The organism is Maritimibacter sp. HL-12, from assembly GCF_900177545.1.
GTDB lineage: Bacteria > Pseudomonadota > Alphaproteobacteria > Rhodobacterales > Rhodobacteraceae > Sinisalibacter.
The window spans coordinates 2,822,163-2,879,833 of the sequence record NZ_FXBQ01000001.1; the positions used below are offsets into that span (position 1 = coordinate 2,822,163).

Consider the following 57,671-nt stretch of genomic DNA (forward strand, 5'->3'; position numbering starts at 1 on the left):
GCGGTCACCGTTTCGGCGGCGCAGCATTCGACGATCACCACCGAAGCCTCCGGCGAGGCCGCCGGATCGAAGGCGGCGATCGGGGCGTCTCTTGCCCTCGCCATCGTGGATGATCGCGTTCTGGCGACCACCGAGCGCGACATTGACGCGGACGGCGCGGTTTCGTTCAACGCCAGTGGTGTGTCGTCCTCGACCCTGAAAGCGGTTGCGAGTGCGGCCGGAGCGAAGGATGCCGAGGACGAAGACGCGGCACCGACCAGCGACGGCGACAGCGTCGACAAGACAGCGACCACCGAATTCAAGGCGGGCGCTGACAAACAGCAGGACGCGGGCGTCGGCGACAGCACGCAGCAGAGTTCGACCTCGACATCTGCGAATGACGAAAGCAGCCGCTCGGCGAAGACCTCCGAAGGCAAGGTGGCCGTGGCCGCTGCGGTCGCGATCAACGTGCAAAAACAGACGGTCAAGGCGATTGTGCCGGATGACGTCGATATCTCCGCCGGCGGGTCCATCAGCCTCGTATCGCGGGCCACGACGGGTGGCGAAGCGACCTCGGACGGGCAGGCCGTCAAGGGCGAGGATGGCGGCACGTCGCAGGTTGGAATCGGCGTTGCCGTTTCGGTCAATGTGGTGGAGGAGACCAACGAGGCCTATCTTGGTGACGGCACCCATCACGCCGGAACGGTTTCCGGCGGGGGCGTCAATGTGAAGGCCCTGCAAGCCACCGGGGAACCAACCGACGAGTTCCTTGCCTCGGCCACCTCGGGGGCCGGTGGCTCCAAGGTCGGGATCGCGGGCTCGGTCGCGCTCAACATCGTCACGCTCGACACCACCGCGCGGATTTCCGGCGGAGCCTCGGTTGCGGCGGGTGCCGGAGCTTCGACCATCGAGGCGGCCAACACGGTTTCCGCCACGGCTGAGGCAAAGCCTTCCGACGAGGGCGTGACCGGCGGCAAGGTCGGTGTCGGGGCATCCTTCGCGATGAACCTGCTCACCACCAACACCGCGGCGGCATTGCAGGACGGCGCGACCATGACCGGTGGCACCGGGCTTGCGGTTTCCGCGACATCCGGCCTGGACACGACCACCGAGGCCGCGGCCGGCGCGGCCGGCGGCATCGCGGTGGATGCCTCGGTGGCGCTGGCGCTGCTGAACCAGACGACAACGGCCCGGATCGGCACTGGAGGCGCGCTCACCATGGGCGCGGGCGCGGTCAGCGTGATCGCGGCGAACACCGGGTCCAACACGGCGACGTCGACCGGCGAGAACAAGTCCGGCAAAGTCGGCGTTGGCGCTTCCGCCTCGGTCATCCTCGGCAACGGCGCCTCGGGCGGGGCACTGAACAACACCTCGCTGACCTCCGCGGTGCTGGCGCGCGATGTCACCGCGGGTGCGGTGACGATCGGGGCTTCCGCCGATCGGACTTATGATGCGCATGCGACCGCAACGGCGGGCGGCGGCAATTTCTCATCGAGCAACGAGAAGAAGAACGACAAGACCGGCGGCACCTCGACCACCGCGGATTCGCTCGACAAGACCAAGGACAGCCAGCGCGACCAGGACGGCAAGAAGCCTTCCGGCGCGAAGACGATCACCATCGCGGCGGCGGCCGGGATCGCGGCGGCCCAGGACCTGGTGACGGCGACGCTCGGGGATGTCACCGTTGACGCTTCGGGCGCGGTCAGCGTAACCGCCACGAACGAGGTTGGCATGGCCACCTCGGGCATCGGTTTGGCGAAGGATCCGAAAAGCAAGGTGGGCATCGGCGTCGGTGTCGGCCTCGCCATCCTCAACAACACCACCTCGGCGACCATTGCCAGTAATGCCAAGATCGATACCGATGCGGAAGGCCTCACGGTTGCCGCCACCTCGCGCGAGAACGCGGAAGGCGACTATCTCTCCAAGCTGAGCGCGCTCGGCATCGCCGGGTCTTCCGGCAAGCAGGTTTCGGTTGCCGGGTCGCTCGCGGTGGCGATTTCGACCGGCACGACCGAGGCGAAGATCGGCAGCGGTGTTACGGTGACCGATGGCGGCGCGATGGCGGTGACGGTCGACAATGAAAGTCACCTCTCTGCCAAGGCGCTCGCAGGGTCGCTCTCGACCGGCGGGACGGCCGTGGGCGGTTCGATCGCGGTGATTGTCTCCGAAAAGGATTACGAAGCCAGCGTCGGGGCGGATTCCGATCTCACCGGCAGCGCGCTCTCGGTGACCGCGATCAATAAAAAAATCGACTCAGCCCCCGATTTCGACTTCACCAACCTCGACGATCTCGATGCATTCGCGGACTCGCTGGAAGACCTAGCGACAGGAAAAATTCTAGGAAATTCAAACTACTACGTCGAGGCCATCGGCGGGGCCGGTGGCTCAGGCGTGGCGGTTCAGGGCTCCTTCGGCGTCATGGTGTTCTCCGACACGCTGACCGCTTCGGTCGGGTCGAACGCCGACGTGGACGTGGGCACGGGCGACGTGACCCTCTCGGCCGGCGGTGATTTCCTCGCCAAGTCGCTCTCCGGCGCGCTGTCGGCCAGCACGTCGAGTGCGGCGGTGGGCGTGTCGTCCACGGTTGTCGTCAGCGACGGCACAACGACAAGCTCGCTTGGCGAAAACGCCGAGATTGCCTCGGCGGGTTCCTTCACCAACACGGCTTCGGCGGAGCAGGATATCCGCAGCTATGCCGCCTCGGCCTCGGCGGCATCGTCAGCCGGGGTTGCCGGGGTTGCCGGCGTGGTCACCTCCGAGAACCGGGTCGAGGCCTTGATGGCGAAAGGCGCGCGGGTCACGATCTCCGGCGCGGGCGCGGTGTCGCTCGGGGCGACCAACGATTTGGACATCTTCGGGCTTGCTGCGGGCGTCGGCGTCGGCAGCACGGCGGGGATCGGGGCGGCGGCAACGGTTGTCGTGGTCAACAACATCACCCGCGCAGAGCTGGCCGATGGCACCTCGGCTGCGGACCGCGGCGAGATCAACGCGGATGGCGACATCTCGATCACCGCGACGGCGACCGAAGACGGCGACCTGTTCAGTGTTGCCGGGGCTGCGGGCGGCACGGCGGGCGTTGGCGCAGGCGCCGGGGTCTACGTGTTCGACACCACCACCGAGGCGCGGGTGGGCGATTACGCCAAGGTCGGCAATGACTTCGACAAGGGCTCTCTCACGATCTCCGCCTCCGATACCTCGACGCTCTTCGCGGCCTCCGGGGCAGCCGGGGTCGGCGGCACTGCAGGTGCGGGCGCGGGCGTTGCGGTCGGAGTTCTGACCAAGACCACCACGGCGGAGATCGGCGAGTCGGCTGACGTCGAGACCGGCAACGTGGTTGTCGATGCACAAAGCTGGGAGACGCTCAGCAACATCACCGCCGGTGTCGGCATCGGCGGCAAGGCCGGGCTCGCGGGGGCCGTCACGGTGCTCTCCGCGACGCCCACGACAACCGCACGGATCGGGGCTTCGTCACGGGTCTTCGCGGACGGCAACGTCGCGGTCCTGGCCGATGGCAAAACCGAGATTGACATGATCGACGGGGCATTCGGCGGCGGCACCGCCGGGGTCGGTGCGTCGGTCGGGGTGACGGTGATCGACGCCACCACGATCGCCACCGTCGATGCGAACGCCGAAGTCACCGCGCTCGGCAACGGCGGCGCACAAAGCTACACCACCGGCTATGCGCCGAGTTTTTCCGCCTATGGCGACGACGAAGGTTTCACCGCCGCTGAATTTACCACCGGCGCGGACAGCGAATTGACCGACGCGAGCGCGGCGTCGGCCCGCACGACCGGCCTCGACCTTCTGGCCAAGAAGCGGACCTCGACGCCAACAACGGCAAATGCGCGCGGCGTGATCGTGAACGCCTCCGACAAGGCATCGGTGCGCGCGCTTTCCGTGGCCGGTTCTGCCGGGGCGGTTGGCGTTTCGATCTCGGCCGGCGTTCCGGTCATCACCACCAACACCAAGGCGCAAATCGCCGCCGGTGCAGAGATCAACCAGATCGCGGGCACGGCGGCGACCACGCAGGGCGTGACCGTCGCGGCGGCCAGCGATATCTACACGCTCGGCTTCTCGGGTGCAGTTGCTGCTGGCGGGGTTGGCGTTGGTGCTGGTGTCAGCGTCATGGTGATCGACACCACGACCGAGGCATTGGTCGGCGCCGGAACGATGTCGGCCAACGGCGATGTCGCGGTGACCGCGCGCTCTACGCAAGACATCGTGGGTGTCGGCGTTGCCGGGGCCGCGGCGGGCTCGGTGGCCGTTTCGGGCGGCATCTCGGTGTTCGACGTGACCACCAAAACCACGGCGCAGCTTGCAGGGACGGTGACGGCGCAAGGCAATGTCGATGTCATCGCCGATGACAAGACCCGCACCAGCGTTCTCGCCGGTGCCCTCGCGGTTGGCGGCATGGCAGGGGTTGGCGGCGCAATCAGCGTGGTGAACCTCAACAAGGAAATCGACGCCTCGATCGCCTCCGGGGCGACGGTGTCGGCCCTCGGGTTGCGCAACGATCACACGATCTTCACGGGTGACAGCTTCAGTGGCACGCGTTCGGCCTCGCGCGGCGTCAACGTGCAATCCAATTCGCTGCAGTCCGGGTTCACCCTCGCAGCGGCCGGGGCGGCGTCGGGCAGCGTTGGCGTTTCGGGCGTCATCACGCTCTACCTTATGGACGTCAAGAACACCGCGTCGATCGGCAACGGTGCGTCAATCAACACCGCGGGCGGCAATGCCGGCGCGAATGCGGCGCAGGATGTGGTGGTGACGGCGCGCGACGAAACGGTAACTTCGGTTGCCGCAGGTGGCGTGGCCGCCGGTGCGCTCGGCGGCGTGGCCGGCGTGGTGGATGTCGGCGTGTTCAAGAACACCGCGGCGGCTTCCATCGGCAACGGCGTGACCCTGAACGCCGAGCGCGATCTGCTGGTCTCGGGCCTGTCGAACAAGGCGGGCGAGGCCTACGTGATGGGCGCGGGCGGCGGGATCGTCGGGCTGGCTGCGGGCATCGCGATCTACAACTACGGCGACGGCGTCGCGCCGGGCGGCGAGGCCGACGAGAATATCGGCGACGCCAGCGACGATGGATCGTTGACCCTTGCCAGCATCACCAGCGACGCGCAGGCGCAAGCCCGCGATGGAACGGCAAACGACCAGCTCGCCGCCTCCGACGATGATCGCATCAAGAACGTCAGCCAGGCCGCGCAGAACAAGCGCAATCAGATCGACGTGGTCGGTGCGACCGATACGCTTTCCGTGCCTGCGGGCACCTCCGCGACCATCGGCAGCGGAGACTATGATGTGGGCGGCACCGTTGGCGTGAAGAGTTCGGACGCGCTGAACGTGAAGATGACCACCGGCGCGGTGGCAATCGGAGCGGTTGGCGGCGGCGCCGGAATTGGGGTTCTGACCGTCGATACCGGCAGCACCGCCCAGATCGACGGCACCGGCACGATGAGTGCGGGCGCGGTCAACGTGGACGCTCTGACCGATCACACGCTTTACGGCCTGCACTTCGCGGGGGCCGGTGGGCTTGCCGCGGCGGTCAGCGCCGATGTCGGCATCCATACCGACAATTCGCGCACGACCGCGGCGATCCGGGGTAAGGAAATCACCACCGCCGTCACCGGCACCGTTGCCGTGAACGCGACCTCCGAGCGCGACGTTACCGTCGAGGCCATGGGTGGATCGTTCGGGGGCGTCGCGGTGGGGGCCTCCGTTGGCAAGGCAACCATCGGCGGCGCGGTGTCTGCGTCGATCTCCGAGGATGCGACCATTGGCTCCAGCGGCACGCGCGCGGCCTCGGTTTCCGTCACGGCCAGCGCCGATTCTGAAGCCGATACAGAGGCTTACGCCGTCGGCGGCGGCATCGGCGCGGCCCTGCAAGGGGCCGGGTCCATCGCGACCGTCCGCCCCAGCGTTACCGCCTCGGTCGATTCCGCGCAGATCTATTCGTCTGGCCTGACAGAAGTGAATGCCTCGGCGACCGGGTCGGCCGATACCGAAGCCGTGGGCATCGCGGTTGCGGGCGGTCTTGCGGCCGGTGCTTCGGCAGCGGAATCCGAGGTGGCCTCGGAGGTTTCGACGACGGTTGCCAACGGATCGCTGATCGATGCGGTCAGCATTGCCATCGGCACCTCTGCGGGTACAGACGGGGTCAATTCCAAGGCCACCGGTGCGGCGGGCGCGCTCGTCGGCCTCAACGCCACGGTCACCAAATCGCTGAACTCGACCAATGCGGTCACGGCCGTGACCGGCTCGGCACTGATCTCGACCGGCGGCACCACCACGGTGTCGGCGTCGAACACGACGAACCAGTATGCCAACGGCTCCGGGCTGGCCGCGGGCATCGTGGCCGCCGGTTTCAACGTTTCCGAGGCGAAGTCGAACACCACCACCACGGCCACGCTCACCAACCTGACCACGCTCTCCGGGGGCGCTCTGAACGTCACCGCGACAGGCACCGACAGCAACAATGCCGTCACCGTGGCAGGCAGCGGCGGCGTTGTCGCCGGATCGGCAGCAACCTCCAAAACCTCGACGCGCAGCACGACGCGGGCCGCGGTCGACACCACCGGCGCGGCAAGCTACGGCGTGATCGTTTCGGGCGATGCAAACATCTCCGCCCAGCACACCGCCAATTTCGGCGGATCGGTCGACAGCACCCAGGCCTCGCTGGTCGGCGCGAGCGGCGCAACGCTCGATCACGTGGTCGAAAACACCGTCGATGCCAAGATCGGCGATCGGGTGCTACTGACCGCCGCCAACCTCACGCTTTCGGCGCGCAACATCACCAACAACCCGTTCCTCGCGGGGGGGGCGAACAACGTGAAGTCGATCTCCGGCGGGCTTGCCAACGTGCCCGCGGGCGGGGCGACCGTGGTGATCACCCACAACACAACCGCCAATGTCGGCGCAGAGGCCGACGTGCGGCTGACCAAGCCGGGCACCGGCCCCTCGCTCTACAAGCAGGAGGCGTACAACGATATCTCCTCGGCCCAGAAGGTGAACCTTGACAGTGGCGGCGCCATCGCGCTGGCCGATGCCGTGATCAACGCGACCCTCACCTCCAATGCCACCGCCTCGGTCGGGTCTGAAGCCGATGTCGAGGTCGATTACGGCGATATCCAGATCGCGGCCTGGGGCGAGGCAGACGCCGACATGCGCTCCTCCGCCACCACCTACGGCCTCGCCGGTGCGCCCTCGGGCGATGCCAACATCACCTACACGGGCGACAACAGCGTCAGTGTCGGCGAGGATGCACTGGTTCAGGCGACCGATGGCGACAACCCGACCAACGGCGACATGCCGCGCTACGCGACGATCTATATCGGCGCGGGTACCGGGCCGGCGGGCCAAACCTCGAAACTGAAGTTCAACGCCATCGTCGATCTGTTCAACAAGACGGCGATTCCGATCCCCTCCGCTCCGAACCCGACCGTGACCGTCACGAATTCGGGCCTTATGACCGTGGGCACGACCTCGTCGACCAACATGAACCTAGATCCGCAAGGCGTGCGCGCGGCGGGCGATATTCACCTCGCGGTCAGCAGGGGCGAGATCGACGCCCGCGCGGTGGGCACCGGCAAGGACATCTACCGCGAAGAACTGGCCAAGGCCGCATCGGCGGTGTCGAATGCCTTTGGTGGCGGCGACGTGACCTTCGACTATCATGGCGGATCGACGAACACGGGCGGCGGCGCCGCGCGGGTCGACGTCGAGGGGCGGGTCGAAACCGGCATCCAGCGTCACAAGCTGCTGACACTCGATCTCAAATGCGATGCAGCTCTCACCAGCTGCATCGACACCAACTCGGGCGACAATATCGAATTCGACCTCGACGGCCCCTTCGACGTTGGCACCAACATCCTCGAACGCGTTGCCGAGCTTGAGCAGTTGATCAAGGATTACGATACCGACCCGATCGCCAAGGCGGCCTACCAGAACGAGATCAATTTCCTTCACAAAAAGCTTGTCGGCCTCGGCCTCGGCTCGTTCGACGAAGATGGCAAGTTCGAGCCGGGCGAGTTCGCCGGGCCTTCGCCGAAAGCATTGGCGCTGGAGCAGGTCGCCGCCTACACCGGCGATATCGAAATCGTGGAATCCGACCTTTCCACGAAGACCAGTCTGGCGGAAGCGGTCGGTCTGGGTGACTCGACCCAAACTTTCGTGGACGTCTATGAAGTTACGACAAATGGTCTGACCACGACTGTCGCGGCGACCATTACCGACATTCAGGATAGCCCGACGTATGACGCCGGAAGCCTTGGCAGCTATGTAACGGATGCTCAGAATGCACTGAACTCCGGCAAACAGGCAGCAGCCGATGCAAAGTCGGCCGAAGCGCAGATCGCCAGCCTGCGGGGCGAAATCGAACAGAAGTCACAGGAGATCGCGGAGGCGCAGGATCTGCTCACCACCGCTTTGGTCGACAACGATACCACGCTCGCGGCACAGCAGAATACCATTATCGATGACGCCCAGAACGAAATCGCAAGCAAGCTTTCGGCCATTGACGGGCATGTCGCGACGCTCAAGGCGAAATCGGCGCAGGCAAAGAACCACGCCGCGACGGCAAAAACGAAGCTGAATGACCTTCTCGATGCATTGCCCTATGTGCCGGTGCCGGCGCCGTCGAGTGATCCTGACAACTCGGCGGAAAGAAATGCCGCGATTGCCCAGAACAACGAGATCGACGCGCTGAGGACCTCGCTGAGATCGGAAGACGGCAGCCTCACCAAGGTTGAGAATTCCGCCAGCTACCTTGCGGACGAATATGACGGGGTCACCGATGAAACCATCGGGGTCAAGAATGTGGCCGATGACCTGACCGCGGAAATCGGAACCCTCACGGCCTTCCCGTCCGGAGACGGAACGATCGGCGGTGATAATTCGCTGAGCCAGTTCGTCGGACTCCTGAAAGGGCTGACCACGGATCTTGCAGATGCGACCAAGGAGGCGGCGACGGCGTCCAATTCCTCGGGCACTCCGCAGGCCTACAATATCGAGATCGCCGATACGGCGGCGCGGCTGGGCAACATCTACGTATCCGGCGACCAGCTCCGCACCACCACCGGCGAGGGCCTGCTCCTGGCGCCCGGCGATGCGAAGATCCAGATCGAAAACCGGACCCACCATACGCTGAAGCTCGGCAATCTCATCGTGCCGACCTATGACGCGGGCAACCTGCGCTTCAACGGCGTGCTGGTGCACAGCGGTGCCGATATCACCTCGCTGAACGCTGGCGGCGTTGCCTCCGGCTTCAACACCACCGCCAATGTCGTGACCTCGCGCACCTCGAGCCGCGGCCTTGTCGAAATCCTCTCGAAGTATACGCCAGAGGCCTTCTCGGCCACCGAGCGCAAGATCGCGCCCGATATCATCCTCAAGCGCGGCTCGGTGATCGAGAACACCAGGGGCGCGGTGCGGATCATCTCCGAGGCCGGCAACATCTATATCCAGGGCAGCATCAACGCCGGTTCGGTCGAGATCCTCGCCAAGGACGGCGATTTCGTCGCCAGCTACGTGAACGGCTTCAACCACATCGGCGGCGACCCGGCGAGCTTCACCAACCACACCTCGACCACCGAACAGGGGCCGGGGATCACCGCCAACGGCGCGATCTCGATCTCGGCGCGGTATCTCAACATCAACTCGACGATCCAGTCGGGTATCGCCGAATGGAACCTGACGCTGAACAGCAACCCGACGCTCACCGCGAGCGCCGAAGCGATCGGCGTGAGCCAGGACGACCTCGACGCGGCGAACCTTGATAACGCGGCGACGGTTACGAACAGTGCGGGGCAGGCGATCACGATCAACCGCGCGCCGCCGGGCGTTGACGAGGAAGAACTGGCGCTCGTCGTCGAGCAGTACAAGGAGGAGGTGCTCGTCAACCCGAACGCCAACCCGGTGCGCACGATCACGATCAACGATGTGCCGACACAGGTGAACATAAAGGATTACCTCTCCGAAGAGATCACCTACACCCTCGAGTTCACCAAGGCGCAGGCCGACCATTTCGCCTCGGTGACCCCGAGCAGCGACGGGATCTTCTCGGTCGTGAACGACTCGGCGACCGACAATATCGGGGCCTCCTACGATGCCAACGAAGAGCAGTATTTCGTGAACGGCGCCTCGGTGAAGGGCGGCTACATCCAGCTCTTCGGCCAGATCATGAACACCGCCTCCTCGACGGCGGTGGGCAAGCTGAACGTGCTCGACGGGTTCGGCACGATCAACATCAACAACGCCTCCAACATCCCGGTGGTTCTGCGCAATCTGAGCGCGGGCGAAGACGCGTCGGGCACTTTGCGCGGTGTCGAAGGCAAGATCGAGATCACCGACGTGGTCGGCCTCACCACCACGGGCAGCTACAGCCCGAGCAACCCGCGCATCGACGTGCGCAAGACCGTGTTCACGCGCGATTACGTGCCGGGCGATGCCGACGGGCAGGTGAAGATCGCGACGCAGATCGGCACCATCGACAACGCGACGGGCAACCTGATCCTCGGCGGCGTGACGCAGACAACCGGATCGGATCGCAGCACGACCTATACCCCCGGCACCGACGACCAGCGCTATGTCTGGACAACCGGTGAAGAGTTCAAGAACACGTCAAAGTACAAGCAGACCTCGACGGAGCTGTTCGGTTCGTCGTCGCTGACGGTTGATCGGATTTGGGATCTCACCAAAGTTGGCACGCCTCAGCTTCTAAGCACCTACCGCCTCGCCGATGGGACCTATGTTACGACCGACAAGACCATAAACGGTGGCGGTCTCGTCGAGGCGAACGGTGCGTGGTTCCAGGATCCGGATGCGTCCGAAAGCCTCAACACGAGCTTGTCGGGCACCCAACTGACCGAAGCCAACCAGTCGACCTTCACCAAGAACGATTTCGTCAAGACCGGCGAAAGCTCGCGCAAGTGCAACTGGTGGACGCTCTGCATCGCATCTGAAAAGACGCGTTACTATGAGCTTCGGCAGGAATACACCACGATCGTCACCGAGTCGCTCAAGGCTGACTACCCGATCGGGGTGAACTTCATCGGCTCCAACACCGGCGGCATCAACATCACCTCGGCCACCGAGGACGTGGTGCTGACGAACAGCCTCGAAGCGGTTGCGGGCACGGTCTCGATCGATGCCGGAACCACTGCGAACAGCGGTGCCTCGATCATCCAGGGCGACCTCGCGGCGGAGATCAAGGCCAAGAACATCTCGCTGACCGCCGACGCCTCGGTTGGCGGCGTCACCGACCCGCGCAACACCGGCGCGCCCACAACCCCGGCCATGACGGTGAATCTCACCGGCACGCAAGACGCGGGCTTCGGCGCGCTCTCGGCCGATGCGCAGGACGGCAACGTGTCGATCATCTCGCGCGGCAACATGATTGTCGATCAGGTCACCGCATCCGGCCTCGTGGCGGATGGCAACGGCATGATCAACCTGTTCTCCTATGGCTCGATCGACGGCAAGGACCAGACCGCCCGCATCCAGGCACCGCGTGTGTCGCTCACCTCGATGAGCGGATCGGTGGGCAACACCGCCGACGACTCGCTCCTGCGCGTCAACACCGGCTTCACCACCGACCCGGACGACCGCCCGTTCGGCGATCCCGAGGTTGACCTGCCACCCGAGGACGCGAATGCCAAGCTCGGCCTTTCGATCACGGCGGCGGGCGATATCGGCGTGCGCTCCGACGGCTGGGCAGGCAATACCGATGGCAATTCCCTCGTGGTCAAGGTTCAAACCACTGGCGGCGATGTGCGTCTCGCGGCCACCGGCCAGATCCTCGACAACAACCCGGTGCAATCCATCGACGAGCGCACCTACGACCAGCTCCTGGGCTTCTGGGAATCGCTTGGCCTGCTTGCCAACGATCCGGATCGCGGTGTGCTTGGAACGGTGAACGAGGAAAAACAGGCCAATGCGATCACCGCCTTCGAGGCCTCGACGACCCAGACCTACAACCAGTATTGGCGCATTCGCGGCGATGACGCCTATGATCCGGCGGCCACCGTTACGATCCCGGAAGACTCCGCGCAATACCGAGCGCTCGATGAGCAGTTCCGCGCCGAGGCCATCGAGACCGGTGAGCCCGATCCGGACGCTTTCGTCGCAGCCCGTATCGCGGATGTCGAGACGCAGCAGACGACGGAATATCACCGTCTGCACGGGGTCGTCGGCGACTTGACCGAGAGCTATGATGCAAGCTTCACCTACGCGGCAACGGATGAGCAGAAGGCCGAGCTGACGCGCGGCTCGGTCTGGACCGAGCGTGAACTGGCGTTCTCGCTGGCGCCCGGCGCGCTCAAGACCGTGACCGGCACCAACCCGGTGCTGAAAGACCCGAACGTTTCGGGCCGCACGGTGACCATCGAGGCGGAGCGCGGGATTGGCGAGACGATCGGGGCAGGCACAACGGGTCCGCTCGGCGTCTCGATCCGCTCCAGCCTTGATCCGCGCGACCTGACGCTTGACCAGAAGGTGGCGCTGGCCTCGGCCGAACGCAATGACCTGCAACTGACGGTTGGCCCGGTCCATCTTCCGACCGACGCGAGCGCGGAACAGATCGCGGCCTATGATGCCGCCGTCGCCCGCGGTCTCGATGCCGCCGGCGTGCTGACCACGCTCAATCTCGGCGCGGAGTTCGACACCTTGACGGCGGTGCAGCAAGCCGCGCTCGACGCAGCCGCCCTCGGGCTGGTTGCGCCCGAACACACGCTGCTCACCGTGCTGAGCAAACGTCCGTTGAACTTCAACGCGGTCACGGAACTCAACATCGACGTTCCGGATGTTTCGGACGGATCGAATGCCGATATCGGTGGCGCGTTCCTTGCCTCGCGCGGCGGGGCAACGCTCGGGTCGATCAGCACCTATGGCGATACGCGCATCAAGGTGTTCGGCAATATCGCCAACGCAGCCAGTGGCATCGTGCAAACCGGCAACCTCATCCTCGAGGCGGCGCAGGGTAGCATCGGCACCACGGGAACGCCGCTCAGCCTGTCGCTGCGCGACGGCAGCACCACGACGGCGCGCGCCCAGAACGGCGTCAACATCGCCTTCACCGCCGACGGGTTGATCGACACCGTCTATTCGCCGCAGGCGGTGAAGCTCGTGGCACAGGATTCGCTCCTGAACGCGCAGAACGACGAGCTGATCAACATCCTCGGTGCAGATGTCGAGCTTGAAGCCGTGGATGGCTCGATCGGGACCGTGGACCGTAGTCTCAACGTGGGCGTCGGGCTCGGCGGCCATATCACCGCGAACGCGAAGAATGAGATCAACCTCTTCGGCCCGGCAAACTCGCTCTTCATCATCGGCTCGGCAAAGGCCGGCGGCACCATTCGCCTCACGGCGGCGGGCGAAGGCGTGATCGACGGGCTGGTGGAAACGCCGGGCACGATCAACATCGCAACCGGTGGTAGAACGCTGTTCACCGCGCTTGGCGATGTGCATTCGACCGCCGGGCTGGTCGATATCAACTCGGCGTCGCTGAAGATGCTCAACGGTGCGGTGATCCGCGCCGATGCGGACCGGGTGGTCATCGCGACGACGGGCGACGCCCTGGTCACCGGGATCACCACCGCAAGCGCACTCGCAAACGCCGTGTCGGTGACGGCCGGCGGCCGAATCTTCGCCGGAACCTCCGATCCGCGCACCGATATCACCGCGATGGAGCCGGGCGCGGGCGTATACCTGTCGGCCGGTCTCGGGATCGGCGACAAGACGCAAGCCAACACCTCGGCGCTCGACAACACGGTCACCGATGTTGCCAACCCGCTGCGCATCCGCACCCACACGCTTGAAGCAGAAGCGACGGATGGCGGGATCGCGCTGCACGCCCTCACGGCGATGGAGTTGACCAGCCTCACGGCGCCGAATGGCACGATCGACGTGACCGGCGATGAGACCCTGACCGTTACCTCGACGTTGAGCGGCGGCAGCCAGAGCTTCACCGCAGAAGACGACCTGACCTACGTGGACCTGGAAACGACCGGTATCCCGGCCGTGCCTGGGCCCGAAGATTCGGGCGACGTGACGCTGGTTTCCGTCACCGGAGATCTCATCGGCGGCCAGATCAATGCCAACGGATCGGCAAATCTGACCGGGAACACGGTGGACTTCGACAGCATCACGACGGGGGCCGACACGACGATACTCGCCCGCACCGGCGCCGTGACCGGCGTGGATGTCGATGCCGGTGGCTCGTCCGAGATCACCGGAACGGGGATCACGGTCACCACGCTCAAGGCCGGGGCCGATTCAACCCTTGCGGGGCGCACAGGTGAGGTCAACATTCTGTCCAGCCTGAATGCGGGCGGAAACTCCATCATCACCGGCAACGGCGTGTTTTTCGACACGATCAAGGCCGGCCTCAACAGCGAGATCTACTCGACCAGCGACATCATCGGCGAGTTGGAGGAAGCGGGCGAAACCATCATCAATATCGCAGGTTTCGGGCCCGGAAATTCCGGCATCCTCGACGTCAAGGTGATGCGCGCCAAGAACATCGACCTTCAGGCCACCGGAACGCTCGACGTGGGCGTGATCGAGGTGGCCCAGAACCTTGCGCTGCGCGCCGATATCATCCGCGCGCTGGATATCACGCAAGTGCCGAGCGGCCCCGATCCGCTGAATGTGACCCTGACCGGGCCAGACGGCACCGTGGCGACCTTCGCGCAGGTGAATGTCGATGCCCCCGCCGGGGTGGTGATGCCGCAGGTGTACGTGTCCGAAACGCTGATGACGACGACGGCGCAATTCGTCGATGTCATCAACGCCATGGTGCCAATCCAGGGCACGTCACCGATGGCGGGGACATTCCTGTTGACCACCCCTTCGCAGACGGTGTTCGTCGATGACCGCACACCGACGCCCAAGACGAACCCGCCCAGCAACATCCAGATGTATCTGAACGGAAACCCCTTCACGATGACCTTGGATGGCATCGCGACTTCGACCGACTCTTTCGTGGTTGTCTACGACGAAAAGGTGGAGCTCACCGACGTCCTGGGCCTGCCCTATGACGGCATCAGCCTCGTGCGCGACACGGTGCGCCAGATGTGGAATGCCGACGAAGCCATCTTCCTGCCGGGCACCTTCGGCCCGGAAGGTGAACCGGAAGATGACGAAGAAGACACAGACCTGTCTGAATTGGATGGGGTGCTGGTTGAAATCGACGGGGTCGAATACAGTGTGCTCGTGCAAGGGAACGGCCCCGCCGTTCTGTTGCGGCAATGACAACTTCCAGCGGAACACCGCGGGCCGGATCAGACGACGGGGCAGGAATGATGGTGGACAAGAAGGCAAGGTCGGCATTGCGGCGGGCAATCACGACCGGCGCGCTCGCATCCGGGATCACGGCCGTGATGTACGCCGCACCGGTGCTGGCCCAGTCGGCTGATCTGGCGGCGACAATCGCCGCCGACGCGGAGCGCCGCCTGCAGGCCGAAGATGATGCGGCCCGGATACGTCAGGAGGGCGATCCGGTTATTACGGATCCGGTTGCCCGGCCCGACCTGCCGCCACCCGGCGGGCCGACGGTTTTGTTGAACTCGGTGACGTTCGGCCCGGCCTCGGCCTTTCTGACCGAAGCCGAACTGGACGAGATCAAATCGCGCTATATCGGCAAGCGGGTCGATTTCGCCGGGCTGTCCAGGCTGGTCCGGGACGTCAACGATCTCTATGCCGCCAAGGGCGTGGTGACGGCGGCGGCGATCCTGCCACCACAAGACCTTGCCAACGGCGATCTGGTGATCAACCTGGTCGAAGGGCAACTGGGTGTTGTGGGCGTCGTGGGCGAGCGCCAGACGACGACCGAGTTCATTACCGACAGAATCCGCTTCACACGCGGAACCACCGTCGATGTGCCCACCGCCGCACGCGACATCAGTTACTTCAACCAGACCCACCAGGCGCAACTGCGGCTCTTGCTGCAACCCGGCGCGGCCTTCGGGTTGACCGACCTTCTGTTCGGCGTGACCGAACCGCCGGCCCGGCAGCTCCAGTTTTTCGTCGATAACGAAGGCGTTCCCTCGACCGGAACGTATCGTGGCTCAGTGATGTTCAACCGCTACGGGCTCTTCGGTATTGACGACACCTTCCTGCTCTATGGCCAGATGTCGCAGGGAAGCAGATCGGCAACTGCGCGGTTCGATCTTCCGATCACCCCGATCGGCACCCGCCTCGCGCTGAGCGGAACCGTTTCGGATTATAATGTGATCGCGGGGCCGACCGAACCGCTGGATCTCGCAGGATGGTCAAGATCCGCCTCCGCCACCTTGACACAACCCATTGTAGCCACAGACGAATTCGTGTTTCAGGCGACGGCTTCGGCGTTTCGGGGAATGTCGGTCTCGACATCGGCCGGCGTGCCCCTGGTCGATGCCCTGACCACCAAATTCGCCCCCGGCGCCTCCATCGGCTTCTACGGCGATAACTGGAGCTTCAACACTCAAGCCCAGATCGTTCTGGCGACGGTAACCGACAATATCGCGGCCACGACCACCGACTACGTTATCGGCGCGGGGTCGTTCGATGGCAGCTACAAGTTCGAGAATGAAATGACCCTGGTCGGTCGGGGCGGCTGGCAGACAAGCGCGGTGCCACTTCTGCCGGGCAACCTTCTGTTCCAGATCGGCGGGCCGACGACGGTGCGCGGCTATCCGGCGGAAGGTGTGGCCGGGGGCAGCGGCTATTACGCCAACCTCGAATTGCACAAGACCTTCGAGGTCGCGGACAATCGGATCAACGGTTTCGTGTTCGCAGATATGGGCGAGGTGTTTTCAACCTTCCCGGCCCGCACGACGATGGCATCCGCCGGGGTCGGGGCGTCCTATGGGTTCGATAACGGTCTCCGGCTCGAGGCGTCGCTCGCCGTGCCCTTGCTGCAGGCAGTTCCCAATCAATCGGCGGCAACCGTGTCGTTCGCGATCTCTTTCGCCGCGTTCTGACGCCCGAGCGCAAACCGGTTGCGCCCGTGCGGGACTTGGTGCCGCTCGTCAGGAATATGCTGAGCCAAGGTCTTGGCGCGCGGCCAACAGGCGCATGATCGCCACGGGTGGTGCGATGGAGGGCCTCGGGTGCAGACGGCGCGGGGCCTCTGTCACTTGTCACAAGAGGCAGGTGCCGCCAGCGCATGATCTCCCAATCCTGCACAGCCAGTGCCGACAGGCGGTTGGATCCAGAGATTTGTGGTATCCTGTATCCCGACGATTTCTCGAGAGATCCCAATGGAGCGGGCGATGAGATTCGAACTCACGACCCTTACCTTGGCAAGGTAATGCTCTACCCCTGAGCTACGCCCGCGTCCTTGGGTGTCGGTGAAATATGAAATCCCGCCGGAAGCTGCAAGGGAAAAACGCGTCGGAGGGGAACTTTTTAGCGTTGTCCCGGGGCGTCACGAGCCCATGACGTCCGCCGGATCGCACACCGGCGGACATGGGGCGGAATTTTCCCGCGGGTCGCGCCTGCCCTATTCCTCGAACTCCACGAGCAGGTCTTTCGCGTCGATCTGGCTGCCGACGCCGACATGCACCGCCTTCACCACCGCATCGCGCTCGGCGCTGATGCCGGTTTCCATCTTCATCGCCTCGATGGTGAGCAACAGATCGCCCTTGCGCAGGTTCTGCCCCGGCTGTGCCGTCACCGTGGCCACCACGCCGGGCATCGGCGCGCCGACATGGGCGGGATTGGCCGGATCGGCCTTCGGGTGGGCGGCCTTCGTCGCTTTCACCCGCCGGTCGGTCACGCGGATCGCGCGGGGCTGGCCGTTGAGCTCGAAGAACACCTTCACCTCGCCTTCCTCGTTGGTCTCGCCCACCGCCTGGCAACGGATCTCCAGCGTCTTGCCCGGGTCGATCTCGACCGAGATCTCCTCGCCCGGCTCCATGCCGTAGAAATAGGTGAGCGTGGGCAGGGTGCGCACCGGGCCGTAGAGCTTGTGACGCTCGACATAATCGGAAAACACCTTGGGATACATCAAATAGCCGTTGAGATCCTCGTCGTCGAGCTTGACGCCCAGTTTCGCCTCGGCCTCCTTGCGGGTGGCCTCGATATCGACCGGGGGGAGGTGCCGGCCGGGGCGCTCGGTGTCGGGTTTTTCGCCCTTGAGCACCTTGGCGACGATCGCGGGCGGAAAGCCGCCCGGCGGCTGGCCGAGATTGCCGCGCATCATGTCGACCACGGAATCGGGAAAGCTCACGTCCACCTTCGGGTCTTCCACCTGCGCCCGGCTGAGGCCCTGGCTGACCATCATCAGCGCCATGTCGCCCACCACCTTCGACGACGGGGTGACCTTCACGATATCGCCGAACATCCGGTTCACGTCGGCATAGGCCTGCGCCACCTCGTGCCAGCGTTCCTCCAGCCCCAGTGAGCGGGCCTGGGCCTTGAGATTGGTGAACTGGCCGCCCGGCATCTCGTGCAGATAGACCTCGCTCGCGGGCGCTTCCAGCCCGGCCTCGAAGGCGGCGTATTGCCCGCGCACCGCTTCCCAGTAGTTCGAGATTTCGCGGATCGCGGCGATATCGAGATCCGGGGCGCGCTCGGTATGGGCCAGCGCCTCGACGATCGAGCCGAGGCAGGGCTGCGAGGTGGACCCGGAGAAGGCATCCATCGCGGCATCGACCGCATCGACGCCGGCGTCGATGGCGGCGAGCACGGAAGAGGCGGCAATGCCGGAGGTGTCGTGGGTGTGGAAGTGGATCGGCAGATCGACCTCCTCTTTCAGCGCCCTGATCAGCGCGCTGGCGGCGCGCGGCTTCAGAAGCCCGGCCATGTCCTTGATCCCGAGCACATGGGCGCCCGCGGCCTCCAGCTCCTTGGCCATCCCGACGTAATACTTGAGGTCATACTTCGCCCGGTCGGGATCGAGGATGTCGCCGGTATAGCAGATCGCGGCTTCGCAGACCTTGTTAGCCTCGACCACCGCATCCATCGCCACGCGCATGTTCTCGACCCAGTTGAGGCTGTCGAACACCCGGAACACGTCGACCCCCGATTTCGCGGCCTGCGCCACGAAGCCCTGCACCACGTTGTCGGGGTAATTGGTGTAGCCCACGCCGTTGGAGGCGCGCAGCAGCATCTGGGTCATGATGTTGGGCATGCGCTCGCGAATGTCGCGCAGCCGCTGCCAGGGGCATTCCTGCAGGAAACGATAGGCCACGTCGAAGGTCGCCCCGCCCCAGGCCTCGACCGAGAACAGCTCCGGCAGGTTGTGGGCATAGGCCCGGGCGATGCGCAGCATGTCGAACGAGCGCATCCGTGTGGCGAGCAGCGACTGGTGGGCATCGCGCATCGTGGTGTCGGTGAGCAGCACCCGGCTCTGCGCCTTCATCCAGTCGGCCACCGCCTTCGGGCCCTGTTCGTCGAGCAACTGCCGGGTGCCCGGGGCCGGGGTGTCGGCGCGCAGCTCGGGGCAGCGCGGCGGCTTCAACTCGGCATGTGGCAGCGGCCGGCCTTCGGTCTCGGGATGGCCATTGACCATGATGTCGGCAATATAGGTGAGCAGTTTCGTCGCCCGGTCGCGCCGCTCGGGAAAGGCGAAAAGCTCGGGCGTCTCGTCGATGAAACGGGTGGTATACTCGTTGCCGAGGAAGGTCGGGTGCCTGAGCAGGTTTTCGACAAAGGCGATGTTGGTGCTCACGCCGCGAATGCGGAACTCGCGCAAGGCCCGGTCCATCCGGGCGATGGCCTGCTCGGGCGTCGGTGCCCAGGCGGTGACCTTCTCAAGCATCGAGTCGTAATACCGGGTGATCACCGCGCCAGAATAGGCGGTGCCGCCATCGAGCCGGATGCCCATGCCGGTGGCACCGCGATAGGCGGTGATCCGGCCGTAGTCGGGGATGAAGTTGTTCTGCGGGTCTTCGGTGGTGATCCGGCATTGCAGCGCGTGACCGTTGAGCTTGACGTCATACTGGCTGGCCACGCCGGTGGCCTCCGTGAGGCTCTTGCCCTCGGCGATCAGGATCTGCGCGCGCACGATGTCGATGCCGGTCACCTCCTCGGTGACGGTGTGTTCCACCTGCACCCGGGGGTTGACCTCGATGAAGTAGAAATTGCCGGTCTCCATGTCCATCAGGAACTCGACGGTGCCGGCGCAGGTGTAGTTCACATGCTCGCAGATCTTGCGTCCAAGGTTGCACAGATCTTCGCGCTGGGCTTCGGAGAGATAAGGCGCGGGCGCACGTTCGACCACTTTCTGGTTGCGCCGCTGCACCGAGCAATCGCGCTCCCACAGATGGTAGATGTTGCCTTGGGTGTCGCCGAGGATCTGCACCTCGACGTGGCGGGCGCGGATGATCATCTTCTCGAGATAGCCCTCGCCGTTGCCGAAGGCGGCCTCCGCCTCGCGCCGGCCTTCGAGCACCTTCTCGGGCAGTTCCTCGGGCCCGTGGATCGGGCGCATGCCCCGCCCGCCGCCGCCCCAGCTTGCCTTGAGCATCAGCGGGTAGCCGATCTCCCCGGCCTCGCGTGCGATCGCCTCCATATCGTCGCCGAGCACCTCGGTGGCGGGGATCACCGGCACGCCGGCCTCGATCGCCACCCGACGCGCGGAGGCCTTGTCGCCGAGCTTGCGCATCGTGGCCGCGCTGGGGCCGATGAAGGCGATGCCGCAGGCCTCGCAGGCATCGACGAATTCGGGGTTTTCCGACAACAGCCCGTAGCCCGGGTGGATCGCGTCCGCCCCGCATTCCTTCGCCACCCGGATGATCTCGTCGATCGCAAGATAGGCGGCGACCGGGCCGAGGCCCTGACCGATCAGGTAAGCCTCGTCGGCCTTGAACCGGTGCAACCCGAGCTTGTCTTCCTCGGCATAGACGGCGACGGTTTTCTTGCCCATCTCGTTGGCGGCCCGCATGATGCGGATGGCGATCTCGCCACGGTTGGCAATCAGGATTTTCTGGAATTCCGGCATGGTCTTCTCCCCCGGCCCGTCGGATGTTTGTGAATTGGTAGGCGATGCTGCGCTGCGGCGCAAGGGCGCCGCGTGTCGCGCGCGCAGGGCCGGATTTCGCCCCGGGCTGCGCCCGGGCCGATCCGGGCGGGGGGCTCTGCCCCCCGCGCCCCCCGAGGTATTTTTGGACCCAAGAAGCGCAAGGTGGCGAAAGAACATTCACCGAACACCTTTTCCTTCCCGCCTCGCGCCGCTATCTTCGCGCGCATGAGCCATGCAAACGATCCCTCGGACCTCTCCGCGCCCCGCCCCTCGCTCAGCCAGATGGCGATGGCGGCGCGCCCGATGCCCTATCTCGACGATCTCAACCCGGCGCAGCGCGCGGCGGTGGAGGCGCTGGAGGGGCCGGTGCTGATGCTCGCCGGTGCGGGAACCGGCAAGACCAAGGCGCTGACCACCCGGATCGCGCATCTGCTGGGCACCGGGGCGGCGCGCACCAACGAGATCCTTGCCGTGACCTTCACCAACAAGGCCGCGCGCGAGATGAAGGAGCGGGTGGCGCGTCTGCTCGGGCAGGGCGTCGAGGGCATGCCCTGGCTCGGCACCTTTCACGCGATCTGCGTGAAGCTGTTGCGCCGCCATGCCGAGCTTGTCGGGCTGAAATCGAATTTCACCATCCTCGACACCGACGACCAGGTGCGGCTCTTGAAGCAGCTCATCGTCGCCGAGGGGATCGACGTCAAAGAACTGCCGCCGCGTGCGCTGGCAGGCTTCCTGGATAAGTGGAAGAACCAAGCCGACTCGACAGATCGCGTCGCGAAGGACCTGACGCGAAATGGCTTGGGTGCAATGATCTATTTTCAATACTTCATGTTGAAGGATCTGAATTTTGACTACGGAGGGTCACCCAGCACAAAGATCGACCTTGGTTCGCTGGGGCAAGTTCTCGACGGAGCGCCATCAGAAGCGCAGTCTTACTCGCTTCATGAATACGCACACGTGATTCAAAGATGGCTTGGCCAGAAATCTGATCCCAAGAGACTACTTGCATCAATCGAACACAATGGGATTGGCGCAAAATTCTATCCTCTCTTTCAGGCCCGCCTGCGCGCGCTCAACGCGGTGGATTTCGGCGATCTCCTGTTGCACGTGGTGCGCATCTTCCAGGAGCACGAGGACGTGCTGGAACAATACCAGCGCTGGTTTCGCTACATCCTCGTCGACGAATACCAGGATACCAACGTGGCGCAGTATCTGTGGCTGCGCCTGCTGGCCGCCCGCCACAAGAACATCTGTTGCGTCGGCGACGACGACCAGTCGATCTACGGCTGGCGCGGGGCGGAGGTGGGCAACATCCTGAGGTTCGAGAAGGATTTTCCCGGCGCGAAGGTGATCCGGCTGGAGCAGAATTACCGCTCCACGCCGCATATCCTCGCCGCCGCCGCGGGGGTGATCCGGGGCAACGAGGACCGGCTCGGCAAGGAGCTCTGGACCGAGGCGGAAGACGGCGAGAAGGTCCGCCTGATCGGCCATTGGGACGGCGAGGAGGAGGCGCGCTGGATCGGAGACGAGATCGAGGCGATGCAGGCGGGCTCGCGCGGGATGGCACCGATGAGCCTCGACGACATGGCGATCCTCGTGCGCGCTTCCCACCAGATGCGCGCCTTCGAGGACCGGTTTCTCACCATCGGTCTGCCCTACCGGGTGATCGGGGGGCCGCGCTTCTACGAGCGCATGGAGATCCGCGACGCGATGGCCTATTTCCGCCTCGCCGTCAGCCCCGACGACGACCTGGCCTTCGAGCGCATCGTCAACACCCCGCGCCGGGGGCTGGGCGACAAGGCGGTGCAGACCATCGCCCGCGCCGCGCGGGGATTGGGCGTGTCATTGGTGGAAGGCGCGCGGGCCGCCGTCGAGCGCGGCGAGATCAAGGGCAAGGGCGGCAAGGCGCTCGACCTGCTGGTGCGCCAGATCGACCGTTGGCAAGCGCAGGTGCAGGCCGAGGCCGATACCCACGTGGAACTTGCCGAGCAGATCCTCGACGAGAGCGGCTACACCGGCATGTGGCAGAACGACAAGACACCCGAGGCACCGGGGCGGCTCGAAAACCTCAAGGAACTGGTCAAGGCGCTGGAGGAATTCGAGAACCTGCAAGGCTTTCTCGAACACGTCAGCCTGATCATGGACAACGAAACCGAGGCGGCGGAGGAAAAGGTCACGATCATGACCCTGCACGCCGCCAAGGGGCTGGAATACCCCGCCGTGTTCCTGCCCGGCTGGGAGGACGGGCTGTTTCCCTCGCAGCGTTCGATGGATGAAAGCGGGCTGAAGGGGCTGGAGGAGGAGCGCCGGCTGGCCTACGTCGGCATCACCCGCGCCGAGGAATTGTGCACCATTTCCTTTGCCGCCAACCGGCGGGTCTATGGCCAGTGGCAAAGCCAGCTTCCGTCGCGATTCATCGACGAATTGCCCGAAGCGCATGTCGATGTGCTGACCCCGCCCGGCCTTTATGGCGGCGGCTACGGCGCTGCCGGTGGCATGTCTTCGCGGCTGGAGGAGCAGGCGAGCCGCGCGGATGCCTATAATTCACCGGGCTGGAAGCGGATGCAGGCGCGCGGGGCGGCGCGCGGGATGCAGGCACCGAACGAGGCCCGCAACCTGGTGATCGACGCCACCGCGGTCTCCGCCTTCAGCAAGGGCGACCGGGTGTTCCACCAGAAGTTCGGCTACGGCTATGTGATGGGGATCGAGGGCGACAAGCTCGACATCGAGTTCGAGAAGGCGGGTGCCAAGAAGGTGGTGGCGCGGTTCATCCAGTCCGCCGACCGGGCGGGCGACGACGTGCCGTTCTGAGAAGGCCGCCTCTGGCGTCCTGTGCTCAGCCCGCCGGGCGCGGTCGCAACACCAGTTCGATGCGCACCTTCGAGCCGGGGTCGGCCATCCGCGCGATCGGCACGCCGGTCGAGGCGGGGCCGGGCGCGTCGTAGTAGCCGTTGCGCACCGTCATGTTGCCGTGCAGGTCTTCGGCCGAGGTGCTGCCGGCGTAGAAGGTGGTCGATTTGACCACGTCGCCGAAGCCGAGGCCATGTTCGGCGAGCACCGCCGCGATCCCGTTCATCACTGCACGGGTCTGGTCGGTGATTCCCACGGCGGCACCGCCAAGAAAGCGCGCGTCGAGCACCGCGAGGTCGTGGGCACGCGCCAGGTGCAGCCGCACACCGCCTTCGCGGCGCTCGTCCAGCGCGATCTCGTCGGAGGCGAAGGTCAGGTAGAGGTGGGCGTGATCGTCGCGCCGGTAACAGGGCATCAAGGCACCGGAGAAAAACCCCGGCAGGCGCGGCGCAATCTGTCCGGGCACCGCCGAGAGCATTGGCTCGGGCGCGATCCCCCAGCCCGACATCAGCCGGTCGGGCGAGAGCCGGTGCAGAGTGAGAAGCCCGCCGAGCACCGGACCGATGCTGGCGACCGGGGCCGACAGGTTGAGCACCAGGGAGCCGGGTTCGCGCATCAGCCGGGCCCGGCCGCCGCCCGGCAGGGGATTCTCAAGCACCGCTTCGGCGGGTGCGCAATGCAGATCGACCGAAAGCAGCAGGCCGTCGTAGTAGAAATGCGGGATCGGCACGAACTCGATCAGCGCAGGCGAGGCGAGGGCGTCGAGAAAGGCGGCCTCCACCTCGGTTTCGTCGCGGGCATCCGGGCTGGCGCAATAGAGCACGAGGCGGCTGACGCTGTCGGGTCCGAGCCCGGCCTCGGCAAGCAGCGGCGCGATCCGCCCCGCGATCAACCGGGCCTGCGCCGCCACGTCGCCGGGATGCTGCAACGCGCCCGCGCCATCGACTGGCAACATGCCGGAACTCCAGGCCCGGTCGCCATCGCGCACGAGGGCCGGGTAGGGGGCCGGGAAGGGCATCGCCCAGCCGGAGCCGTAGGGAATGTGTTGGCGTGGCATCGTCTCTCCTAGTGGTCCGTGAACAATCGGCCCTGCCCGGGCAGGCGGTCGTCGATCCCGGCGGCGCGCAGGGCCCCCCAGGCCATCACCTGGTTCGAGGTGAGCACCGGCCTGCCGAGCGCCGCCTCCAGCGCCGCGATCACCGGGCGGGTGCGCATCCCGGTGCAGGAGATGAACAACGCCTCGCTCTCGTCGGCGCAGACCTCGCGGGCGGCGGCGATGATCGCCTCGGGCGACATCCGGTTCATCTCCGGGTCGCCCGCAAGATCGAAGGTTGCGACCCGGTCAAGCTCGTAGCCGGCATCGGCGAAGACCCCGGCCACCATCCGTGCCGTCTCCATCATGTAGGGCATCAGCAGCGAGATGCGACGGGCGCCGAAGCGGTCGAGCGCCGCGCGCGCGGCGCCGATCGGGGTAATCACCGGCACGCCGGGCCTGGCTTTGCCGATCTCGGCGGCCACCCGCGCCTCGCCGATGGCGATGGTGCCCGAGGTGCAGGCGTAGCTGATCGAGCCAAGCGGCTGGCCCGGAACCAGGAGGCGCGCGCTCGCTTCGAGCCCGTCGGCCATTTCGATCAGCGTTTCGGGCGAGACGGTATCGCTGAAGGCGATCCGCGTCGGGTGGGTATCGACGCCCTCGGCCCCGGCGGTGAAATCGAGAAAGTCGCGCAAGGTGGTGCGGTCGGTGGCAAGCGCGATGAACCCCAGCGCCGCGCGCGGGCTGATGGTTTCGCGAAAACCGGGCGCGACCCGGTCGATCTCGATGTCTTTTGCCATGACGCGAGTTTCTCCGTCTGGCGCGGGGTGGCAAGGCCAAAAAAAAACGGCGACGCCAGGGAGGAGGAAGGCGCCGCCGTTAATCTCGCAAAAGGCCTCAGGGAGGAGGAAGAAACCCTTGCGGTCAGTCGGGGCCGGCAAAGGCCCCTATGGTAACCCATCCGGCCCAGGGAGGAGGAAAGGACCGTCCGGGAAGGGGCGCCCAAGGGAGGAGGCGGACGCCCGATCTCTGGTTCGACCCCGCACGGCGGCACCCAGGGAGGAGGAGCGGGTGCCGCCGGCAGGTCACGAGCGCCTCAGGGAGGAGGAAGACGCGCCCGAATGGTGACCGTCGGCGATGCTAGGGAGGAGGCGCATCGTCTCGGGTCGGGCCGCTCCGGGAGGAGGTGGAGCGGCCGTAATTCTTATTTCGCTCCGTAGGCCGCCTGGCGGGCGATGTACGGGATTTCCGAAGCCGAGATGCCGAGGTCGGCAAGATCGCGGTTGTTGAGCGCGTTCAGTTCGTTGAGCGTGCGGATGTAGACCTTGCGCTGCTCGCGGGCTTCGGCGAAGGATTTCATGATGGCGCTCACCCGGTCGCGGAGGCCGAGGTGGACCGTGCGGATTTCGGTTGCGTATGCCATTGTCTTCTCTCTTTCTGGCTTGACCGTCGTCTTGGTCTTTCCTGTTGGTCAAAAGATGGCGCACATGCTGCACTCGCACAATGGACAGTTCGGAATTGCCGCTATGCAGAAAGCGCATAAGTCATGCTGACCTATTTCAAACCGGGGTTGCGTCTTGTGCATAGCTGGCGAAAACCGCCTCTGAATCAGGCAATATGCAAACGCCCCTTGCGTATCCGACGAAAACACTCATGTAGTGGCACCTGAATATGAGGGAGAGGGAGACGCGCATGGCCCCGACACGTGAACAGATTCTCGAAACGCTGGCCCAAGTGGCGGTGCCCGGTGGGGGCGATCTCGTCTCGCGCGACATGATCCGCGCGCTGATGGTGGCGACGGATGGCAAGGTCAGTTTTCTGATCGAGGCCCCGAGCGCCGACCTTGCCGGCAAGCTCGAACCCGTGCGGCAGGCCGCCGAGGCCGCGGTTACGGCGATCGACGGGGTGGCGAAGGTCACCGTGATCCTGACGGCGCATGATGCCGCTGCGAAGGGCGGTGCCGCGAGCAAGCCCGCGCCCACGGGCGAGCCGCCGCAACTCAAGATCGGCCAGCACCCGCAGCCGCAGGACGGCCCGAAGGAGATTGTCGGCGTCAAGCGCGTGGTGGCAATCGCCTCGGGCAAGGGCGGCGTCGGCAAATCCACCGTCACCTCAAACCTCGCCGTGGCGCTGGCCGCGCAGGGCCTGAAGGTCGGCCTGATCGACGCCGACGTGCTCGGCCCCTCGCAACAACTCATGATGGGCACGAAAGACCGCCCGAAGTCGGATGACGGCAAGATCATGGACCCGGTGGTGGCGCATGGCGTCAAGCTGGTGTCGATCGGGCTATTCGTCGATCCCGACCAGGCGGTGGTCTGGCGCGGGCCGCTGATCACCGGCACGATCCAGCAATTCCTGTTCTCGGTGAACTGGGGCGAACTCGACGTGCTGCTGATCGACCTGCCGCCGGGCACCGGCGACGTGCAGATCACGCTGTCGCAGAAAGTGAAGATGACCGGCGCGCTGGTGGTTTCCACCCCGCAGGATGTGGCGCTGATCGACGCGCACAAGGCGATCGACATGTTCCAGAAGGTGCGTGTCCCGGTGCTCGGGCTGATCGAGAACATGGCGATGTATGTCTGCCCGAATTGCGGCAACGAGGATCACGTCTTCGGCGAAGGCGGGGTGCAGGCCGAGGCAGATCGGATGAAGCTGCCGCTGCTCGCGGCGATCCCGCTGGCCCGCGAAGTCCGGGTCGCGGGCGATGCCGGCCTGCCGATCGCGCTGGGCGAGGGCCCGGTGGCCGAGGCCTACCGGGCGCTGGCGCGCAATCTGGTCGAACGCGGGCTCGTCTGAGCGCCGCGCCGGGCGGCAGAACTCATCGAAACGGACCGGGGAAGGGCAGGGTGCGCGGCACCCTGCCTTTCTCGTTTTCTTGAGTTGACCGGGTGGCGGGGTCCGGGTGCATGCTTTACGCAAAGCGAAAGGTCATGCCATGTCGAAAGTCAGAACCTGTCTCTGGTATGACGGCACCGCGGAAGATGCGGCGCGGTTCTACGTGTCGCTGATCCCGGGGTCGGAAATCGAGAGCACCGTCGGGGCAACCCCGGACGGCAAACCGCTGATCGTGAATTTCAACCTCGCGGGCGTGCCCTACCAGGCTCTGAACGGCGGCCCGGCCCACCGGCACAGTCCGGCGGTTTCGATCATCGTCGCCACCGAAGACCAGGCCGAAACCGACCGGCTCTGGGAGGCGCTGATCGCGAACGGCGGTGCCGAAAGCCGCTGTGCATGGTGCACCGACCGTTTCGGGGTGAGTTGGCAGGTGGTGCCGCGCGCACTGATGGCAACGGTGGGCGGACCCGACCCGGCCGGCGCCGCGCGCGCCACCGAAGCGATGCTGTCGATGTCGAAAATCGACATCGCCACCCTCGAAGCCGCCTATCGCGGCTGATTGCGCACCAGTCACGGGAATTCATGGTCCCTCGGTCGCGGCATTCTCGCCGCAAGCCCGGAATCAGCCGATCAGAGCGAATCGATTCCGGGATTCGCGCGGATTCCGGTGCAGAAATCGGGTCTGGCCGCGCTTGGCGGTGCCTTGGGGGATACATTCCGGGAATTCACGGGAAAAAATATTCTTCAAACTGTCGCCCTATATATTGTGCCCGCTTGAATACTTTCCGCTATAAATTGGATTTTGTTCTCCCTTTGATCCGCAATATCTTGGATGGCAGGCCGAACTGGAACAACATGTAGTGCTTGGATTCCAAAAAAAGGTGTTGATTACCATGAAATCCCATGCGATCCCTATAACCACGATGAGGATGGGAACAGAGGGGCGGCAAGACCCCGAAACATCTCCCAAGTCAGGTTTCATACAGGCACCCCGCTTCATCGGAAGAAAGAGATCCGGCGCACTCGCGAGCAGACATCCCCCCAGGTGGCGAGCGTGATCGGACGAGCCCAGAGATGGGACGAGGGCGGCGGATCGAACAGTGGCAGCAGTTCGATCCGCCGTTTTCGTATCTGGCGGATGCGAGAAAAGGGACAAGCGGGAGCCGCGCACAGTGGCACGGGTATTCAGAGGCGAAGGTGTCCACAAGGTGGACGGGAAGGGCAGGGTTTCGATCCCGGCCCCGTTTCGCCGTGTGCTCGAAGCCGGCGACCCGGACTGGACCGATGGCCTCAACCCCAACCTCGTGATCGTCTACGGCGATCATCGCCGCAAGTTCCTTGAATGTTACACGATGGAAGCGATCGACGAGGTCGACCGCAAGATCGCCAGGATGCAGCGCGGCTCGATGGAGCGGCGGATGCTGGAGAAGCTGTTCAACGGCCAGTCGATCCCCACCAGCGTCGACGAAACCGGCCGGATCGTGCTGCCCGCCAAGCTGCGCCAGAAAATCGCCATCGACGGCGAAGCCTATTTCATCGCCACCGGCGACACCTTCCAGATCTGGAACCCCGGCACCTACGAAGAAATCGAGCGCAAGCGCGAGGAATCCTGGCTCGAAGACAAGCCAGACGACTTCGACCCGCTCACGCTCCTGCCGGATGACGACGGGGGCGCGTGATGGCTGCGACCACGCGCGACACCGCCCCTGTGTCCAAACCCCACACCCCGGTTCTGCTGCGCCCGCTTCTCGCCGCCGTGGCACCCGTCGCGGGGGTCTGGGTCGATGGCACCTTCGGCGCGGGCGGCTACGCGCGCGGGCTGATCGAGGCCGGGGCCGACCGGGTGATCGGGATCGACCGCGATCCGGCGGTCTTTGACATGGCCGAGGCCTGGGCGGACGATTACGGCGACCGGCTGCGGCTGGTGCAAGGCACCTTCTCCGATCTCGACAGCATCGCCGGCGCGCCGGTCGATGGCGTGGTGCTCGATCTCGGCGTCTCCTCGATGCAGCTCGACCAGCCCGAGCGCGGGTTTTCCTTCCTGCGCGACGGCCCGCTCGACATGCGGATGAGCCAGTCGGGCCCGAGCGCCGCCGATCTCGTCAACACCGCCTCCGGCGAGGCGCTGGCCGATATCCTCTACCACTACGGCGAGGAACGTCAGGCGCGCCGGATCGCGCGCGCCATCCTGCGCCGCCGCGAGGAAGCGCCGTTCGAGACGACGGGCCAACTCGTCGAGGTGATCGAGCGCCAGTTGCCGCGCCCCAAGCCGGGCCAGAGCCATCCGGCCACCCGCAGCTTCCAGGCCATTCGCATCGCGGTGAACGACGAGTTCGGCCAGCTTGCCGCCGGGCTCGAGGCCGCCGAACGCGCCCTGAGACCGGGGGGGCGGCTCGCGGTCGTCACCTTCCATTCGCTCGAGGACAGGGTGGTGAAACGCTACCTGCACCTTGCCGCCTCCAGCGGCGGCGGCGGCTCGCGCCATGCCCCCGTGGTCGAGGCCGAAGTGCCGCGCTTCACGCTCACGCCCAAAAAGGCCATCGGCCCCGACGAGGCCGAGCTGTCGGAAAACCCCCGCTCGCGCAGCGCCCGGCTGCGCGTCGCCACCCGCACCTCGGCACCAAGCGCGGCGGTGGACCGGATGAAGCTGGGGCTGCCCGCCCCCGTGTTCGGAGATGATCGCCGATGATGCGCAGCCTGCTCTATGTGCTCTCCACCCTCGCCGTGATCGGGCTGGGCTACTGGGCCTATGTCGAGAACTACAAGACCCAGCGCGCGCTGAGCGAAGTGGGCAAGCTGCAACGCGAGATAGGCCAGATGCGCGAGGAACTCACCGTACTTCGTGCCGAATGGGCCTATCTCAACCGGCCCGATCGTCTGCTCGACCTCGCCGAGTTGAACTTCGACCGTCTCGGCCTTTTGCCGCTGGCCCCCGAGCAATTCGGCCGGGTCGAGCAGATCGCCTACCCGTCCGAGGAGTTGCCGCTCCTGCCAGTCACCGGGGCAATCGACGTCACCGGGGAGATGCATCCATGACCCGCATTCCCCTGCGCCCCCTTGCCCGTGTGCTCGATGCCCGCGCCAAGGGCGAAAACCCCGACCGGATCGAGCGCGAGAACCTGCGCAAGCGCCACGAAGACATCCGCGACCGCGCCCGGCTGCGTGCCGAGGGACGGCTGGTGGTGCTGGCGGGGCTGTTTCTGTGCGCCTTTCTCGTGGTCGGCGTGCGGATGGGGGCGATTGCCGCCTCTGAACCGGCCGAGCCGCGCGCCCAGACCGCCGGTGCCCAGATCGCCGCTGCCCGGGCCGATATCGTCGATCGCCGTGGCCGTCTGCTCGCCACCAACCTCGTCACCCACGCGCTCTACGCCCAGCCGCCGATGATGGTGGAGCCGGAACGCGCGGCCCGCGAGCTTGCGCGCATCTTCCCCGATCTCGACGAGGAGCGGCTGCTCGGCTGGTTCACCGGGGATCGCAAGTTCCTGTGGATCAAGAAGAAAATCAGTCCCGAGCAAAAGCAGGCGGTGTTCGACATCGGCGAGCCGGGGTTGCTGTTCGGCCCGCGCGAGATGCGGCTCTATCCCAACGGGGCGATTGCCGCCCATGTTCTCGGCGGCGCGAGCTTCGGGCGCGAGGGCGTGGATGCGGCCGAGGTGATCGGCGTGGCCGGGATCGAAAAGGCCTTCGAGGAGCGTCTGCGCGATCCCGCCAGGGCCGGCGAGCCGCTGCGCCTGACCCTCGACCTCACCGTGCAGGCCGCCGTCGAGCGCGTGTTGGAAGGCGGCATGGTGATGATGAACGCCAAGGGGGCCACCGCGGTGCTGATGGAGGCGCGCACCGGCGAGATCCTCTCTCTCGCCTCGCTGCCGGATTTTGATCCCAACGATCGGCCCCGTCCGCTCACCGAGGGCGATGCCTCTGACAGCCCGCTGTTCAACCGCGCGGTGCAGGGGGTTTACGAGCTCGGCTCCACCTTCAAGATCTTCACGATGGCCCAGGCGCTGGAGATCGGGCAGGTGACCCCCGCGACGATGATCGACACCCGCGGGCCGCTCTCCTGGGGCAAGTTCAGGATCAACGATTTTCGCAATTACGGCAGCGAACTCACGGCCACCGACGTGATCGTGAAAAGCTCCAACATCGGCACCGCGCGGATCGCCATGGAAATCGGCGCGGAACGCCAGCGCGCCTTCCTCGCGAGCCTCGGCTTCACCGAGCCGACCGCGATCGAACTGATCGAGGCGCCGGGGGCCAAGCCGCTCCTGCCCCCGAACTGGTCGGAGATCTCGACGATGACGATCTCCTATGGCCACGGGCTCTCGGCCTCGCCGCTGCACCTTGCCACCGCCTATGCCTCGCTGCTGAACGGCGGCACCAGGGTTGCGCCGACGCTGGTGCGTGACGCGCCGGTGCAGAGGGGCGCGCGCGTGGTCTCGGAGGAAACCTCCGCCATCGCGCGCCAGATGCTGCGCGAGGTGGTCACCCGCGGCACCGCCTCCTTCGGCGATGTGCCGGGCTACGCGGTCGGCGGCAAGACCGGCACCGCCGACAAGCCAAAGGCAAGCGGCGGCGGCTATTACGAGGACAAGGTGATTGCCACCTTCGCCAGCGTCTTCCCCGCGCATGATCCGCGCTATATTCTGGTCGTCACGCTTGACGAGCCGGTGGAAACCTCCGGCAAAGAGCCGCGCCGCACCGCGGGCTGGACAGCGGTGCCGGTCGCGGCGGAAATCATCCGGCGGGTGGCCCCGCTGCTCGGCCTCAAGCCCGAGATTGAACCCCTTGCCCCAACGGGTGTAACACTCACCTCGAACTGATCGAGGGCATCTCATGACCAAACCCGAACCCGTGACCACCCTGTCGGCCCTCGGTCTCACGGCGAAGGGCGGACATGATGTCGGAATCACCGGCCTCTCGGTCGACAGCCGCAAGACCCGCCCCGGCCACATCTTCGCCGCCTTGCCGGGCACACGGGTGCATGGCGCGGAATTCATCCAGTATGCCTTGCGCATGGGGGCGGCGGCGGTGCTGACCGACCCCGAGGGGGCCGCGCTGGCCCATGACATCCTGTTCGATCACCCCGACGTGGCGCTGGTGGTAGCCGAAGACCCGCGCGCCGCGTTGGCCTGCGCGGCAGCCCTGTTCTATCGCCGCCAGCCAAGGGTGATGGTGGCGGTGACCGGCACCAACGGCAAGACCTCGGTGGCCAGTTTCACCCGCCAGATCTGGCAGCTTCTCGGCTTCGAGGCCGCCAATATCGGCACCACCGGCGTTGAGGGTGCCTATTCGGCCCCGGCCAACCACACCACGCCCGAGCCGATCACCCTGCACGAACTGCTCGCCGACATGGCCGAGCACGGCATCACCCACGCGGCGATGGAAGCCTCCTCGCACGGGCTCGCCCAGGCCCGGCTCGACGGGGTGCACCTCGCCGCCGCCGGCTTCACCAACCTCAGCCAGGACCACCTCGATTACCACGCCAGCCTTGATGAGTATTTCGAGGCCAAGGCCGGGCTGTTCACCCGGGTTCTGTCCGAGGATGGCGTGGCGGTGATCAACACCGACGACGACCGGGGCCGCGACCTGGTCAAGCGCGCCGAGGCACGCGGCCAGGGCGTGCTCCGGGTCGGCCATGGCAAGGACTGCGATCTGCACATCACCAACCACCGTTTCGGCGCGACCGGGCAGGAACTGCGCTTCCACTGGCGCCACAGGCCGCACATGGTCCGGCTCAACCTGCTCGGCGGGTTCCAGGCCGACAACGTGATGCTCGCGGCGGGGCTGTGCATCGCCGCCGGGGCCGAGCCGGAGGCGGTGTTCGACTGCCTTGAAAGCCTTGCCACGGTGCGCGGCCGAATGCAGCTTGCCGCCAAGCGCGACAACGGCGCGGCGGTGTTCGTCGATTACGCCCATACCCCGGACGCGATCGCCACCGCGCTGCAGGCGATGCGCCCGCATGTGATGGGCCGGCTGGTGGTGGTGTTCGGCGCGGGCGGCGACCGCGACACCTCGAAGCGCAAGGCGATGGGCGAAGCCGCCGCGCAGCACGCCGACGTCGCCATCGTGACCGATGACAACCCGCGCTCGGAAGACCCCGCCGCGATCCGCGCGATGGTGCTGGAAGGCTGCCCCGATGCCTACGAAGTGGCCGACCGGGCCGAAGCGATCCTGCGCGGGGTCGACCTGCTGGAGCCGGGCGACGCGCTGCTGATCGCGGGCAAGGGCCACGAAACCGGCCAGGTGATCGGCGACGACGTGCTGCCCTTCGACGATGCCGAACAGGCGAGCGTGGCCGTGGCCGCGCTGGAAGGACGGCTGGCATGAGCCCTGCCGCCAAGCCGCTCTGGACCGCGGCCGCCGCCGCCCGCGCCAGCCGGGGATTCGCGCTCGGCGACTGGGCGGCCAGCGGCGTTTCGATCGACAGCCGCACCCTCGCCCCCGGCGATCTCTTCGTGGCGCTGACGGCCGGGCGCGACGGGCACGATTTCGTCGCCGCGGCGCTGGAGAAGGGCGCGGCCGCGGCGATGGTGACCCATATTCCCGAGAACGTGCCGCGCGACGCGCCGCTGCTTCTGGTCAAGGACGTGCTCGCGGGGCTGGTGGGGCTCGCGCGCACCGCCCGGCGGCGCAGCCGCGCCCGGGTGGCGGCGATCACCGGCTCGGTGGGCAAGACCTCTGCCAAGGAAATGCTGCGCGCCGCGCTCGAAGGCCAGGGTCGCGTTCACGCCGCCGAAGCCAGTTACAACAATCACTGGGGTGTGCCGCTGACGCTGGCGCGGATGCCGCGCGAGACCGATTTCGCGGTGATCGAGATCGGCATGAACCGCCCCGGCGAGATCGCCCCGCTCGCTCGCCTCGCCAAGCCGCACGTGGCGATGATCACGACCGTTGCCGCGGCTCATCTCGAAGCCTTTGAAAGCCTCGAAGGCATCGCGGCCGAGAAGGCGTCGATCTGCGACGGGCTGGAGCCCGGCGGTCTGGCGGTGCTCAACGGCGATATCGACACCGCGCCGATCCTGCGCGCCGCCGCCACCCGGGCCGGGGCGACCAGCGTGAGCTTTGGCGAAAACGCCGACAACAGCCTGCGGCTCCTGTCGGTCGATCTGCACGACGAGGCGACCGTCGCGCGGGCCGTGATCGGCGACGAGGTGCAGATCTTCCGGCTCGCGACCCCGGGCCGGCATTTCGCCGCCACCGCGCTGGGGGTGCTTGGCGTCGCCGGGGCGCTCGGGGCCGATGTGACGCTGGCCGCCCGCGCGCTCGGGTTGTGGCAGCCGCCGCCGGGGCGCGGCACCCGCGAAACCATCCTGCTCGACCCGGTGGAGGGCCTCGCCCTCGGCCTGATCGACGATGCGTTCAACGCAAATCCCACCTCGATGGCCGCCGCCCTCGAAGTGCTCGCCGCAAGCCACCCCACCGACCGGCAGGGCCGGGTTTCCAAGGGCCGCCGGATCGCCGTTCTGGGTGACATGCTGGAGCTTGGTGCCACCGAAACGGCGCTGCACGAGGGGCTTGCCGATCTGCCCGCGCTCGCCGCCGCCGACGTGGTGCATTGCGTTGGCCCACGGATGCGCGCGCTCTGGGAACGCCTGCCAGCAGGCCGACAGGGCACCTGGTGCGAAACCGCCGAAGACCTCGCTGCCCGCGTCCGCAAGCTGATCGACGCGGGCGATGTATTGCTGGTCAAGGGATCGAAAGGCTCTCGCGTCTCCCTCGTGGTTGACGCGGTGCGAAAACTGGGCCATCCGGCCGTGGACTGACGCGAGGAACGCACCAGATGATGTATTTTCTGACTGAGTTGTCCGACGGCGGCGGCATGTTCAACCTGTTTCGCTACATCACCTTCCGCGCCGGTGCCGCCTTTTTTACCGCGCTGATCTTCGGTTTCATTTTTGGTCGGCCGCTGATCAACCTGCTGCGCAACCGTCAGAAAAACGGCCAGCCGATCCGGATTGACGGCCCCGAGGGCCATATCGAAACCAAGGCGGGCACGCCGACGATGGGTGGCGTGCTGATTCTCGGCGCGCTCACCCTCTCGACCCTGCTCTGGGCCCGGCTCGACAATCCCTTCGTCTGGATCGTGCTCGGGGTGACGCTGAGCTTCGGCCTGATCGGCTTTGCCGACGATTACCGCAAGATCGCGGCGAACAACAATTACGGCGGCCTTTCGGGGCGCACCCGGCTGGTGCTGGAAGGCCTGATCGCGATCGGCGCGGTGTGGTGGGCCTCGTCGATCCACCCCGACGATCTGAGCTTTCGTCTCGCGCTGCCGGTGTTCAAGGATACGCTGATCAACCTTGGCTGGTTTTTCCTGCCGTTCGGGATGATCGTGATCGTCGGCGCCGCCAATGCCGTCAACCTCACCGACGGGCTCGACGGGCTCGCGATCATGCCAGTGATGATCGCCGCCGCCACCCTCGGGATCATCGCCTATGCCGTGGGCCGGGTCGATTTCACCGAGTATCTCGATGTCCACTACGTGCCCGGCACCGGCGAATTGCTGGTCTTCGCCGCCGGGCTGATCGGTGGAGGGCTCGGGTTCCTGTGGTACAATGCCCCGCCGGCAGCGGTGTTCATGGGCGATACCGGCTCGCTCGCGCTCGGCGGCGCGCTCGGGGCCATCGCGGTGGTGATGAAGCACGAGATCGTGCTTGCCATCGTCGGCGGGCTCTTCGTGGTCGAGGCGCTCTCGGTGATCATCCAGGTGCTCTACTTCAAGCGCACCGGCAAGCGGGTGTTCCTGATGGCCCCGATCCACCACCACTTCGAAAAACGCGGCTGGGCCGAGCCGCAGATCGTGATCCGGTTCTGGATCATCGCGCTTGTGCTGGCGCTGATCGGGCTGGCGACGTTGAAGGTGCGGTGACGGGGGCGACACCCGCCGCGGACTGCGCGACGCAAAGGCGCCTCCCTCACGCTCGTGAAGACCGCTGCGCCGCCGGGGCCTTCCCAAGCCCGGCGCGACCGGCTACCACACGGCGAAACAGGAGGTGCGCCATGATCCCGGTGCGTGGCTTTGAAGGAAAAAACGTCGCCGTGCTCGGCCTTGGCCGCTCCGGCCTCGCCACCGCGCGTGCGCTTCTGGCGGGCGGCGCGCGGGCGCTGTGCTGGGACGACAGCCCGGAGGCGCGGGCGCGGGCCGAGGCCGAGGGGCTGATCCTGCACGATCTTGGCCGGACACAGGCCTTCGACGACATCGCGGCGTTGATCACCTCGCCGGGCATCCCGCATCTCTACCCCGAGCCGAACCGCCATATCGCCAGCGCCTTCGAGGCGGGGGTTCCGGTCGACAACGATATCGGGCTGTTCTTCCGGTCCTTCGCAACGCCCGATTGGGACCAGTTCGACACCGCGCCCAAGGTTGTCGCGGTCACTGGCTCGAACGGCAAATCCACAACCTCGGCACTGATCCACCACATCCTGACCGCGTGCGGCCGCCCGGCCCAGCTTGCCGGCAACATCGGCCGCGGCGTGCTCGATCTCGACCCGGCGCGCGACGGCGAGGTGGCGGTGCTCGAATTGTCGAGCTACCAGACCGATCTTGCCCGCGCCCTCACCCCAGATATCGCGGTGTTCACCAACCTTTCGCCTGACCACCTCGACCGCCACGGCGGCATGGGGGGCTATTTCGCTGCCAAGCGTCGGCTCTTCGCCGAGGGCGGACCCGACCGCGCGGTGGTGGGCGTCGACGAGCCCGAGGGCCGCTATCTCGCGGGCCAGATGAGCGAGGGGCCGGGCGACGACCGGGTGATCCGGGTTTCGGTCACGCGCAAGCTCGGCGGGCCGGGCTGGCAGGTATTTGCCCGCAAGGGGTTTCTCTCGGAATACCGCAAGGGCCGACAGGTGGCGGCGATCGACCTGCGCGCGATCAAGGGCCTGCCCGGCAGCCACAACCACCAGAACGCCTGCGCCGCCTACGCCGTGACCCGCGCGCTTGGCCTTGCGCCGCGCCAGATCGAGGCCGCACTGGCCTCTTTCGAGGGGTTGCCGCACCGCTCGCAATTCATCGGCGAGGCGGGCGGCGTGGCCTTCGTGAACGATTCCAAGGCCACCAACACCGACAGCGCGGCGGCCGCGCTGCAGGCTTTCGAGCGGATCCGCTGGATCGCCGGGGGGCTGGGCAAGGACGGCGGCATCGCCGCCCTCGCGCCGCATCTCTCGCGCGTCGTCAAGGCCTACCTGATCGGCCATTCGGCGCGCGACTTCGCGCTGCAACTGGGCGACACGCCGCACGAGATCTGCGAGACCATGGAGCGTGCCGTCGCCCGCGCCGCTGAAGAGGCGCAGGCGGGCGACACCGTGCTGCTCGCCCCGGCCGCCGCCAGCTTCGATCAATACGCCGATTTCGAGGCCCGCGGCGAGGATTTCACCCGGCAGGTGCGCGCGCGGCTCGGCTGAGGCGTCGGGTGCCGGGGAGGGGGCGAGGGCGTTTTCCGCGGCGGAAAACGCCACGGAAAACGCGAGGTTTTCCGATGCGAAATCCGCGGCGGATTTCGCGCTTGCGCGGCCTGCGCGGCGAGGGTGGCCGGTCCGGGGGGCCTGCGCGGGGGTCCGGGTGGCGGCGCGGGAGCGCCGGGCGCGCACCCCCTTGCCAGCCCGCGCGGCGCGTGATCTGAAGCCATCATGAACCCCATGCTCGGCATTCTTCTGAAAGTCGGGGCCGTCGTCGCCTTCGTGGTGATGCAGGCGCTGATCAAGGGCACCGAGGGCCGCGTGCCCGCGGGCGAGGTGGTGTTTTTCCGCTCTTTCTTCGCCTTTCCGGTGATCCTTGCCTGGCTCGCGTGGCAGGGCCAGCTTCGGGTCGGGTGGAAGACCGCGGATCCGATGAGCCACTTCTGGCGCGGGGTGATCGGCACCAGCGCCATGGGCCTCGGCTTCGCGGGCCTGGCACTCCTGCCGCTTCCGGAGGTCACCGCGCTGTCCTACGCCGCGCCGATCCTGACGGTGATCTTCGCCGCGATGTTCCTCGGCGAGCAGGTGCGCGCCTTCCGGCTGTTCGCCGTCGCGCTCGGCATGGCCGGGGTGATGGTGGTGCTCGCACCGCAGCTCACCGCCGGCGAAGAGGGCGACTTCGGCGCGCGGCAGGCGCTTGGAGCGGTGCTGGTGCTGATGGGCGCCACCTTCGCGGCGCTGGCGCAGATCTTCATTCGCAAGATGGTGGCGAACGAGCGCGCGGCGACGGTGGTGTTCTACTTCACCGTCACCTCGATGCTGCTCTCCTTTCTCACTCTGCCCTTCGGCTGGGTGCTGCCGAGCGGGCGCGATGCGCTCCTGCTCATCGCGGCCGGGCTGATGGGCGGGATCGGGCAGGGCCTGCTGACCTCGGCCTACCGCTTCGCCCATGCCTCGGTGGTGGCCCCCTTCGACTACGCCTCGATGCTGTTTGCCATCGTCATCGGCTACGTGATCTTCGCCGAAATCCCGGCACGGGCGACGCTGGCGGGGGCCGCGCTGATCGTGATCGCCGGCATCCTGATCATCTGGCGCGAACGCCAGCTCGGGCTGAACCGCGACCGCCCCCGCAAGGTGATGACGCCGCAGGGGTGATCCGGGCCGCCCGGCATTTCTGCCGGGATGACGGGAGGAAGCTCTGGCGTGATCGGGCGTTTGACGTTATTCTCAGGTATCGACCCGGGGCCAACCCGGGCGAAACGAGGCAGTAGGCAACTGAACTAACAGGCGAAACGCCGGGCGGGTTTCATGACCGAGATGGTATATGGTGCCGCACCCCGGCAGGAGGGCGAGCCCATCCTGCCGCGTTGGTGGCGCACGATCGACAGGTGGTCGATTTCCTCGATCCTTCTGCTCTTCGCGGTCGGCATCCTTCTTGGTCTCGCCGCCTCGCCGCCGCTGGCCGAGCGCAACGGGCTCGCGCCGTTTCATTACGTCGAGCGGCAGGTGGTGTTCGGGCTCGCGGCTTTCATGGTGATGTTCGTCACCACCATGCTCGGCCCGCAGATGCTGCGCCGCCTCGGTGTGATCGGCTTCTTCCTCGCTTTCGCGGCGCTGGTGATGCTGCCCGCCTTCGGCACCGATTTCGGCAAGGGCGCGGTGCGCTGGTTCAGCTTCGGCTTCGCCTCGGTGCAGCCGTCGGAATTTCTCAAGCCGGTCTTCGTCATCACCGTGGCCTGGCTGATGGCGGCGAGCCAGGAAATCGGCGGGCCGCCGGGCAAGGCGATGTCTCTGGCGCTCACGCTGGTGGTGGTCACCTTCCTTGCGATGCAGCCCGATTTCGGGCAGGCGGCGCTGGTGATGTTCGGCTGGGGGGTGATGTATTTCGTCGGCGGCGCGCCCTATACGCTGATCCTCGCGGTGGCCGCCGTCGTGGTGTTCGGCGGCATGCTGGCCTACCAGAACTCCGAGCATTTCGCCCGCCGGATCGACGGTTTCCTGAACCCCGAGGTCGATCCCACGACCCAGCTCGGCTACGCCACCAACGCGATCCGCGAGGGCGGGTTCTTCGGCGTCGGCGTCGGCGAGGGGCAGGTGAAATGGTCGCTGCCCGACGCGCATACCGATTTCATCATCGCGGTGGCGGCGGAGGAATACGGGCTCGTGCTGGTGCTGCTGATCATCGGGCTTTACGCCATTGTGGTGGCGCGCAGCTTCATCCGGCTGGTGCAGGAGCGCGATCCCTTCATCCGGCTCGCCGGCACCGGGCTTGCGGCGATGCTCGGCGTGCAGGCGCTGATCAACATGGGTGTGGCGGTGCGCCTGCTGCCTGCCAAGGGCATGACGCTGCCCTTCGTGAGCTACGGCGGCTCTTCGCTGATCGCCACCGGGCTTGCCGTGGGCATGCTGCTCGCCTTCACCCGCACAAGGCCGCAGGGCCGGATCGGCGATATCCTCGCCGGCGGGCGGGGCGGGCGATGAGCCCCCGCGCGCCGCTTCTCGTGATCGCAGCCGGCGGCACCGGCGGGCACATGTTCCCGGCCCAGGCGCTGGCCGAGGCGATGCTGGCGCGCGGCTGGCGGGTGCGGCTTTCGACCGACGCGCGCGGCGCGCGCTATGCCGGGGGCTTTCCCGACGGGGTCGAGATCGAGCGGGTGTCCTCGGCCACCTTCGCGCGTGGCGGGGCGCTGGCCCGCCTTCTCGTGCCGCTGCGCATCGCCGGCGGTATCGCCGGGGCCATGCTGCGGATGCTGCGCGACCGTCCCGCGGTGGTGATCGGCTTCGGCGGCTATCCCTCGATCCCGGCGCTGGCCGCAGCCTGGGCGCTGCACCTGCCACGGATGATCCACGAACAGAACGGCGCGCTCGGCCGGGTCAACCGCCTGTTCGCGCCGCGGGTGTCGCATGTCGCCTGCGGCACCTGGCCGACCGGGCCGATGCCCGCCACCGCGCGCGCCGTGCACACCGGCAACCCGGTGCGCGCCGCCGTGGCCGAACGCGCGGGCGCGGGCTACATCCCGCCCGGCGACTACCCGATGACGCTGCTGGTGATCGGCGGCAGCCAGGGCGCGCATGCGCTGGCCAAGGCCGTGCCCGAGGCGGTGGCCCGGCTGCCCGAGCCAATCCGCCGCCATCTGCGCGTCGGCCAGCAGGCCCGCGCCGAGGATGCCGAAACGGTCGCCGCGTTCTACGAATCGCACGACATCCACGCCGAGGTGTCTCCCTTCTTCAACGACGTGCCGCGCCGGATGAGCGAGGCGCAACTGGTGATCAGCCGCGCCGGGGCTTCCTCGGTCGCCGATATCAGCGTGATCGGGAGGCCTGCCATCCTGATCCCCTATCCCTATGCCACCGAAGACCACCAGACCGCCAACGCTCGCGGCCTTGTCGAGGCCGGCGCGGCGATCCTGCTGCCGGAATCGAGGCTTGACGCGGCCACGCTTTCGGACGAGATCGCGCGCGTGCTGGGCGACCCGCAGGCGGCCGAGCAAATGGCGGCGGCGGCGCTCCGGCATGGCCGGCCGGACGCGACCGAAGCCCTGATGGCGCTGGTCGAGGATCTTGCGGCCGAGCGCGGGAAAAGGTGACAGATGGCAGCGGCAACGAAACTTCCCACCGAGATGGGCCCGATCCACTTCGTCGGCATCGGCGGTATCGGCATGTCGGGCATCGCCGAGGTGCTGCTCAACCTCGGCTACAAGGTGCAGGGCTCCGACCTCAAGGCCAGCGCGATCACCGAGCGACTGACGGCCTTCGGCGCGCGCATCTTCCTCGGGCAGGCGGCGGAAAACCTCGCGGATGCCGAGGTCGTGGTGATTTCTTCGGCGATCAAGCCCGGCAACCCCGAGCTTGATACCGCCCGCGCGCGCGGGCTCCCGGTGGTGCGCCGGGCCGAGATGCTGGCCGAGCTGATGCGGCTGAAATCCAACATCGCGGTGGCCGGCACCCACGGCAAGACCACCACCACCACGCTGATTGCCGAGCTTCTGGTCAAGGGCGGGATCGACCCCACCGTGGTCAACGGCGGCATCATCCACGCCTATGGCTCCAACGCCCGGATGGGCGAGGGCGAGTGGATGGTGGTCGAGGCCGACGAGTCAGACGGCACTTTCAACCGCCTGCCCGCCACCATCGCGGTGGTGACCAACATCGACCCCGAGCACATGGATCACTGGGGCAGCTTCGATGCGCTGCGCCAGGGCTTTCACGATTTCGTCTCGAACATTCCGTTTTACGGCCTCGCGGTCTGCTGCACCGATCATCCCGAAGTGCAGGCGCTGGTGGGCAGGATCACCGACCGCCGGGTGGTGACCTTCGGCTTCAACGCGCAGGCCGACGTGCGCGCGGTCAACCTCGCCTACGCGGACGGGGCGGCGCGGTTCGATATCGTGCTCGCCGCCGAGGGCACGAGGATCGAGGGCTGCACCCTGCCGATGCCGGGCGATCACAACGTCTCCAACGCGCTGGCGGCGGTGGCGGTGGCGCGCCACCTCGGCATGAAGCGCGAGGAGATCCGCGCGGCCCTCGCCAGCTTCGAGGGTGTCAACCGGCGCTTCACCCGCGTCGGCGCGTGGCAGGGCGTGCCGATCATCGACGATTACGCCCACCACCCGGTGGAGATCGCCGCCGTTCTGCGCGCCGCGCGCCAGGCTTCGACCGGCCGGGTGATCGCGGTTCACCAGCCGCACCGCTATTCCCGCCTCGCCTCGCTGTTCGAGGAATTCTGCGCCTGTTTCAACGATGCCGACGTGGTCGGGATCTCGGACGTCTTCGCCGCCGGGGAAGACCCGATCGCGGGCGCGGGCCGCGACGACCTGGTGGCCGGATTGACCGCCCACGGCCACCGCAACGCCCGGCCCGTGGAAAGCGAGGCGGCGCTGGCCGAGCTCGTCCGCGCCGAGGCGCGCGAGGGCGACATCGTGGTGTGCCTCGGTGCCGGCACGATCAGCGCCTGGGCGCGGGGGCTGGAAGCGCGCCTGAAGGGGTAGGGGCTGGGGAGTGATCGCTCCTACGCACCCCGCGCAACCCCGTAGGCCGGGCTTCAGCCCGGCACCCCGGGCACGGCCCACTGGACAGCCCCCGCCAGCCCCCTATGGTTCGCCTATGGTGAAGGCGGCGGATATCAGGGACCGGGACAGCCTTGAGGTGTGGTTGAAAGACCAATCAAAAGGAGCGCAGTTTTCGGTCGTCGCACGGGCTGTCCTGCGCACATTCCCTGTGTGGGCGGCCCTTGCCGGTTCAGAGGACTCGAAAAACCGTCGCTTTTCCCCAATGGTGCTATTTCGCGGATACTTGCTGGTTTCGCTTCTTGGCGATGACGCGGAGTCTTCGCACGATCAGCTGGTTAGAAAAGTGGCCGCACAGGTTCAGCACGACGCCATTTCCGTGAACGATGTTCTCCTGATTGACGACGTTTTCCTTGTCGAAAATATCTTAGAGGCACGTGATCACTTCAGCGATTTAGCGGAAGCTCTGGGGACGGCTCTTTTCTGCGGTGCCGATGGTGAAGTGGTCGCGCCGAAACTGATCGCCAAAAGGATTGAGGACTGTGACACTGCTGTGGATGCAGCGCGCTTGTCCCAGACTGTCGCGGAGAAACTCTCCTTCGATCGACTTGACCATTCCATTCCGGGATTCTGGAGTGAAATGACTCTCGATGTTGGATCGGTCGATACCGGGGAAAGCCCGAGACACGCCGCGCTCTGGCAAAGAGAGAACCCAAACCAAATGATCTGGGACCGAGTGCTGAGTCACTGGTCCCGCCCCGGCTCGCCCTACGCTTTCTGGCGGCGCTGGTACGAAAGCCTCCTCGCCCCCGCCAGCCATCCCCCCATCCCCGCCCCGGTCCTCCACCAGATCGCCCTGATCGACGAGGATACCTGGAAACAGGGCGCCGAAGTGGTGGCCGAGGAAATCGCCCGGATCGAGGCGCAATACGCACTTCTTCAGGACGTCCGCGCCCTGCGCGCTGAATTCGCTTCGCTCAAGTCTGGGGTCGCCTCGCCCGAGAAACGCGCCGACAACTATCCCCCCGGCGTGGAGCCGCTCGAAGTCCTCCCCGCCGAGGCTGCCACCGTTGAAGCTGAACTTGCCAGGGCCGAGACAGAACTCGAGAAGCCGCACCCGTCGCGGGCGGTTCTGCGAAAAGCGGCGGCGATCATTGGGAAAGCCGCGAAAGCCGTCCTCGTTTGGGCCGCCAGGAAGGCGGACAAGGTCGTCGATACCGGCCTTGAGGAAGGCACGAAACAGGTGGTCAGATGGGGCGCGGGACTTGTCTCCCTCGGTGTGATTGACCGTCTGTTGCACCTCTCCGAGGCCATCGGCAGGTTCGTTCAGTCCTTTCCCGGTCCCTGATCGCGGAAAAGCCGCTTCATTTCCCCGGTGCCTTCCCAGCCCGAGCGTCAGCATGCCCGGCCATGGAACACGCCCCTTGCCACCACCCCAACCCCGCGCCATCCTGCGCGCAAAACCAAGACCGGCCCGCCATGACCCCCTCGCTCATCTTCGCCGCCCTCTGGGTCATTGCCGCGACCGCCGTGGCCTTCCTCCCCATCCGCCGCCAGATCGTCCCCGGTGCTCTCCTCGGTCTCGCGGGCCTTGCCCTCATTGTCTGGGTCGGTATCGACCACGGCTGGCTCTGGGCGCTGCTCGCCTGCCTCGCCTTCGCGTCGCTGTTTCGCAACGGCATTCGGGCAATCCCCGCGCTGATCCGGGGCGAAAAGATCGAGATCCCCGACGAATGACCCCCTCGCTCATCGCCGCCGCGCTCTGGGCGCTCGTTGCCAACCTGATCGCCCTCACGCCGTCGCGCCGGGGCCATTGGCCCGCGGCGTGGGTGCTGATCGCCACAGGCATCCCGATTCTCGGCTGGGTGACATACGAAAACGGCCCGTTCATCGGCCTTGTCGTGCTTGCTGCCGGGGCCTCGATCCTGCGCTGGCCGGTGGTCTACCTCTGGCGCTGGCTGAAGCGCCTCGCGCGCCGCGTATTGTGAACCGCCCCGGGTGGGATGCCCCGCGCCTGCGGGCTTCTTGGGTCCAGAAATACCTCGGGGGGTGAATTGGCCGGAGGCCAAGAGGGGGGCAGCGCCCCCCTTCCGGGTCGGCCCGCGCAAGCGGGACGAAACCGCACAGACCGGCATCGAGCTCGGTGGTCTGACGGCGTTTGCGTAGCCGCATGCACCTGCCGGGGTCGTGAACGCAGCTTGCGCGATCATCGTAACAGCGCCGCCCCCGGTCGCTCGCATGCGCGGGCGAACGTGCACTTGCCCAACCCCGCGCCAGAAGCTACCCATCGGCCATGACCTTCGATCTCCCTCCCGTGCGTGGCACGATCACCGAGAACCGTCCGCTCGCCGGGCTCACCTGGATGCGCGTCGGCGGCCCGGCGGACGCGCTCTTCCTGCCCGCCGACGAGGACGATCTCGCGGCATTCCTCGCGGCGCTCGATCCGGGCGTTGCGGTGTTCCCGATGGGTGTCGGCTCCAACCTGATCGTGCGTGACGGCGGCATCCGGGGCGTGGTGATCCGGCTTGGCCGGGGCTTCAACGCAATCGAGATCGACGGCGCCCGCGTCACTGCCGGGGCCGCCGCGCTCGATGCCCATGTCGCCCGCCGGGCTGCCGAGGCGGGGCGCGATCTGACCTTCCTGCGCACCATTCCCGGCAGCATCGGCGGTGCGCTGCGGATGAACGCGGGCTGCTACGGCACCTACGTGGCGGATGTCTTCGCCGAGGCGCGGGCCGTCACCCGGTCAGGCGAGGTGGTCACGCTCACGGCGGAGGATCTGTGCTTCGCCTACCGCCAGTCCACCTTGCCGGAAGGCTGGATCCTCACCCGCGCCAGCTTCGACGCGCCGCCCGGTGATCCGGCCGCGCTGGAAGAACGCATGGCCGCGCAACTGGCAAAGCGCGACGAGACCCAGCCGACCAGGGATCGCACCGCCGGCTCCACCTTCCGAAACCCGGCGGGGTTTTCCTCGACCGGGCGGGCCGACGACGTGCACGACCTCAAGGCCTGGAAGCTGATCGAGGAAGCCGGGATGCGCGGCGCCAGCCTTGGCGGGGCGCAGATGAACCCCAAACACGCGAATTTCCTGACCAATACCGGCGCGGCATCCGCGGCCGATCTCGAGGCGCTGGGCGAAGAGGTGCGAAAAAGGGTATTCCAAAACGCCGGTATCGCGCTAGAATGGGAAATCATGCGGGTCGGAGAACCTGCGGAAAAATAACGAGCTTGTTCACTGGCCAGCGATAAGGCCGGGATCACGAGGCAGACTTTGGGCGAACCGAGCAGGACAGCCCTCAAGGTTGCAGTGTTGATGGGTGGCCCCTCCGCCGAGCGCGAGGTGTCGCTGTCGTCGGGGCGGGAATGCGCCGCCGCGCTGCGAGGCGAGGGATACGACGTGATCGAGGTCGATGCCGGCCCCGATCTCTGCACGCGTCTCGATGAGATCAAGCCCGATGTCGCTTTCAACGCGCTGCATGGCCGCTGGGGCGAGGATGGCTGTGTGCAGGGCATCCTCGAATGGCTCGGTATCCCCTACACCCATTCCGGCGTGCTCGCTTCCGCCCTCGCGATGGACAAGGAAAAGGCCAAGATTGCCTTTCGCGCCGAGGGTCTGCCGGTGGCCGAGAGCGGGCTCTGGCCAGTCGAGGCAATCCGCCGCCGCCATGTCATGGCGCGGCCTTACGTCGTCAAACCCTACAACGAGGGCTCCTCGGTCGGGGTCTACATCGTGCCCGAGGGGGCGAACACGCCGCCCGACATCGCCGCCGACAGCCCAGACGTGATGATGGTGGAGGCCTACCTTCCGGGCCGCGAACTGACCACCACGGTGGTCGGCGACCGGGCGCTGGCGGTGACCGAGATCATCACCGAGGGCTGGTATGACTACGAGGCGAAGTATTCCGAGGGCGGCTCGCGGCACGTGATCCCGGCCGAGATTCCGGCCGAGATCGAGCTGCATTGCCTCGATTATGCCCTGCGCGCCCACGAGGTGCTGGGCTGCCGGGGCGTGAGCCGCACCGATTTCCGCTGGGATGAGGCGCGCGGGCTCGACGGGCTGGTGCTGCTGGAAACCAATACCCAGCCGGGGATGACACCGACCTCGCTTTCGCCCGAACAGGCGGCGGCGGCGGGCATGTCGTTCGGCCAGTTCTGCGCCTGGATGGTGGAGGATGCCTCGTGCAACCGCTGAGGGCAACCCGCGCCACCGCGTCCGATCCCCACGCCGGCACACCGCCGCGCCGCGATCCGGCCCCCTCGCGGCTGAGCTACCGCTTTCACCGCCTCTGGCTCACCCCGCTCTACCGGTCGTTGCTGCGGGTCGGCATTCCCACCTTCCTGATCCTGACCGCGGCGGGCTGGTATTTTGCCAACCCCACAAACCGTTTCGCCATCGCCGAGAAAGCCGCCGAGATCCGCCGCTCGATCGAAACCCGGCCGGAATTCATGGTCAAGCTGATGGCGATCGAGGGGGCCACGCCGGTGGTCGACGCCGCGATCCGGGAGCTTCTGCCGGTCGAGTTCCCGGTGTCGTCCTTCGATCTTGATCTGGCCGCGATGCAGGCCGAGGTGGCGGCCCTCGACGTGATCCGTTCGGTCGACATTCACATCCGCCCCGGCGGGGTGATGCAGATCAACGTCGTCGAGCGGGTGCCCGCGCTGGTCTGGCGCGCGCGTGACCGGCTCGAACTGATCGACGCCACCGGCCACCGGGTGGCAACCGTGACCGACCGCGTCGCGCGGCCCGATCTGCCGCTGGTCGCGGGGCAGGGGGCGAACCTTCGCTCTGCCGAGGCGCTCAGCCTGATCCGCGCCGCCGAGCCGCTCGGTGCGCGGCTGCGCGGCCTGGTGCGGGTGGGCGAACGGCGCTGGGACATGATCCTCGACCGCGGGCAGGCGATTCTTCTGCCCGAGACCAACCCGGTGTCGGCGCTCGACCAGGTGCTGGCGCTCGACCAGGCGCAGGACCTTCTGGCCCGCGACATCACCCATATCGACATGCGCAACCCCGGGCGTCCGACGCTCCGCCTCGCCGAACCGGCGGTCGCGGAGCTTCGGCGGATCCGAAGCCTTACACTGGAGTAAGACCCGATGACCGAGCTCTACCAGCAACAACGAGCCATGCGCGCCATGCGCCGTGCCGCGATGCAACGCGGTGTGATCGCCGTTCTGGATATCGGCACCGCGAAGATCGGTTGCCTCGTCCTGCGCTTCGACGGGCCCGAAACCTTCCGGTCGGTCGACGGCGTGGGGTCACTCGCCGGGCAATCGGCGTTCCGGGTGATCGGGGCCGCGACGACGCGCTCGCGCGGGGTGCGGTTTGGCGAGATCGACGCGATGCAGGAAACCGAGCGCGCGATCCGGACCGCGGTTCAGGGTGCGCAGAAGATGGCCAACACCCGTGTCGATCACGTCATCGCCACGTTCTCCGGGGCCAGTCCGCGCAGCTACGGCCTTGCCGGGTCGATCGACCTTGCCGGGGGCGCGGTGCGCGACGACGATATCGCCCGCGTGCTCGCCGCCTGCGAATTGCCGCCGATCGGCGAGGGCCGCGAGGTGCTGCATGCCCAGCCGGTCAACTTCGCGCTCGATCACCGCAGCGGGCTGTCCGATCCGCGCGGCCAGATCGGCAACCGGCTCTCGGTCGACATGCACGTGCTCACGGTCGATGCCAACGTGGTGCGCAACGTGCTCTACTGCATCAACCGCTGCGACCTCGAACTGGCGGGGATCGCCTCGTCGGCCTACGCGGCGGGGATATCGGCGCTGGTGGAAGACGAGCAGGAACTGGGTGCGGCCTGCATCGACATGGGCGGCGGCTCCACCGGGCTTTCGATCTTCATCAAGAAACACATGATCTACGCCGACAGCGTGCGTCTCGGCGGCGATCACGTCACCTCCGACATCTCCAAGGGCCTGCAGGTGCCCTGGGCCACCGCCGAGCGGATCAAGACCTTCTACGGCGGGGTCTATGCCACCGGGATGGATGACCGCGAGCGCATCGAGATCGGCGGCGACAGCGGCGACTGGGAAAAGGACCGCCGCACCGTGAGCCGGTCGGAACTGATCGGGATCATGCGGCCCCGGGTGGAAGAAATCCTCGAAGAAGTGCGCGACCGGCTGGATGCCGCCGGTTTCGAGCACTTGCCGAGCCAGCAGATTGTCTTGACCGGCGGGGCGTCGCAAATTCCGGGACTAGATGGACTGGCACCTAAGATTCTCGGCCAACAGGTGCGCATCGGGCGACCGTTGCGCGTGCAGGGCCTGCCGCAGGCCGCAACCGGCGCGGCCTTCGCGTCCGCCGTGGGGCTGTGTCTCTTCGCCGCCCATCCGCAAGACGAATGGTGGGATTTCGACATTCCCGCCGACAGCTACCCGGCCCGCAGCCTGCGCTGGGCGGTCAAGTGGTTCAAGGACAACTGGTAGACGCAACATCTCGTCGAATTGGCAACATGATGCCGAAAAGATGCCCGAATACCCAAGGTATCGGGGTGATTCTGCGTTTTTTTTCGTGACGAGGCGGCGAAACCTGTCTAGGTTTGTCGCCATAGCAGGCAACCCGCCCAACAGCGGTGGGACAGGACAGATAAACGCGCACGCGCGTGCGTCAGAACAAGGACAGGCGGACAGACCATGGCTTTGAACCTCACCATGCCCGGACAGGATGATCTGAAACCCCGGATTACGGTCTTCGGCGTCGGCGGTGCCGGCGGAAACGCGGTCAACAACATGATCGACAAGGCCCTTGATGGCGTCGATTTCGTGGTCGCCAACACCGATGCCCAGGCGCTGCAACAGTCCAAGGCGCAGGCTTGCATCCAGATGGGGGTCAAGGTGACCGAAGGGCTCGGTGCGGGCGCGCGCGCCAGCGTCGGCGCGGCGGCGGCGGAAGAAAGCATCGAACAGATCGTCGATCATCTCGCCGGCGCCCACATGTGCTTCATCACCGCCGGCATGGGCGGCGGCACCGGCACCGGCGCGGCCCCGATCATCGCCCAGGCCGCCCGCGAGCTTGGCGTGCTGACCGTCGGGGTGGTGACCAAGCCGTTCCAGTTCGAGGGTGCCAAGCGCATGCGCCAGGCCGAGGAGGGCGTCGAGGCCCTGCAAAAGATGGTCGACACCCTGATCATCATCCCCAACCAGAACCTGTTCCGCCTCGCCAACGAGAAAACCACCTTCACCGATGCCTTCGCCCTGGCCGACGATGTTCTCTACCAGGGCGTCAAGGGCGTGACCGACCTGATGGTGCGCCCGGGCCTGATCAACCTCGATTTCGCCGACGTGCGCGCGGTGATGGACGAGATGGGCAAGGCGATGATGGGTACCGGCGAGGCCGAGGGCGAAGACCGCGCGATCCAGGCCGCCGAGAAGGCCATCGCCAACCCGCTGCTCGACGAAATCAGCCTCAAGGGCGCGCGCGGCGTACTCATCAACATCACCGGCGGCTACGATCTTACCCTGTTCGAGCTCGACGAGGCCGCCAACCGCATTCGCGAAGAGGTCGACCCCGACGCCAACATCATCGTCGGCTCCACCCTCGATACCGGAATGGAAGGCACGATGCGGGTTTCGGTCGTGGCCACCGGCATCGACGCCGCCGACGTGACCCAGGAGCTTCCGGTGCCGCGCCGCCGCATGGCCGAGCCGCTCCATTCGCCGATCGAGGTCGAGCACAAGCTCGAAGGCGAGGCCCCCGCCGCGATCGCTGCCGCCGCCTCGATCGAAACAGGTCACCAGGTCGAGGCACCTCAGCCGTCGTTCTTCGACGAAGAGATCAACGCCACCGAGGCCGCCGCCGAGGAGCAGGTCGAGAACATCTTCCCGTTCGAGGACGAGGCAGACGACGATCTGCCGGCCCCGGCCTACCAGCCGCGCCCGCAGCCGGCGGCGGAAACGCCGCGTGCCGCACCGGCACGCGCCACCCCTGCCGAAGCGCAGGTGGCCTCTTTCGTCGCGCCGAAGGCGCCGGCGCCCGGCACCCCGTCGCCGGAAGCGGTGCAAAGGCTTCAGGCCGCGGTTCAGCGCGCCCCCGGCGCACGCCAGTCGGAAGCCCAGCCCGCCGCCCAGCCGCAGGAGAACAAGCCGCGCTTCGGCATCAACTCGCTGATCAACCGGATGACCGGCCACCATGCCGAACCGGCCCAGGAGCCGCGCCAGCAGCCTCCGGTTCAGGGGCAATCCTACCAGGAACCCGCTGCCGATCCGGAACACGAGCGCGTCGAGATCCCCGCCTTCTTGCGCCGTCAGGCGAACTGAGCGCTGGTGAAAACAATCAAGAGGGCCCGGTTTCGACCGGGCCTTTTTTGTTTTTCTGCAAGCCGTTGACGCTTGACCTTCAAGCACGGCACGGGCCTTGGCACGGCGGGATCCGCAAGTGTATTTTCCGGCCCGAAACCATTTTGCCTCCCGATTTTATGTGCTAGGGATGGGGACAACTCGCCCCGTGGCCACAAGGTCTCGGGTGAATCACTTGCAACGAGGTAGGCGCGGACCATGCCTGACATGCGGCGCGACGGGGAAGATCGCAGCGGATTGAAACGGGCAGCCACTGCGCTAGCCATGTTGGCCTTGGCCACGAGCCTGTCGGCCTGTTCCAACGGCGGCGGCGGGGGCGGCTGGTTTTCCAACCTGTTCAGCGCCAACGCGGTCGAGAAAAAGCCGATCGAGGACTACAGCGCCGAAGAGATCTACAAGCGCGGCGAGTACGAGCTGGAAGATGGCCAGTTCGACGAGGCGGCGGAGTGGTTCGGCGAAGTCGAGCGGCTCTATCCCTATTCCAAGTGGGGCCAGCGCGCCTTGATCATGCAGGCCTATACCTTCCACAAGGCCCGCGAATACGAAGATTCCCGCGCCGCGGCGCAGCGCTATCTCGACTTCTTCCCCGGCGAAGATGATGCAGCCTATGCGCAATACCTGCTTGCGCTTAGCTATTACGACCAGATCGACGATATCGGCCGCGACCAGGGCAAGACCTTCCAGGCGTTGCAGGCGCTGCGCGAAGTGATCGAGCGCCATCCCGAAACCGAATATGCGCGCTCCGCGATCCTGAAGTTCGATCTTGCCTTCAACCACCTCGGTGCGAAGGAGATGGAGGTTGGCCGCTACTACCTCAAGCGCAAGCATTTCACCTCGGCAATCAACCGCTTCCGGGTGGTGGTGGAGCAGTTCCAGACCACCACGCACACGCCGGAAGCGCTCTATCGGCTTGTCGAAAGCTACCTCTCGCTCGGGTTGACCGACGAGGCGCAGACCGCGGGCGCGATCCTCGGCCACAACTTCCAGTCCACCGAATGGTATGAAGACGCCTATGCGCTGCTGACCAAGAGCGGGCTCGAACCCGAGGCCCGGGGCGACAACTGGCTCGCCGCGCTGTACCGACAGGTGATCAAGGGCGAGTGGCTCTAGGCCGCCGGGCGAACATCCGCCATGTTGCGCACCCTAGACATCCGGGACATGCTGATCATCGACCGGCTGGAACTCGAGTTCCAGCCGGGCCTCAACGTCTTGACCGGCGAAACCGGGGCGGGCAAATCCATACTGCTCGACAGTCTCGGCTTCGTGCTCGGCTGGCGCGGGCGGGCCGATCTGGTGCGCGCGGGGGCGGATGAGGGCGAAGTGCTCGCGGTGTTCGATCTCGCACCGGGGCACCCCGCGCATGACGTGTTGGCCGAAGCGGGATTGCCGACCGGCGAGGAACTGATCCTGCGTCGGGTCAACCGTGCCGACGGGCGCAAGACCGCCTGGATCAACGATCGCCGCGCCTCCGGCGAGGTCTTGCGCGCGCTTTCCGACACGCTGGTGGAACTGCATGGCCAGCAGGACGACCGCGGGCTTCTGAACCCGCGGGTGCACCGGGCGCTGCTCGACGCGTTCGGCGGTCTCGATCCGCTGGTCGCCGAAACCCGAAAGGCCTGGGGCGAGCTGCGCGCCGCAGGGCGGGCACTCGAAGCCGCCGAGGCGCGGCTCGCGGCGGCCCGGGCGGAGGAAGATTTCCTGCGCCACGCGGGCGACGAGCTTGACAAGCTGGCACCCGAGCCGGGCGAAGATGCCGACCTCGATGCCCGTCGCCGGATGATGCAGGCCGGCCAGCGGATTGGCGAAGACGTCATGAAGGCGGCGCAGGCGCTGGGGCCGGGCGAAGGCGCCGAGGGCCGGATGGGCGATGCGTTGCGCTGGCTGGAAGGGGTGGCACCTCAGGCTGGCGCGGTGCTCGACGCCCCGATCGACGCGCTCGGCCGGGCGTTGGCCGAGCTTGGCGAGGCGGTGCAGGGGGTGGAGACATCGCTGGAGGCGCTGGCCTTCGATCCGGGCGAACTGGAGCGGGTCGAGGAGCGGCTTTTCGCGATCCGGGCGCTGGCCCGCAAACACGGCGTGGCCCCCGACGATCTCGGGGCCTTCGCCGCCGGGATTGCCGAAAAACTCGCCGCGCTCGATGCCGGCGCGGAGGATCTCGCGGTGCTGGCACGGGCGCGGGCAAAGGCGGCGGCGGAATACGACGCGGCGGCGGCGGCGCTGAGTGCGGCACGGGCCAAGGCGGCTGGGCGGCTCGATGCGGGCATGGCGACAGAACTTGCGCCGCTCAAGATGGAGCGCGCGCTGTTCACCACGTCGATCTCGGACGCGGAGCCGGGGCCCGAGGGGCGCGACGCGGTGAATTTCACCGTCGCCACCAACCCCGGTGCCCCCGCCGGCCCCCTGAACAAGATCGCCTCGGGCGGTGAACTGAGCCGGTTCCTGCTGGCGCTCAAGGTGTGCCTGACCCGCGATGCCACCGGGCTGACGATGATCTTCGACGAGATCGACCGCGGTGTCGGCGGGGCCACCGCGGATGCCGTCGGGCGTCGTTTGAAAACGCTGGCCGACGAGGGCGGGCAGGTGCTGGTGGTGACCCATAGTCCGCAGGTCGCAGCCTTGGGCGCGCATCACTGGCAGGTGGCGAAATCGGTCGAAGGCGAAATCACCCGCACCCGGGTTCATCCGCTCGGGGCGGCGGCGCGGATCGACGAGGTTGCGCGGATGATCTCGGGCGACCGGATCACCGAAGAGGCCCGTGCGGCGGCGAAGACGCTGCTTGCGGGCTGAAAGTCGGGCCCCGTCAGAACCCCATCAAATATCGGAATAGTGATCGCGGCGGATAGATTTTCCAACATTTCGCGCCGGATATGTTGGAAAAGTGAAAGTCTAACCCTTGAGCTTCCGCCAGATCGGGCGGAGGTCGAGCGCCGCGATGACAATCCCGAGCGGGATCATCCAGAAGCCGAGGACCGGCAAGAAACCGAAGAAGCCCAACACGATCAGGATCAACCCGACGACCAGGCGCAGACCGGGCGGCACGTTGCGCCGAACCCAAAGCCGGACCCGGGCCAGGGTTTTCTTGATCGCGGTAGGTTTTTTCATTGCCCGCGCACGACCTTGCCGGGGTTGAGGATATTCGCCGGATCGAGCGCCCGCTTGATCTCGCCCATCACGTCCCAGGCGGCACCATGCTCGGCCTCCATGTAGGCGAGTTTGCCAAAGCCGATGCCGTGCTCGCCGGTGATCGTGCCCCCCATCCGCAAGGCCCGTTCCGCCATCCGGCTCGCGAGGCGCTTGGCCTCGGCCAGTTCGGCCGCATTGCCGGGTTCGATCAGCAGGGCGGCGTGGAAATTGCCGTCGCCGACATGGCCGAGCATCGGTCCGGGGATCGTGGACGCGGCGATGTCGGCACGGGTTTCCTCGATCGCCTCCGCCAGCCGCGAGATCGGCACGCAAACGTCGGTGACAACCGCGGTCGCGCCGGGCTTGAGCCCGAGACAGGCCCAGTAGGCGTGATGACGCGCGGTCCAGAGCGCGGTGCGGTCCTCGGTTCGGGTCGCGGTCCTGATGCCCTCGGCACCGAACTCGTCCACCACCTCGCGGAAGCGTTCCGCATCCTCGGCAACCGCGCTTTCGGAGCCGTGGAACTCCACAAAGATATGCGGTTTCGCCGGCAGATCGGTGCCCGAATAGGCATTCACCGCCCGCACCGATTCGGCGTCGACGAACTCGATCCGGGCCACCGGGATGCCAATCTGGATCACCGCCACCACCGCGTCCACCGCGTCTTCCATCCGCTCGAAGGCGCAGACCGCGGCCGAAATTGCCTCGGGTTGGCCGTGCAACTGCACGGTGAGCTCGGTGATCACCCCGAGCGTGCCTTCGGAGCCGAGAAACAGCCCGGTCAGATCATAGCCCGACGACGACTTGCGCGCGCCGCTGCCGGTGCGGATCACCCGGCCATCGGCCATCACCACTTCGAGCGCGCGGATATTGTCGCGCATCGTGCCGTAGCGCACCGCTGTGGTGCCCGAGGCGCGGGTGGCCGCCATCCCGCCGATCGAGGCATTGGCACCGGGATCGACCGAGAAGAACAGCCCCGTTGTGCGCAATTCGCGGTTCAGTTCCTCGCGGGTGAGGCCGGGCTGAACCACCGCCTGCATGTCGCCCTGACGAATGTCGAGCACCCGGTTCATGCGCGCAAGATCGAGGCTTATGCCGCCGGCGATCGCGCTGGTGTGACCTTCGAGCGCGGTGCCCGCGCCATAGGCGATCACCGGGCAGCCGTGGGCGTGACAGATCCGCAGGATATCCGCCACCTCCCCGGTGCTCTCGGGATAGGCGACAGCGTCGGGCGGTGCCGCGGCGAAATGCGTTTCGCTCGCGCCATGCGCCTCCAGATCAGGCTTGGACCGGCTCAACCGATCGCCTAGAAGAGCCGAAAGCTCGGTGAGCGCGGCGTTGATGGTCATGCCATCCCCCCTCGTGAACCCGGCCCAATCTAGGCCAGACCATCGGCCGTTGCAAAGCCCGAGACCGAGGCGCAAATGCCGAGACGGTTAAAATTGTACCTAAACGCCGCTCTTGCCGCGCAACGGCGCGAGCTGGTGCAGGCATGGCACCTTCTCCGCGAGAAGGGGCCGGGGCAAGTGCAATTCTGGTTCATCGCGCTGATCATTGGTATCGCGGCGGGGTTTGCCGCCCTCCTGTTCCGGCTCGGGATCGAGCGGCTGCAGGCGGCACTCTACCGCAGCGACGACATTCACCTTCTGCACAGCCATGCCGAAACCCTGCCGTGGTACTGGGTCTTGCTGATCCCGGTTGCCGGTGGGCTGGTGGTGGGGATGATCCTGAACTGGTTTACCCCCGATGGCCGGGTGCGCTCGGTCGCCGACGTGATCGAGGGCGCGGCGCTCTTCGAGGGGCGGGTGGAACGGCGCGCCGGGCTTGGCTCGGCACTGGCTTCCTTCATCACCCTCTCCACCGGCGGCTCCTCGGGTCGCGAGGGGCCGGTGGTGCACCTCGCGGGGGTGATCTCGACATGGATCTCGCGCTGGATCAAGGCCGACGGGATCACCGGGCGCGACCTTCTGGGCTGCGCCGTGGCGGCGGCGGTCTCGGCCTCGTTCAACGCCCCGATCGCGGGGGCGCTGTTCGCGCTCGAAGTGGTGCTGCGCCATTTCGCGGTGCATGCCTTCGCGCCAATCGCCATCGCCTCGGTGGCGGGCACGGTGATCAACCGCATCGAGTTCGGCGATGTCACCGAGTTCGCCCTGCCGGTCGCGGGCGGCGTGGCCTTCTACGTCGAACTGCCCGCCTTCCTCATTCTCGGGCTGGTCTCCGGCCTTGTCGCGGGGGTGCTGATGCGGGCGATCTTCCTCACCGAAGACCTCGCCAACACCTTGCAAAAACACACCCGCCTGCCGCGGGTTCTGCGCCCGGCGCTGGCCGGGCTCCTGCTCGGGATCATCGCGATCTTCTTTCCCCATATCATCGGCGTCGGCTACGAGACGACCTCCGCCGCGCTCACCGGCGAACTCCTGCTGCACGAGGCGATGGTCTTCGCGGTGCTCAAGGTGGTGGCGGTCGCGATCACCATCGGCGGCCGGATGGGCGGCGGGGTGTTCTCACCTTCGCTGATGCTGGGCGCGCTCTCCGGGCTGGCCTTCGGCATCGTCGCCACCGGGATCCTGCCAGACCTGTCCGGCTCGCAAACGCTCTACGCCCTCGCCGGCATGGGCGCGGTCGCGGCCGCCGTACTCGGCGCACCGATCTCGACAACGCTCATCGTCTTCGAACTCACCGGCGACTGGCAGACCGGGATCGCGGTGATGGCCAGTGTGTCGCTGTCCTCGGCGCTGGCCTCGCGGCTGGTGGAACGCTCGTTCTTCCTCACCCAGCTCGAGCGACGCGGCATCCACCTCGCCGCCGGGCCGCAGGCCTACCTGTTGTCGACCGTGCGGGTGGCCACGGTGATGCGCAAGCTCGGCGAGACACATTGCGCCCCCGAGGATGCACTCTGGCCCCTCGTCGAGGACGGGATCTATATCGACGGCAACGCCACGCTGGAGGCGGCGATGCCGGTCTTCGAGCAATCGGGCGTGAGTTTCATCCCGGTGGTCACCCTCGCGGGCGAGGGCGCGGCCCCCGAGCTGTGGGGCGCGCTCCACCACGTCGATGCGCTGAAGGCATTCAACCGGGCGCTGGCGGCAACAGCGGCGGAAGAGCATTCCTGAACGCCTGACCGCAAACGGGGCCAGAGCCACGCATGGAAAAACCGTTTTGTGCGGGAGGACTTTCGCGTTAGCCTTGTTTCACAGACGCAAGGAAGGAGACGTGA

Annotated in this window: 35 protein-coding genes and 1 tRNA gene (1 of these 36 only partly in view); 29 read left to right on the forward strand and 7 right to left on the reverse strand. The window is 66.6% G+C overall.

Going from position 1 to position 57,671, the window contains the following annotated elements:
• Positions 1-105 precede the first annotated feature (105 nt).
• Both B9Y97_RS14070 and B9Y97_RS14075 read left to right on the forward strand, forming a co-directional pair.
• The gene (locus B9Y97_RS14070; protein ID WP_139828319.1) at positions 106-15,222 is read left to right on the forward strand and encodes a hypothetical protein; all 15,117 of its coding nucleotides are present in this window, start codon (positions 106-108) and stop codon (positions 15,220-15,222) included.
• Between the two features lie 53 nt (positions 15,223-15,275).
• Complete coding sequence (locus tag B9Y97_RS14075; protein WP_217809462.1) at positions 15,276-16,934, forward strand: ShlB/FhaC/HecB family hemolysin secretion/activation protein; 1,659 nt, start codon at positions 15,276-15,278, stop codon at positions 16,932-16,934.
• Positions 16,935-17,214: 280 nt separating this feature from the next.
• Here the strand turns inward: B9Y97_RS14075 and B9Y97_RS14080 are convergent.
• Both B9Y97_RS14080 and B9Y97_RS14085 read right to left on the reverse strand, forming a co-directional pair.
• Positions 17,215-17,289 (reverse strand) — tRNA-Gly (locus B9Y97_RS14080).
• 166 nt (positions 17,290-17,455) lie between these two features.
• On the reverse strand, positions 17,456-20,899 hold the full coding sequence (locus B9Y97_RS14085; protein WP_085527336.1) for a pyruvate carboxylase: 3,444 nt from the start codon (positions 20,897-20,899) through the stop codon (positions 17,456-17,458).
• Positions 20,900-21,145: 246 nt separating this feature from the next.
• On the opposite strand from B9Y97_RS14085, the gene B9Y97_RS14090 reads away from it, so the two are divergent.
• Positions 21,146-23,731: an ATP-dependent helicase gene (locus tag B9Y97_RS14090; RefSeq protein WP_254900927.1), complete on the forward strand. Its 2,586-nt coding sequence runs from the start codon at positions 21,146-21,148 to the stop codon at positions 23,729-23,731.
• Between the two features lie 25 nt (positions 23,732-23,756).
• On the opposite strand, the gene B9Y97_RS18175 is transcribed toward B9Y97_RS14090, so the two are convergent.
• The 3 genes from B9Y97_RS18175 to B9Y97_RS14105 all read right to left on the reverse strand — a co-directional run bounded on the left by B9Y97_RS18175 (position 23,757) and on the right by B9Y97_RS14105 (position 26,226).
• Complete coding sequence (locus tag B9Y97_RS18175) at positions 23,757-24,827, reverse strand: RidA family protein (RefSeq protein WP_085527337.1); 1,071 nt, start codon at positions 24,825-24,827, stop codon at positions 23,757-23,759.
• Positions 24,828-24,835: 8 nt separating this feature from the next.
• Positions 24,836-25,603 carry a maleate cis-trans isomerase family protein gene (locus B9Y97_RS14100; protein ID WP_085527338.1) on the reverse strand — a complete coding sequence of 256 codons (768 nt, stop codon included), beginning with the start codon at positions 25,601-25,603 and terminating at the stop codon, positions 24,836-24,838.
• Positions 25,604-26,007: 404 nt separating this feature from the next.
• Positions 26,008-26,226: a DUF1127 domain-containing protein gene (locus B9Y97_RS14105; protein ID WP_085527339.1), complete on the reverse strand. Its 219-nt coding sequence runs from the start codon at positions 26,224-26,226 to the stop codon at positions 26,008-26,010.
• A gap of 269 nt (positions 26,227-26,495) precedes the next feature.
• On the opposite strand from B9Y97_RS14105, the gene B9Y97_RS14110 reads away from it, so the two are divergent.
• The 24 genes from B9Y97_RS14110 (at position 26,496) to recN (ending at position 54,118) form a co-directional block, all read left to right on the forward strand.
• The gene (locus B9Y97_RS14110) at positions 26,496-27,599 is read left to right on the forward strand and encodes an Mrp/NBP35 family ATP-binding protein (protein ID WP_085527340.1); all 1,104 of its coding nucleotides are present in this window, start codon (positions 26,496-26,498) and stop codon (positions 27,597-27,599) included.
• A 139-nt stretch (positions 27,600-27,738) separates the two neighbouring features.
• Positions 27,739-28,197 carry a VOC family protein gene (locus tag B9Y97_RS14115; RefSeq protein WP_085527341.1) on the forward strand — a complete coding sequence of 153 codons (459 nt, stop codon included), beginning with the start codon at positions 27,739-27,741 and terminating at the stop codon, positions 28,195-28,197.
• 613 nt (positions 28,198-28,810) lie between these two features.
• Complete coding sequence (mraZ, locus tag B9Y97_RS14120) at positions 28,811-29,317, forward strand: division/cell wall cluster transcriptional repressor MraZ (protein WP_139828320.1); 507 nt, start codon at positions 28,811-28,813, stop codon at positions 29,315-29,317.
• Positions 29,317-30,327, forward strand: coding sequence for a 16S rRNA (cytosine(1402)-N(4))-methyltransferase RsmH (gene rsmH / locus B9Y97_RS14125; protein WP_085527343.1), 1,011 nt, complete (start codon positions 29,317-29,319; stop codon positions 30,325-30,327). The genes mraZ and rsmH overlap by 1 nt, the downstream gene beginning before the upstream one ends.
• Positions 30,327-30,674, forward strand: coding sequence for a cell division protein FtsL (locus tag B9Y97_RS14130; protein WP_176224420.1), 348 nt, complete (start codon positions 30,327-30,329; stop codon positions 30,672-30,674). Before rsmH ends, B9Y97_RS14130 begins: the two co-directional genes overlap by 1 nt.
• Positions 30,671-32,455 (forward strand): peptidoglycan D,D-transpeptidase FtsI family protein, encoded by a 1,785-nt coding sequence (locus B9Y97_RS14135; RefSeq protein WP_085527345.1) that lies wholly within the window; start codon positions 30,671-30,673, stop codon positions 32,453-32,455. Before B9Y97_RS14130 ends, B9Y97_RS14135 begins: the two co-directional genes overlap by 4 nt.
• A 13-nt stretch (positions 32,456-32,468) precedes the next feature.
• Positions 32,469-33,962 carry a UDP-N-acetylmuramoyl-L-alanyl-D-glutamate--2,6-diaminopimelate ligase gene (locus B9Y97_RS14140; RefSeq protein ID WP_085527346.1) on the forward strand — a complete coding sequence of 498 codons (1,494 nt, stop codon included), beginning with the start codon at positions 32,469-32,471 and terminating at the stop codon, positions 33,960-33,962.
• Positions 33,959-35,398 (forward strand): UDP-N-acetylmuramoyl-tripeptide--D-alanyl-D-alanine ligase, encoded by a 1,440-nt coding sequence (gene murF / locus B9Y97_RS14145; RefSeq protein ID WP_085527347.1) that lies wholly within the window; start codon positions 33,959-33,961, stop codon positions 35,396-35,398. The genes B9Y97_RS14140 and murF overlap by 4 nt, the downstream gene beginning before the upstream one ends.
• 17 nt (positions 35,399-35,415) lie before the next feature.
• Complete coding sequence (mraY, locus tag B9Y97_RS14150; protein ID WP_085527348.1) at positions 35,416-36,504, forward strand: phospho-N-acetylmuramoyl-pentapeptide-transferase; 1,089 nt, start codon at positions 35,416-35,418, stop codon at positions 36,502-36,504.
• Between the two features lie 131 nt (positions 36,505-36,635).
• The gene (gene murD, locus B9Y97_RS14155; protein WP_085527349.1) at positions 36,636-38,036 is read left to right on the forward strand and encodes a UDP-N-acetylmuramoyl-L-alanine--D-glutamate ligase; all 1,401 of its coding nucleotides are present in this window, start codon (positions 36,636-36,638) and stop codon (positions 38,034-38,036) included.
• A gap of 225 nt (positions 38,037-38,261) precedes the next feature.
• Entirely contained in the window at positions 38,262-39,185 is a 924-nt protein-coding gene (locus tag B9Y97_RS14160) for a DMT family transporter (RefSeq protein ID WP_085527350.1), read from the forward strand.
• A gap of 153 nt (positions 39,186-39,338) precedes the next feature.
• Positions 39,339-40,511: a peptidoglycan glycosyltransferase FtsW gene (locus B9Y97_RS14165; protein WP_085527351.1), complete on the forward strand. Its 1,173-nt coding sequence runs from the start codon at positions 39,339-39,341 to the stop codon at positions 40,509-40,511.
• Positions 40,508-41,617, forward strand: a complete 1,110-nt coding sequence (locus B9Y97_RS14170; RefSeq protein ID WP_085527352.1) for a UDP-N-acetylglucosamine--N-acetylmuramyl-(pentapeptide) pyrophosphoryl-undecaprenol N-acetylglucosamine transferase — start codon at positions 40,508-40,510, stop codon at positions 41,615-41,617. The genes B9Y97_RS14165 and B9Y97_RS14170 overlap by 4 nt, the downstream gene beginning before the upstream one ends.
• A 3-nt stretch (positions 41,618-41,620) precedes the next feature.
• On the forward strand, positions 41,621-43,018 hold the full coding sequence (gene murC, locus B9Y97_RS14175; protein WP_085527353.1) for a UDP-N-acetylmuramate--L-alanine ligase: 1,398 nt from the start codon (positions 41,621-41,623) through the stop codon (positions 43,016-43,018).
• Between the two features lie 115 nt (positions 43,019-43,133).
• Positions 43,134-44,384: a hypothetical protein gene (locus B9Y97_RS17980; RefSeq protein ID WP_139828321.1), complete on the forward strand. Its 1,251-nt coding sequence runs from the start codon at positions 43,134-43,136 to the stop codon at positions 44,382-44,384.
• Positions 44,385-44,515: 131 nt separating this feature from the next.
• A complete protein-coding gene (locus B9Y97_RS14190; protein ID WP_085527356.1) occupies positions 44,516-44,773 on the forward strand; it encodes a DUF2484 family protein in 258 nt (85 codons plus the stop codon).
• Positions 44,770-45,024 (forward strand): DUF2484 family protein, encoded by a 255-nt coding sequence (locus B9Y97_RS14195; protein WP_085527357.1) that lies wholly within the window; start codon positions 44,770-44,772, stop codon positions 45,022-45,024. Before B9Y97_RS14190 ends, B9Y97_RS14195 begins: the two co-directional genes overlap by 4 nt.
• 305 nt (positions 45,025-45,329) lie before the next feature.
• Complete coding sequence (murB, locus tag B9Y97_RS14200) at positions 45,330-46,259, forward strand: UDP-N-acetylmuramate dehydrogenase (protein ID WP_085527358.1); 930 nt, start codon at positions 45,330-45,332, stop codon at positions 46,257-46,259.
• Positions 46,260-46,307: 48 nt separating this feature from the next.
• Positions 46,308-47,228, forward strand: a complete 921-nt coding sequence (locus B9Y97_RS14205) for a D-alanine--D-alanine ligase (protein ID WP_085527359.1) — start codon at positions 46,308-46,310, stop codon at positions 47,226-47,228.
• Positions 47,216-48,121 (forward strand): cell division protein FtsQ/DivIB, encoded by a 906-nt coding sequence (locus tag B9Y97_RS14210; RefSeq protein ID WP_085527360.1) that lies wholly within the window; start codon positions 47,216-47,218, stop codon positions 48,119-48,121. The genes B9Y97_RS14205 and B9Y97_RS14210 overlap by 13 nt, the downstream gene beginning before the upstream one ends.
• A gap of 6 nt (positions 48,122-48,127) precedes the next feature.
• Positions 48,128-49,462: a cell division protein FtsA gene (gene ftsA, locus B9Y97_RS14215; RefSeq protein ID WP_085527361.1), complete on the forward strand. Its 1,335-nt coding sequence runs from the start codon at positions 48,128-48,130 to the stop codon at positions 49,460-49,462.
• A gap of 207 nt (positions 49,463-49,669) precedes the next feature.
• Positions 49,670-51,292, forward strand: coding sequence for a cell division protein FtsZ (ftsZ, locus tag B9Y97_RS14220; protein ID WP_085527362.1), 1,623 nt, complete (start codon positions 49,670-49,672; stop codon positions 51,290-51,292).
• Positions 51,293-51,538: 246 nt separating this feature from the next.
• Positions 51,539-52,441 (forward strand): outer membrane protein assembly factor BamD, encoded by a 903-nt coding sequence (locus B9Y97_RS14225; protein ID WP_254900979.1) that lies wholly within the window; start codon positions 51,539-51,541, stop codon positions 52,439-52,441.
• 21 nt (positions 52,442-52,462) lie between these two features.
• Positions 52,463-54,118, forward strand: coding sequence for a DNA repair protein RecN (recN, locus tag B9Y97_RS14230; protein WP_085527364.1), 1,656 nt, complete (start codon positions 52,463-52,465; stop codon positions 54,116-54,118).
• Positions 54,119-54,217: 99 nt separating this feature from the next.
• Here the strand turns inward: recN and B9Y97_RS14235 are convergent, their stop codons facing one another.
• Together B9Y97_RS14235 and B9Y97_RS14240 are read right to left on the reverse strand one after the other, a co-directional pair.
• On the reverse strand, positions 54,218-54,433 hold the full coding sequence (locus B9Y97_RS14235) for a hypothetical protein (RefSeq protein ID WP_085527365.1): 216 nt from the start codon (positions 54,431-54,433) through the stop codon (positions 54,218-54,220).
• Complete coding sequence (locus tag B9Y97_RS14240; RefSeq protein ID WP_085527366.1) at positions 54,430-55,803, reverse strand: FAD-binding oxidoreductase; 1,374 nt, start codon at positions 55,801-55,803, stop codon at positions 54,430-54,432. Before B9Y97_RS14240 ends, B9Y97_RS14235 begins: the two co-directional genes overlap by 4 nt.
• A 75-nt stretch (positions 55,804-55,878) precedes the next feature.
• Here B9Y97_RS14240 and B9Y97_RS14245 point away from each other — a divergent pair, with 75 nt between their 5' ends.
• On the forward strand, positions 55,879-57,567 hold the full coding sequence (locus B9Y97_RS14245) for a chloride channel protein (RefSeq protein WP_085527367.1): 1,689 nt from the start codon (positions 55,879-55,881) through the stop codon (positions 57,565-57,567).
• 103 nt (positions 57,568-57,670) lie between these two features.
• Position 57,671: a 1-nt sliver of a hypothetical protein gene (locus B9Y97_RS14250; RefSeq protein ID WP_085527368.1), read on the forward strand. The gene runs 503 nt beyond the window's last position; only 1 of the gene's 504 nt is visible here; its start codon straddles the right edge of the window (only 1 of its three bases is visible, at position 57,671); its stop codon lies off the right edge, out of view.

What these genes read in the sequence shown, in the direction of transcription:
- B9Y97_RS17980 (WP_139828321.1), top strand. Translation starts at nt 43,134, where the DNA reads ATGGTGAAGGCGGCGGATATCAGGGACCGGGACAGCCTTGAGGTGTGG.
- B9Y97_RS18175 (WP_085527337.1), bottom strand. Translation starts at nt 24,827, where the DNA reads ATGCCACGCCAACACATTCCCTACGGCTCCGGCTGGGCGATGCCCTTC.
- B9Y97_RS14130 (WP_176224420.1), top strand. Translation starts at nt 30,327, where the DNA reads ATGCGCAGCCTGCTCTATGTGCTCTCCACCCTCGCCGTGATCGGGCTG.
- B9Y97_RS14100 (WP_085527338.1), bottom strand. Translation starts at nt 25,603, where the DNA reads ATGGCAAAAGACATCGAGATCGACCGGGTCGCGCCCGGTTTTCGCGAA.
- B9Y97_RS14225 (WP_254900979.1), top strand. Translation starts at nt 51,539, where the DNA reads ATGCGGCGCGACGGGGAAGATCGCAGCGGATTGAAACGGGCAGCCACT.
- B9Y97_RS14160 (WP_085527350.1), top strand. Translation starts at nt 38,262, where the DNA reads ATGAACCCCATGCTCGGCATTCTTCTGAAAGTCGGGGCCGTCGTCGCC.
- B9Y97_RS14245 (WP_085527367.1), top strand. Translation starts at nt 55,879, where the DNA reads ATGCCGAGACGGTTAAAATTGTACCTAAACGCCGCTCTTGCCGCGCAA.
- B9Y97_RS14165 (WP_085527351.1), top strand. Translation starts at nt 39,339, where the DNA reads ATGACCGAGATGGTATATGGTGCCGCACCCCGGCAGGAGGGCGAGCCC.
- B9Y97_RS14195 (WP_085527357.1), top strand. Translation starts at nt 44,770, where the DNA reads ATGACCCCCTCGCTCATCGCCGCCGCGCTCTGGGCGCTCGTTGCCAAC.
- B9Y97_RS14235 (WP_085527365.1), bottom strand. Translation starts at nt 54,433, where the DNA reads ATGAAAAAACCTACCGCGATCAAGAAAACCCTGGCCCGGGTCCGGCTT.
- B9Y97_RS14105 (WP_085527339.1), bottom strand. Translation starts at nt 26,226, where the DNA reads ATGGCATACGCAACCGAAATCCGCACGGTCCACCTCGGCCTCCGCGAC.
- B9Y97_RS14170 (WP_085527352.1), top strand. Translation starts at nt 40,508, where the DNA reads ATGAGCCCCCGCGCGCCGCTTCTCGTGATCGCAGCCGGCGGCACCGGC.
- murB (WP_085527358.1), top strand. Translation starts at nt 45,330, where the DNA reads ATGACCTTCGATCTCCCTCCCGTGCGTGGCACGATCACCGAGAACCGT.
- mraY (WP_085527348.1), top strand. Translation starts at nt 35,416, where the DNA reads ATGATGTATTTTCTGACTGAGTTGTCCGACGGCGGCGGCATGTTCAAC.
- B9Y97_RS14110 (WP_085527340.1), top strand. Translation starts at nt 26,496, where the DNA reads ATGGCCCCGACACGTGAACAGATTCTCGAAACGCTGGCCCAAGTGGCG.
- B9Y97_RS14085 (WP_085527336.1), bottom strand. Translation starts at nt 20,899, where the DNA reads ATGCCGGAATTCCAGAAAATCCTGATTGCCAACCGTGGCGAGATCGCC.
- B9Y97_RS14190 (WP_085527356.1), top strand. Translation starts at nt 44,516, where the DNA reads ATGACCCCCTCGCTCATCTTCGCCGCCCTCTGGGTCATTGCCGCGACC.
- rsmH (WP_085527343.1), top strand. Translation starts at nt 29,317, where the DNA reads ATGGCTGCGACCACGCGCGACACCGCCCCTGTGTCCAAACCCCACACC.
- B9Y97_RS14140 (WP_085527346.1), top strand. Translation starts at nt 32,469, where the DNA reads ATGACCAAACCCGAACCCGTGACCACCCTGTCGGCCCTCGGTCTCACG.
- B9Y97_RS14090 (WP_254900927.1), top strand. Translation starts at nt 21,146, where the DNA reads ATGAGCCATGCAAACGATCCCTCGGACCTCTCCGCGCCCCGCCCCTCG.
- B9Y97_RS14240 (WP_085527366.1), bottom strand. Translation starts at nt 55,803, where the DNA reads ATGACCATCAACGCCGCGCTCACCGAGCTTTCGGCTCTTCTAGGCGAT.
- recN (WP_085527364.1), top strand. Translation starts at nt 52,463, where the DNA reads ATGTTGCGCACCCTAGACATCCGGGACATGCTGATCATCGACCGGCTG.
- murF (WP_085527347.1), top strand. Translation starts at nt 33,959, where the DNA reads ATGAGCCCTGCCGCCAAGCCGCTCTGGACCGCGGCCGCCGCCGCCCGC.
- murD (WP_085527349.1), top strand. Translation starts at nt 36,636, where the DNA reads ATGATCCCGGTGCGTGGCTTTGAAGGAAAAAACGTCGCCGTGCTCGGC.
- murC (WP_085527353.1), top strand. Translation starts at nt 41,621, where the DNA reads ATGGCAGCGGCAACGAAACTTCCCACCGAGATGGGCCCGATCCACTTC.
- ftsZ (WP_085527362.1), top strand. Translation starts at nt 49,670, where the DNA reads ATGGCTTTGAACCTCACCATGCCCGGACAGGATGATCTGAAACCCCGG.
- B9Y97_RS14115 (WP_085527341.1), top strand. Translation starts at nt 27,739, where the DNA reads ATGTCGAAAGTCAGAACCTGTCTCTGGTATGACGGCACCGCGGAAGAT.
- B9Y97_RS14135 (WP_085527345.1), top strand. Translation starts at nt 30,671, where the DNA reads ATGACCCGCATTCCCCTGCGCCCCCTTGCCCGTGTGCTCGATGCCCGC.
- ftsA (WP_085527361.1), top strand. Translation starts at nt 48,128, where the DNA reads ATGACCGAGCTCTACCAGCAACAACGAGCCATGCGCGCCATGCGCCGT.